Here is a 57,671-nt window from a genome sequence, read left to right on the forward strand (position 1 = left end):
TTCTGGGCGATGATATATTGCTCGATCGTCTGCCCGGTTTCGGAAGAAAACAGGTTACTCAGGTACGAATACTCATAGCCGATCTTTTCCGACAAATAATCCGAAAAATTCATCTGCGCGGGCTTGTTACCTTTCAGGTTCTGTACCTCGTCGATGACGAGCGTTTTGATATGCTCCACCAGCGCCAGACGGCGGTCATCGAGCAGTTCGAAACCATTGGACTCCAGCACAGCCTTCACCTCCTGCAATTTATCGGCATCCACTTCCGCAACCGTATCGACCTCCCCGAGTTCTACAAATTTCAGGTCAATTCCCAATCCCTTCAATTCCTCCCGCACCACCCGCTTACAGCGGTCACACACCATATTTTTGATATATAACTTCATAATCCAGTCAATTTAGCTCAGTTCTTTCCTCCCTTGTCCCTTTCCTCCTTTTTCCCTACTCGGGCTACCCAAAATTATCTGACAATCTTATAACGCATTCCGGCGTAAATCATTCGTCCTACCACCGGCCCCCAGGCCATTCCCGCATCGAAATGCTGCCCGAATGGCTCGCTGGCACCCATTATCGGGTCCTTCTGGCGGAAATTAGCCAGGTTTTCGCCGCCGAGGTAAATATCCCATTTGGGGAATGTGCGCGTAATCTGCGCATTCAGGTTATAAAATGACGGTGCCCAGGTCGAGTTCAGGTCCGTCGGAACGTGGTGGTCGGGAACGTGGCCCATGTACGGGATCCGTTTTTTGCCATTCCATTGCACCGTAGCATCGAACTTCCATTTGTCGTAAGGTAAGGCATATCCTGCGTTAAAAAGTACCCTGTCGCGGCTCACCATCATTCTCGGTTGCAAAGTATTCTCGTCATATACGTTACGAATAGACTGTTTCACGTCGAAGAGCCGGTAAGCGAGTTTCAGTTCAAGCCTTTTGATGGGCGTCAGGTTCGCCTCCGCCTGGAAACTGTTGGCATAGGCCTTTCCTTCGAGGTTATAGAAGCGAATGTAACGAGGATCTTCCATATCTGCCACGAGTTGGTTTTCGAAATCCGTCCGGTAGAAATCCAGGATGAAATTACCGCCCATTTCGCCGATCTTAAACTCCTGGGTAACGCTGGCGCCGTAGTTCCAGGACACTTCGGGGCGGATGGCTTCGCGGAAAATTACATTGCGCGAGCTCACCAGATTACCATAGTATTCGGCCAGCGGATTGGAGACCCGGAATCCGCGGCCTGCGGATGCACGCAGCGTGGTTTGGTCGGTAAGGTTGTATTTCAAATGCAGACGAGGTGTCCATTGCGTGCCGTAAAGATTGTGGAAATCCACACGTCCGCCGGCTACCATCACAAATTTGTCGAGGTGATTATAGGTGTATTCAAAGAATGCTCCCGGTACTGACTCATTTCGTTTCAGGCGAATATCCTTATAAAGCTCATCATAGTTATCAAGCATGTAGCTGATACCGGCTTTATAGGAATGGTTGGTGTTGCCGATGATCGATTGGTAAATCAGGTTTCCGTAAAGCGTTTTTTGCGTTCCGTCATAGTTATTCACCCCAAAATAGGATTTGGAATCGTGTATCGATGCATTCAGGATCAAACCCAGGCCTTTGTAGGGCTGCTCGGGGAACAACCGCGCAATCTTGGAGAAAAACTCATACCGGTTCACTTTTGCCCCGAAACCATAGGCTTCTGTGGTGCCTTTCATGGCGCGTTCGAAATTTTTCTGGCCGCCCAGGCGATCCTCGTAAAGTGCTTTTACACCAAATTGGGCCATTAGTTTGTCGCCCTGGTATTTCCAGCGGTTCACGGCATTGTATTGGGTGTAAAGCGGCAGGTCGAGAAAGCCGTCGCCGTTCTTGTCGACGCGGTTGCGCAATGCGCTACCGTGTGTAAGTAGCCCGGTGCTCCATTTTTTGTTCAGCTGGTGTGCGAGATTCAGGTTCACTTCCCCACGGCCGAAATTGTTGACGTAGGTATTCAGGTACAATTTCTCCTCTGTATCCGGCTTTTGAAGTTCGACATTGATCTGGCCCGTCATGGATTCGTAGCCGTTCACAACCGAACCGGCACCTTTACCGACGTCTATCGACTGGATCCACGTCCCGGGAACAAAATTGAGCCCGAATGTAGATGCCAACCCGCGAATGGAGGGGATATTCTCGACGTTGGTCTGAATGTAAGTACCATTCAGGCCGAGCATCTGGATTTGCTTGGAGCCCGTCACCGCATCGCTGTATGAGACTGAAACGGACGCATTGGTTTCGAAACTTTCAGAAAGGTTGCAGCAAGCTGCTTTGGCCAGCGCGCGGGTGGTGATGATTTCCGTCTGATGTGGAGAGAGTCTGTCAATAGACGTATTTCCTGCGCGGATCGTCACTTCGTCAAGCGTCTGATCGCTTTGCAGTACAACCTGCAAGTCGCTTTCCTGCCCGATTTTGATGGTGTCGTTACGAAAGCCGACGAAGCTGACAACGAGTAGCGCCGACTGTGCCGACCTAGGAATGCTGAACCGCCCGTTTTCGTCGGTAGCGGTAGCCTGCGTGGTTCCGGACCAGTACACATTGGCACCGGTGATGGGTTTCAGGTTTTTAGTTTGCGGTTCCTGTTCGTTGACCGATCCGGTTATACGTTGCGCGTAAATGGAGAAGGATATCAGTAGAAATAATCCCCCCAGAAGGTATTTGTTCATGATTGCATAGATTCATTGGAATAAAAGACTCATTGCTCAATCCGTCGGCAAGAATGCGGCGGTTCAGCATTAAATAGCTGTTATTCAATGATATCAAATCAGAAACGACTGGATAAATGCGAGCATACTTCTCCCATGTAGGCGGGAGGTGAAGGAGATGTCGGAGGAAAATAAGGGCGCAGGGAGGGTCCACTCGGCCTGGATAAACTGGTAACGTGTAACCGACCAGGTGATGCCCGCTGCGACGGACTTAAGGAGTTTTGCCAGCAGTTGTGAGTCAACCGACGCAACTTCCAGTTTTTCGAGCTTCTTGCTTTCCTTGCAGCAAGCGGCTTTTTCGAAGAATGTGCCCTTGGTCATTTTTAATGCCGCGCGTTTGGCACAGCATGGAGAAGCGACTTTCGGCTTGGAGGAATCTGATTTGGACTTGCCTATGAGCTGCACCGATTTGCCTCCCATCACCGCACATTGGCGCTCCGTAAGCACAAATCCAGTGCTGCTCAGCAGAACCAGGAAGGCCATCAGGATGGTGATCGATTGATGCAGTTTGTTTTTCATTTGAATGCTTGGCAAAGGTTTCAGGCGATTGAGTTGGCCCGAAATGCATATTCCGGGCCAAAAATACTAATTATCAGGCGATTTCTTCGGCTACATACCCGGCCTTTTTGATCAACTCCTGAATTTCTTCCGGTGAATGGCTCGTTTCGACTTTGAGCACACGGTCCGGACTTTCCAGATCGACCGTCCAGGTTTCAACATTTTCATCTCCATTCAGGAAGGGTGTAACACCAGCGACACATCCGCCGCATTTGATATTGGTTTTGAATTGCAAGGTTTCCATGGTTACTAAAATCTCCCGTTTCCCGCGGGATGGTTATGTGTTAAATTGTTTTACAAATATCGGCACCGCTCGCCTGAGGCTTGTTACAGAATTGTGGGGAGGTATTACAGAGTTTTTGGGTTGAGTTCGGCGACTTCTACAAGCTGTTACCAGCCGTGCGCGCCAGCGTATCAATGGTGAAACTTAACCATTGATACCACTATGAATGCAACGACTCCCGCACCGCTTGGTGAAATTCTTCTCTATGAGTCAGAGGAAGGACAACTGGCCATTCAAGTACAACTTCAAAATGAAACGGTCTGGCTTACGCAGGCCCAGATGGCCGAGCTGTTCGGAAAGGAACGGTCGGTGATTTCGAAGCACGTTTCAAATGTTTTCAAAGAGCAGGAACTCGACGAAAAAAGGAATGTGCAAAAAATGCACATTCCTTTTTCTGACAAGCCAGTTACATTTTACAGCCTGGATATGATCATTTCAGTAGGGTATCGCGTCAAGTCGAGGCAAGGAACACAGTTCCGGATTTGGGCTAACCGGATATTGAAGGAATACCTCATCAAAGGTTTTGCCACACAGGAAAAATTGAAGTTGAGCCAGTTGGAAAGTTTGAAGAAAACAGTCGCGTTACTTGCGAATGTCATACATAACAAAGAACTGACGGCAGGTGAAGCGACAGGGCTTATTCAAGTGGTTTCGGACTATGCCTATGCACTTGATATACTTGACAAATACGATCAGCAGGCATTAGAGATTGAACGTGTATCTGACAAGCAACTCTATGTAATCACTTATGACGAGGCTATTTCGGCTATCCAAGGCTTGCGGAGCAAGTTTGAAAGCCACTGTTTTTTCGGCAATGAAAAGGACGACTCATTCAAAAGTTCAATTAATACAATCTACCAGACTTTTGATGGCGTGGAACTGTATCCAAGCATCGAAGAAAAGGCCGCACACTTACTCTATTTTATCATCAAAAACCACTCATTTACTGATGGAAATAAAAGAATTGCGGCTTTGATTTTTGTGTGGTTTCTCGAAAGAAACAGTATTCTGTACAAACCGGACGGTTCAAAGCGGCTCGCGGATAATGCATTGGTGGCGCTTACGCTGATGATCGCGGAAAGCAGCCCTGCGGAGAAAGACATGATGGTAAAAGTGGTGGTAAGCCTGATTAATCAAAATAATTAGTTTAATTATTCGAATTTCGGAGAAATCCCAATTGTGCATTTTTTGCACAATTGGGATTTTATCAAATCAGGTGCGTTTTTACAGCCGAGCGCCTTTCAGCCGCAGACTATTCATCACAACGGAAACCGAACTCAGGGCCATGGCTCCGCCGGCGATCATCGGATCGAGGAGGAAACCATTGATAGGGTAGAGGACGCCGGCGGCGATGGGAATGCCTATCACATTGTAAACGAATGCCCAGAAGAGGTTTTGTTTGATCGTTACCACCGTCTTGTGAGATAGCCGCAGGGCTTTGGGTAATGCCAGCAGGTCCGACGTAATCAGGGTCATTTTGGCTACGTCCATGGCGATGTCGGAGCCTTTGCCCATGGCTACGCTTACGTCCGCTTGCGCAAGAGCTTGCGAGTCGTTGATGCCGTCTCCGACCATTGCTACGGTTTTACCCTGGGCTTGCAACTTTTTGACAAATTGCATTTTATCGTCCGGCTTTACTTCCGCCAGATAGCTGTCGATCCCGACCTGCGCCGCAACGGCTGCTGCCGTCTGTGCATTGTCACCTGTGAGCATATGCACTTCGATGCCCTGCGCATGCAGTTTTTCAACTGCTTCGCGGGAAGTCGGCTTCAATTGGTCGGCAATGGCGACTAGCCCTGCGTGCTGGCCGTCGATCGCGATTCCGATCACGGTTTTGGCCTGTGCTGTGAGTACTTCATAGGCAGGTTGAAGCTCGGAGGCAATGCGAACGCCTTCTTTTGCAAGAAATTTCAAAGTGCCGATCATGTATTCGCTCCCGCCTGCGGTGCCCCGTATTCCGCTGCCGGTCAGGGATTGAAAGTCGGAGACATCGATTTTTGCGTCGTTTGCAATGTATTGCACGATAGCTTGCGCGAGCGGGTGTTCGGAGCGCGCTTCAAGTGCTTTTACTGCTGAGAGGTGTGTGCCCTCGTTTTCGAGCGAGCTTACCCACTGCCAATCGGTTACCTGAGGACGGCCCTCAGTGAGTGTACCTGTTTTATCGAGAATTACCGCGTCTACTTTGTAGGCTTTTTCCAGACTTTCGGCGTCGCGGATCAGGATATTGTTTTCAGCACCTTTGCCAACCCCTACCATCATAGCCGTCGGTGTAGCGAGACCGAGCGCACATGGGCAGGCTATCACAAGCACGGAAACCGCCGTAAGCATGGCCTGTGTAATTGCATTTTCCCCTCCCAGCAGCATCCACACGATGAAGGTGAGGATGGCGATACCGATCACGACGGGCACGAATATCCCGGCAATGCGGTCGGCAAGGCGCTGAACGGGCGCTTTGCTGCCCTGCGCGGCCTGAACGGTTTTGATAATCTGTGCCAGAACCGTTTGTTTGCCCACTTTTTCGGCAATGAATGTGAAGCTGCCGGTTTGGTTGAGTGTTCCTGCAAAAACGTTGTCGCCGGGTTTCTTTTCGGCCGGGATCGGTTCGCCGGTCATGAGGCTCTCGTCAACGAACGAGTTGCCGCTGGAAACCTTACCGTCGACGGGGATTTTTTCGCCGGATCGGATAACAACCTCGTCGCCCAGGATTACCTCGCGCGCGGGTATTTCAATTTCCGTGCCGTCGCGGTACACTCTCACGGTCTTGGGCTGCAAGCCGATGAGCTTCTTTAATGCATCGGAAGTATTCGATTTGGCGCGTTCCTCCATCAGTTTACCCAGCAAAATGAAGAAGATAATGACGGCCGCGGCCTCGAAATACACATGCGGATGCAGCCCGCGTGCATGCCAGAACGCAGGAAAAAATGTATTGAATGTGCTGAAAAGAAATGCTACCCCGGTACTGAGCGCTACAAGCGTATCCATATTGGCTTTGCCATGTTGCGCCTGCTTCCAGGCGTTCACGAAGAAATCTCTCCCGAAGATGAACAGGACGGGGATCGTCAGGGCAAGCATGATGTAGTTCGCATATTCCCAATCCATGAGAAACATGCCCAGTACCACCACCGGTGCCGTAAGTATGCCGGTATAAATGGCCTTGTTTTTCAGGTTCTGGTAATGCTCCTGCTGGATTTTCTCCTGTTCCGCGAGAGCGTCTTCCTCATTGTCTTCAATAATGAGCCCGTAACCGATGCTTTGCAGCACACGGTCCATATCGGGGAGATCGACGAGGTCGGGATCATACGATACCGACACCGACTGGTTGGCATAGTTCACCGCGGCATTCGTGATCCCTTTCGTGTGACCCAGCATGGATTCCACGCTCACCGCACATGCCGCACAAGACATACCGGTGACCGGGAGTGTCACTTTTTTTATATCAATTGTCGTTTCCATAGTCTTTCAGAATTGGTATACAAAAGTAAAATCCAACTCTGCCGGCAGCATTACACAATTCTGGCTGCGGTTTACAACATTCATGGAAACGAGCCGCTATGCGAGGCGTGTGCCGTTTGGAACGGGGAAATCGGGGCTTGTCAGAATGACTTCGCCGTCGGGTAACACGTAGCCTGTCGTGAGGACTTCGGAGCGGAAATCGGCGATTTGCTTTGGAGGAAAATTGACCACGCAAAGTACCTGTTTGCCTATTAATTGCTCTTTGGCGTACCGTTTCGTGATTTGGGCGGAGCTGGGTTTGATACCAATTTCAGGACCGAGGTCAATGAGGAGCTTGTAAGCCGGCTTTCTCGCTTTCGGGAAATCGTCGACCTGAATGATCGTTCCGGCGCGCAGGTCGACCTGCTCAAATTCCTGCCAGGTAATCGTGCTCATGGGTTTCTGGTTTGATTTTAATGATACTTATCCGGCAAAGTAACATTAAAAATGCCTTTTGTCACCCTTTCCCAAACATTGAAGGGATTCATTTAAAACGCAAACGATGAAAAAACTGCTGTTATCCGTTATATTACTTTCGGCGGGCCTCAAAGCCCTCGCACAGGACAGAAACATTACTTTTTACGTAGGTACGCAGGATAAGGGGGCGAATTCTTCCATCACCCGCTGCGAACTAAACCTTGCTTCGGGCCAGATTACGCTTATCGACACCATCAACAAATCTGTTGCACCGGGCTATGTAGCCATTTCACCCAACAAGCGGAACCTTTACGCGATCGGGTCGGACAATAAGGTATCTGCCTATGCCATCGGCGCCGACCGCAAGCTTACATTTTTGAATAGCCAATCATCGGAAGGCATGGGGCCGTGCCACGTGTCGGTGCATCCGGCGGGCAAGATGGCTTTTGTGTCAAACTATGGCGGCGGGAGTTTTTCGGCTTACAACATTAGCGAGGATGGAAAACTGAGTGCGCCTGTCTATAAAGAGCAATATACCGGCACAGGCCCGAATGCCAAACGCCAGGAGAAGGCGCACGCGCATTTCGCGACGGCGAGCCCGGATGGAAAATACGTATATGTAACCGATTTGGGAAGTGATAAAGTGATGAATTACAGCATCGATGCCAATGCCGGAAAATTGACGCCCAACGCCGCACAACCATTTTCCTCAGGCAAACCGGGTGCAGGGCCGCGCCATTTGGTCATTCATCCTTCGGGCAAGCGATTGTTTCTGCTCAATGAACTCGACGCTACCGTAACGTCCTGCTCGATCGATAAAAAAGGGGTGATTACGGCTATCAAAACATATCCTACGATCCCTGCGGATTATTCGGGCCCCTCAAATACGAGCGCTGCCGTGCATTTGCACCCGAACGGGAAGTTTGTCTACGTTTCCAATCGCGGCCATAACTCGATCACCGCATTCAAAATACTCGGCAATGGGGAGCTGGAAATGGTAGATCAGCAGACGAAATCCATCGCTACGCCGCGTGATTTCAATATTGATCCGACAGGCAAGTATCTGATTGTGGCCAATCAGGCGTCGGATAACCTGGTCGTGTATGATATAGATGCAGCAACGGGCAAGTTCACGTTCAAGCACGAAAGCATTGGCGTGAAGTTGCCCATTTGCGTAGCATTCCTCTGAGTAATTTAAAATCGGAGCTTAACGAGATGGTCAGAGTTTTCTGGCCATTTTGTTTTGGTAGTAATTCAAAAAGTCCTCCAATTGCTCGACAGGCATTTTGCGGGCGATGATCTTTTTGTTTTTGTCCAGAACATAAATCGTTGGCGTCGTTACCACGTCGAACTTCCGGTTGAAATCAATCTGGTTCAATGCATCGTAGCCATTGATCAGTTCTTCCAGGTGATAAGTTTTCACGAAGGACTTCCATTCCTCGATATTATGCTCGGTCGAGATGGCCATTACCTTGATACCGTTGGCTTTGTTTTTCTCGTAAAACGCTTTCAGCACCGGAGAAGCTTCCTTGCAATGTCCGCAGGTAGGGGCGAAGAAGAAGAGCACGGTGTAATTGGCGTCGATGGTCTGAACACTTACTTTTTTACCGGCAGGGTCGGTCAGCGTGAGGGCCGGGAAAGTCTTATTCACCAGCAGATCCTTCATCGTTGCGACTTTTTCGGCAATGCGTTTTTTCACATCTTCCGAAACGCCCATCTCGCCGGAAAGGTAATATTTGTTGGCCATATACACCCAAACGGCCTCCGTTCCAACGGTTTTGGGATTTTCGTATTGATTCGTAATGTAAAATACCGTCCATGCTTTCAGGTCCTTGTTCGGCGAAACCTTCTTCACGATCAGATCAGCGTCTTTGATAATCGAATCGGGGACCTGGACGACCAGATTTTTGAAATACCGTTCTATTTTAGGTTCGAAAAAGGGCGTATTGACGATCCGTGGGTCGGAGAAATCGAATGCGTCCCAGTAATGCGCCTTATAATAGTTGAAAACCCACATCGAGTCGGTTTTGCCGTTGGCTAGTTTCGGTGCTGCGGGGATTTCTGGATCCGCCGACATTTTGAGCAGCTGCGATGTGAAGGTTCCCGCGTTTTCTGACAGCAGCTTCTTGCGATAGGTGCCAAATCCGTCCTGAATAGTCCGGATACGTGCCTGTGCCTCCGGTGTCGTCTGCTTGCTAAGTGCCTCGATCTCCTTGCTGCCTTTGGCTAATTCTTTTCGATAATTGTAGAAAAGCTCGTTTTCTTTGGAGCCGGTGATTTGGATGGAGGTGTTCACATCGGCAGAGTCGGCTTCGAGGGCGATGTTGTTTTCCTTACCGGAATAGATCAGCTCGATCATTTTCTGGTTGCCGGGGAAGAGGATCACGTAGAGACCGCCCGGAAGTGCAGTTTTGCCTTCGAATACAATCTTTCCGTTGGCATCTGCCTTGGCTGTATCTTTCGGGACAAATTGCGTGGCATTCCGATTGTAATGCCCGATCACGAATGACGAATCGCGGAATCCCTTAATGGTGGCCTCGATGCGGTAGCCCTGGGAATAAGCGGAGGAAAAAAAGCCGAAAGCGGCCAGCAGCAGCAAAAGGTAAGTGCGGGTATAATCTCTCATCAGGCTATGGAAAGTTTGCTTTAAAGCAGTTTATTGGATTATTTCAAAGTTTGAAGTCTGTAAAATTAACTTCAAAACGCTAACATCAGCAGGGTTCTTATTCAAATGTTTTATTTTCTCTCCAAAGCGATCGACTTTCTCATAATGCCGCTCAGCATTGTGTTTTTTATACTTATCTACTCATTTTTGACCAAAAGCAACTACCGCAGGAAGCTGGCGCTAGGTTTTATAATTGTGGCATTTGCGCTGGCATCCAACTCCTACCTGGTTACAAAAGCGATCAATGCATGGGAGCCCAAGTTTGTGAATCTGGTCGAGGTAAGGAAAACATACGACGTCGGTATCCTGCTTTCCGGCGGGTTGATTACGATGACGACACCCAGGCAGGATCATCCGGCAATGGGCAGCCATGGCGACAGGGTCCTGCAAGCATATCTGCTCTACAAGCACGGTAAAATCAGAAAAATATTGATCACGGGGATCAGCGGGGAAGAATTGATGTCCCGTAAGCTTGGCGAAACGCGTCAGGCGGCCACGTTATTGGCGAGTTGGGGCGTGCCGGCAAAGGACATTCTGTTCGAGGAAAAAGCACGCAACACACATGAGAATGCCGTGTACTCGGGCCGGATCCTGAATAAAATGTTCCCTTCCGGAAAATACCTGCTGATTACCTCCGCATTTCACATGCGCCGGTCGGCCGGGTGTTTCGAAAAAGTGGGGATCCAAACAGACCCCTTCCCGGCCGACTTTCGTGGGGGATATAACCAGCTCTCCATTCATAAACTGGTGCCGGACCCCGAGGCCTTTGCCTACTTTTGCATGCTATGGCATGAATTCGTAGGGTATGTAGCCTATAAAGCAGTGGGTTACTGCTAATTTCTGCCTGTGTTATACACTCAGGATCTTCACCATTCTCAACAAATCCTCGTTGATTGGCTTCGGAAGTCTGATAGTATCTTCGAAAGGCGTATAAACCAGCTCATTGTTGATAATGCCGGCCATTACATTCTTTTGTCCTGCAATAAGGCCTTCCAATGCGCCCAATCCAAGGCGGCTTGCCAGGATACGGTCGTATGCAGATGGCGTTCCTCCGCGTTGGGTATGGCCCAGTGTGGTTACACGGATATCCGCATTCTCATCCACCTGCACCTTGATTTTGTCGGCTACTTCCTGCGCGCTGCCTTCTTCGTCGCCTTCCGCCACGATAATGATGGAAGATGATTTTGAACGGCTCCATCCCTGTTTCAGGGTTTCTACAACCTGCGAGATCGGGGTCAGGACTTCGGGAACCATTACAAGCTCCGCACCGCCTGCAATACCCGACTGGATAGCGATATAGCCTGAGTCGCGGCCCATTACTTCGATGAAGAAGATACGGTCGTGTGAGCTGGCGGTATCACGGATACGGTCGATCGCGTCCAATGCGGTGTTCACGGCGGTATCAAAACCAATGGTGTAATCAGTTCCGTACAAATCGTTGTCGATTGTTCCGGGAGCACCTACGGTAGGGATACCGTACTCGTTGCCAAAGATCATCGCGCCGGTGAAAGTACCGTTACCGCCAATGGCGATCAGTCCTTCGATACCGAGTGCCTGCAAGTTGTCGTATGCCTTCTTGCGGCCTTCGGGAGTCATAAATTCCTTGCTTCTCGCTGATTTAAGGATGGTACCTCCCCTTTGAACTATATTGCTGACCGAGTGAGATTCCATCTTGTAGACATCTCCTGCGATCATTCCGCTATATCCTCTTCTGATTCCAAATACTTCAATACCATGGTAGCATGCTCCCCGTACTACCGCCCGGATGCAGGCGTTCATACCAGGGGCATCTCCTCCTGAGGTAAAAACTCCAATTCGTTTCATTTAATAATTTCGGGTTACTTCTAATCTTTCTATGTACAGCTCCGTATTGAACCTTAAAGGCACAATTTCCGCAAATTTATCCGGTATTTTCTTAAAATATATGCCTTGATTCTTAATTATGTTAAAAAAATGCCGGAACAAGATTCGTTTTTAGCATCTCAAACATATACCAATACTCATATATTTGCGCCGGTTAATGGAAATTTAATATCCCTCAACCGACGTTCGTTGCTACTATTACTGTTTGAAAAGTCATATTTAGGGCGGGCCGTGTGCGGTACCGCTTTCATCCGAAATCAACCCGTAGCTTAATATTACCAAAATGAAAAATCTGTTCTCCTGGCAACGTCTCTGGCCTCACCTGGTAGCTGTCATCGGTTTTATGATCTTGTCCGTCGCTTACGTTTCACCGGTGCTGCAAGGCAAGAAACTCAGTGCTACCGACGAGATCCAGGCGCTGGGCGGTGCGCGGGAGGTAATGGATTATCATAAGCAAACGGGCGAACGGTCGTGGTGGACCAACGGCATGTTCGCCGGGATGCCTGCGTACCTCGTCTCGGCCGACTATCCCACCAGTATTCCTACTAAAATCGGGCAGGGAGTGAACAAGCTGCTGCCTGCACCGGCTAATTATTTCCTGATCGGCATGGTAAGCGCTTATGTGCTGTTCCTTGTACTCGGGGCAGGCGGATGGCTTGCGGCAATAGGGGCGGTGGCTTTCTCCTTCTCCTGTTTCAATGTCATAAACCTGGAAGCGGGGCATATTTCGCAGGTTATTGCAATCATGTATGCTCCGGGTGTGCTCGCAGGTGTAATACTCGCTTTCCGTCGTAACTGGCTGGTAGGAGCGGCACTCACTGCATTTTTCCTTTCGCTTGAGTTGTATGCCAACCACGTGCAGATTACCTACTACCTCGGGATCGGCATTATCATCCTGGTGATTATGGAAAGCATTACCCTGATCAAAAAGGGGCTTGCCAAAGACCTGGTGATGATTCTTGGCGGGCTTGCCCTGGCTGCCGTTGTCGCGGTTGGTACGCACACGACAAGGCTTTGGAACGCCTATGACTATACCAAGGAAACGATCCGCGGTAAATCGGAGCTGACGGCAACGGGCAAAGATGCCGCTGCTAAAAAGGGCAACGGCCTCGACAAAGAATATGCATTTACATACAGTTACGGATTGGGAGAGCTGCTCACATTGGTGATCCCGAATGCGTATGGAGGTGCCTCCTATGGCCCCCTTTCGAATACTTCGGAGACCTATAAATTGGTGACCAGCCGCGGTATCGATGCCGCCACGGCCACGAATATCGTCCAGCAACTCCCGCTCTATTGGGGTGACCAGCCGATCATGGGCGGGCCTAACTACATTGGTGCGATCGTTTTCTTCCTGTTTGTACTCGGTTTGTTCATTGTTAAAAATCCATTGAAATACTGGGCCGCTGGGGTGATCGTGCTTTACGTGATCTGGGCGCTCGGAAAAAGTTTGGCGGGGATCAACTACCTGTTTTTCGACTACTTCCCGATGTTCAACAAATTCCGGGCGATGACGATGGTGATCTCGCTGGCACAATTGCTGATGGTATTGGTGGGCGTTTTGGCGCTGTCGACGATTGCCCAGCGGAAGATCTCGTTCAAAGAATTTCAGAAGCCTTTCCTGACGTCAGTAGCCATTACTGCCGGGCTCATGCTCGTGATGGCATTGCTGCCGGGGTTGTTTTTCAGTTTCAAGGGCGCGAACGATCCGATGGCCGCGCTTGCGCAGCAGTATGGACAACAAGTCCAAAGCCCTGAATTTGGTCAGCAGATTCTGAACACTGTTATCCAGGACCGCGAAGGCCTCATGAAAGGCGACGCGATCCGCGGATTGATATTCATTGCGCTGGCCGCCGCATTGGTGTGGTTTTATGCCCAGGATAAGCTGAAACCGGCGGTATTTTACACCGTATTACTTGTGCTGGTTATTTTTGATTTGTTCGGGGTTGATAAGCGATACCTCAATAATGATGATTTCGTAAGCGCTTACGTGGCCCAAGGGGTTACCACTCCGTCGCCGGCCGACGAGCAGATCCTCCGCGATACCGATCCGGATTACCGGGTATACGATGTGGCTTCGCAGGGAGGGCCGTTCAACAGTGCACAGGCATCTTATTTCCATAAATCATTGGGCGGTTATCACGCCGCCAAAATGCGCCGCTACCAGGAGCTTTTCGAGAATCAGTTTTTTACCGAAAAGCCTAATATGGAAGTGTTGAATATGCTGAATGCCAAGTATTTCATCACCCCTGACCAGCAAGGTAACAAGGTCGCGCAGCCCAACCCGCAGGCTTACGGCCACGCGTGGTTCGTGAAATCCTTCAAAATCGTGCCGAATGCGGATGCCGAAATGGCCGCCTTGCGCACGGTAAACCTGCGCTCGGAAGCCGTGGTGGACCAGCGTTTTGCATCCAAACTGGAAGGCCTTAAAGCCGGTGCCGACTCGACCGCCAAAATCAGCCTGATTTCCTATAAACCCAACGAGCTGGTGTATGAAACCAACGCCAACGCGGAAGGACTGGCAGTGTTTTCAGAGATTTACTACAATGTCCGCAACGAATGGCAGGTGACGATCGACGACAAACCGGCGGATATGCTGCGCGCCAATTACGTGCTGCGTGCATTGCGCGTACCTGCGGGCAAGCACACGATCAAGTTCCGCTTCGAACCGGTTTCGGTGGCTGCGGGTAGTAAAATCGACCTTGTAAGCTCATTGCTGCTCGTCGGGCTGATCGCCGGTGCGCTCTTCGTTGAATCCAAAAAGAAGAGTGTATGATGGATCGTCGCTTTCCTATCGGCCCTATTGCGTTGAAAGACACTTATTCCGACGCGGAAATCCGCGAATTTATACGCACCATCGCCGAAATTCCGGCTGAGTACCGCAAGCGGGTCGGGAATCTTTCGGATGATGATTTATTGAAAACATATCGGGAGGGAAGCTGGAATATCCGGCAGCTCATTCACCATGTGGCCGACTTGCAGTTTGTGCATTACCTGCGCATGAAAAAGGCGATCACCGAACCGGATTACAACGAGGTGACGCTCGTCGATATGAACGCCTGGGCCGCCACCCCCGATTCCCTGAACGCACCTGTCGAGGCATCATTGGCTATTTTGGAAGGAACTCATGCACGTTATGCCTACCTCGCCGGGACGTTGAACGAGGAACAGCTTGCACGGAAATATTACCATCCGCTTCGCGGGTTCTGGCTCGATCAGAGGCAGGCGCTGGCGATGTCGGTATGGCATGTAAAGCATCACCTGGCGCATATCGATCTGGCGTTGGGTAATATCGGATAAGGATGTCTCAGGCAACAGGTAAATATCTCATTATCATTGGCGTGCTGGTGGTGCTGGTCGGTATTGTCGTGTATTTCCTAAGCGACAAGCTGCATTGGCTGGGCCGCCTGCCAGGAGACATTCGCGTCGAAAGGGAGAATTTCCGGTTCTACTTCCCGATTACCACTATGTTACTCCTCAGCGGTTTGCTGAACCTGCTGATCTGGCTTTTCCGAAAATTTATGAATTAGTGCTGCTGGTTTTCTATCGGCTTAATAACCAAGGTTATAAATTCGTCCGTAAGGGCGAATGGGCTTGGGGGAGAACAAAATATCATTCATCTTTAAGCCACCTGAATGATTGGTTCTCTAACACACTATTTCATGGAATTTTTCGAGCAGCTCACCCGCTTTCTGGTGCAATGCCAGACCGAAAACCTCAAAACCTCCCACTTCGCAGACAAGCTGGAAGGGCTCAAAGTCAAGATCAGTTTTGGAAAAGGTAACCCCGCGCGGGTGCCGTGGATCGCATTGCTTGCTCCCGGGCAGTACATCAGTAATGGTATTTATCCATTTTATCTTTTTTATAAAAATCAGCAGCTGCTCGTGCTCGCGTTTGGCGTGAGCGAAACACTTTCTCCTGAAATCCCGTGGCAGCAATCCGGTGCCGAAACGATTAGCAGCTATTTTAAAAGGAATGGTTTGGGCAAACCGGCAAGGTATGGCGGCTCGTTCGTATTTCGGGTTTATGAAGTTGCGGATCTTGATAAACAGCAAATTGAGGAGGATTTACAGGAAATGCTGGGCATTTACAGAGTCACTCTTGCGGATAGCACAGCCGGAGTTCCGCAGTTCGATTATCGGGCATTTCATCAAGCGGCGCTGAAATGTGGTATGCAAATCGATCCCGACCTTGTGCTGCGTTTTGCAGCAGCGCTCATAGCCAAGCCATTTGTAATTCTGACAGGCCTTTCGGGAGCGGGGAAGACGCGGTTGGCGCACGCATTTGCACAATGGCTTTGTGAAACGGAAGAGCAGGTCTGTCTGGTACCGGTAGGAGCCGACTGGACCAACCGCGAGCCGCTTCTGGGCTTCCCGAACGCCCTCGAACCGGGGCAATACGTAAAGCCGGAAAGTGGTGTCGTAGATCTGCTGATGTCGGCCGAAATCAATGCGGATAAGCCGTATTTCCTGATCCTCGACGAAATGAACCTGAGCCATGTAGAACGGTATTTTGCCGATTTCCTGAGCGGAATGGAGTCGGGCGAGCCGATTCGGCTGCATAATGGAGCTGCCGGTGCGGTGCCGCCTCGCGTTCGGATATCGCCTAATCTGTTTATGATTGGAACTGTCAATATCGATGAAACAACTTACATGTTCAGTCCGAAAGTGCTCGATAGGGCGAGCGTGATCGAGTTTAGTATTTCGAAGGAAGAAATGCAGGCATTCCTTCAATCCGAGCGGCAAACTGACGCCTGCAACCTCGTTGGAAATGGGGTGGAAGCGGCTGAGGCATTTGTGGCCATGGCTTGTAACAGCATGCCGGACAGCCCGGCGCGTTCGCAGCTCACCGATGAAATGCTCGCATTGTTTGAAATACTCAAACCGGCGGGAGCTGAATTCGGTTACCGGAGCGCTGCGGAAATTCTGCGGTTCGCAGGGGTGATTAATCAGCTGGGGGCTAAATGGCCGATGCGGAAGGTGATGGATGCGGCTTTGATGCAAAAGCTGTTACCTAAAATCTATGGCTCCCGCAGGAAGCTGGAACCGGTATTGAAAGCACTGGGCAAGCGCTGTGTCGCCGATCCCGAACTGCTCGACGACTACCTGGCTGGAAAGAAAGATTTGTCCGGTCCCGAGGCAGTACATTACCCGGCTGCATTGGCGAAAATCAGGCGCATTTACAGAAATCTGATCGACCACGGCTTTGCCAGTTTCGCAGAAGCCTGATGGAAGGGAATGAGCTGTTGATCAAGGCCGAAACGGCTGACGGCCTCGTATCGGTACGCATTATCGCAGAAGAGCGCGGCAAACCGACCATTTTTGAGCTGGACGAATGGGAAGCCTTCGAGCACGGCGAAGCGCGTATTCAGTTGCTGGAAGGTTGCTTTTATGAATACGAAGTACTGGGAGATTACATGCTCCGTCCGTCGCCAGCCGTTGTGCCTTCCCGCATTCACCCGACAATGGGGAGGCTCATACCGAACGTATATGTAGGCACGCTCACAATCGAAGTATTGCGGCTGGCCGATCATGCCTGTTGCGGGGAGCTGAAAGTGGAAATCCGCTCCAAAAAAGCCAGCTACCGGACCGATTACCGGCTGATGCTCGAAGGAATTACCGAGCATTGTACCGATCTGTTGTTCTACTATAATGCGCCGGTGACGCATCCTTTCGTGCCCGACTACCTGACTGATCCGCAGACGCTCTATCAGCGGTTTGCGTTGGTGAATGCGGTACTTACCAGTCATGGGTTTGAGATAGCGTTTCAGAAAATAGTCCGTAAACCGATCACAAAATGGGCGGGAGACGAAGCGGAAAAGGATATCCGGAACGCCGGGCGTGCTGATCGGAGTATGCTGGTTCAGCTGAAAAAACGAGGTAACCGGATTGTGCTGCCCGACCATCATATTCTGAAAAATAGACTGGCTTCGGTGCCCTCGCGGATAATGCTTGGGGCGAAGACAGATTCCGTGGATACGCCTGAAAACCGCTTTGTAAAGCATGCATTGGAGGTTTTTGCGGGTTTTGTGAACCATATCAAAAGCATTGCGCCGGAGCGCAGCCGTGTTTGCAACGAGGCTGCCGTACTGGAAAATCGGTTGAACCAAATGCTTTCGGCTCCGTTGTTTAAAGACGTGGGGAAGCCGCTCCGACTGGCACTGAACGGCCCCGGCCTGGTCCGAAAAGAAGGGTACAAGCAAATACTGCGGGTGTGGCTGATGTTCGATCTAGCTGCGCGACTGGTCTGGCGCGGGGGCGATGATGTGTATCATGCCGGGAAAAAGGATGTTGCCGTTCTGTACGAGTACTGGCTGTTTTTTGAGCTGCTTGACGTGGTAAAAAGCGTGTTTTCCATAGAACCGGCACATATCAGCAAGCTGGTTAAGCCAACGAAAAACGGGCTGGGATTACAACTGAGGCAGGGGCGCCATTTGCCCGTGAGTGGTGTTTACGACGCAGGCTCGCGAAAGCTCAATGTCGAGTTCAGCTTCAATAGATCGTTTTCAGGTCAAAACGATTACCCGCAGGCGGGCAGCTGGACCACCGGCATGCGCCCGGATTTTACACTGTCGATCTGGCCCGCCGGTGTTTCACAAGCGCAGGCCGAAACCGAAGAACTGATCGTCCACATTCATTTCGATGCGAAATACAAGGTCGAATCCGTAGCAGGAGTATTTGGAGAAGATGAGGCAACGCTTGCATCCGGCCGGGCCCAGCCCGATCACAGCCGCGACGATCTGTTGAAAATGCACAGCTACAAGGACGCCATACGTCGGACAGCGGGGGCATATGTGCTCTATCCGGGCGCGGAAGGCAAGGTTTACAAGAGAAAAGGATTCCACGAGCTGATTCCGGGCCTGGGCGCGTTCGCGATACGGCCATCTAAAACCGACAATGGCCGCGACGAGCTGAAACGCTTTCTGCTCGATGTGGTGGCACACTTTCAGAACCGGGCTTCGCAACGGGAAAAGGTAGCCTTCCGCAGTTTTGATATCTACAACAATCCGTCGTCCACAGATGTGAGAGCGCCACTCCCCGAGGCATTTGGTAAAAATCGAGATCTGATCCCCGACGATACTTTTGTGTTGGTCGGCTATTACAAAAACAGCAAACATCTCCACTGGATACGGAAGCATAATCTGTACAACTTCCGCACCGGGGCCAAAAGCGGATCATTGTCCCTTGGTGTAGCGGAAGTGAATGCGCGGTATTTGCTGCTGCACGGACCGGGACAGACGCTGTCGGGCATGCTGTTCAAGCTCCATGAGAGGGCGCCCAGGCTATTTTCCAAGCAGGACTTAATAGGAAAAGAATATCCGGATCCCTCTCGGGAATTATACCTGGTGTATACCACAGATCCGGAAGTCGAGCCGGAATTTGCCGGAATGCGCTGGGATGTGACACGGCTCCCGGGCTATCGTGCCAATCGGGCATCCGGGCTGCCGTTCTCCGTCAGCCTGACGGACCTGATGAAGGTGCTGGTAAAATGATAGCCGTTTTTTCGGTAGTATTTGCAGAGCTGGTCTTTTCTTAAACATTATCCGAACATGTTCATCGCTCTCAATCCGGCATATTCAATGAAAATTCAAACACTTGCTGCTGTATTTCTGCTGATTTCCTTTAACGTTTTTTCACAGACCAAACTGAGTATTGTCTTTATCGGCAACAGCATTACGCAAGGCAAAGGTGGGGACAATGGCTTTCCGCCGCCGACGCACGCCGTCAATTATTTAAAAGCCCAAAAGGGTGTGGATGACGTTTTGTATGCGAATGTAGGTCGCAGCGGCTCCACTACGTTAGACTGGCTCCCGGAAACAGGCAAGTATTTCACGCTGGCTACCACGGCTGCCGACAGTTTGTATCTCAAAAAGGACCATCAGCTGCTGTTCTCGATGAAGCTGGGTACCAATGACAGTGCTATACAAGGTCCTAATGGTTCGCCCGTTTCAAAGGAAAACTATAAAAAAAATGTGCAGACGATCATTTCCGAACTGTTGAAAAGATATCCGGGCAGCAAAGTCATTATCCATCACCCGATCTGGTACAGTACCAATACCTATAATCGTTCGAAATACCTGGCAGAAGGGTTGGAGCGGCTTCAAACATACGTCCCGGAACTCGATGCATTGATCGGCGAATACAAAGCCACCGAGCCCGGACGGGTTTTCAAGGGCGATACCAAAGCATTCAAATACTTCAAAAAACACTACCTCAAACTCTTCAAGCCCGAAAACGGCCAGCAAGGCGTGTTCTACCTGCATCCCAACGTAGAAGGTGTCGCGATACTGGGTGAGTTTTGGGGTAAGGCGATTAAGAAAAAGGTGCTTGCGGGAATCTGATAGGTTGAATCTCAGTGAGAAACTTGTTACCAGAGCAATTCATAACGGGTACTCCGGCCGCCAGGGTCAGATTTTGAAAGTATACCTTTTTCAATCAGATCGTTGATGTCCCTGGTAGCAGTGTCCTGAGAGCATTTTGTCATTTTTGCCCATTTGGAAGAGGATAGATTTCCAAAGAATGCCTCCTGCATTCGGTTTATCATGACTCTCTGTCTGGTGTTCAAAGAAGTGGACGTGTGTTTGTCCCAGAAATCTACCCTTTTGAGGACAGCTATGAGCGTTTCCTCAGTCGAGGTGATGGCGTCCTTTAAGCATAGCAGATACCATTCGAGCCAGCCTGTAATATCCAAATCACCTTTTTGAGCGGTTTCAAGAACATGGTAGTATTCTTTCCGTCGCTTGCGTATCTGCGAAGACATGCTGTAATAGCGCTGAGCACTGCCGTCGGCTCTTGCCAGCTGCATATCCGCTATCGTTCGAGCAATGCGCCCGTTTCCGTCGTCAAAAGGATGTATCGTAACAAACCAAAAATGTGCTATGCCGGATTTCAGTACGGGATCCAGCAGCTGATTGTTGTTAAACCATTCAAGAAATAATGCCATCTCCTCTTCAAGGCGTGAGGCGTCGGGTGCTTCAAAATGGACTATTTCTTTTCCGATCGCTCCGGAGACAACCTGCATGGGACCTTTTTCATTGTCCCGCCACTGATTTGTAAGAATTTTGAACATCCCACTCCTTCCACTTGGAAAGAGCGAGGACTGCCACCCAAACAATCGGTCTTCGGAGAGTGGTATGTCGTAGTTTTGAGTTGCATCCAGCACCATTTCCACGACGCCGTCTACATTTCTGTCGGAGGGGACAAGGCCAGCGATTTCCAATCCCAGCCGTCGAGCTATCGAAGAGCGAACCTGATCTTTGTTCAGTATTTCTCCTTCGATTTCCGAGGATTTTACAATATCTTCTGTCAGGGCTGCCAGAGCCGCGTCAGCACGGGCCGAAAAGCCGAGGGCTGCCATGGTTCCTGATATTTTGCCTTGGATATACCTTACCTGGCCTAACGCAGGAAGGAGGACTGCGTCGTCCCAGGTAAAGGAGGGCCAGTTGCGATGCTGATGGATGTACCGGGGCATATGGGATATTTGCAGTGAATATAGTAAATATTCTCCGCAAATGTGCGGTGAATGGACTCAATATTCTCCGCAACTGTTCCTCAGGATTTACCTAATCCTTCCTAACCGGCCTTAATCCCCCCATGGTCTTTAACCCGATCGCTGGACTTTGTTTGGGGATGGACAGGAGCTTTTCTTCGGTTTCGGGCTCTATGTATTCGCGGTAACCTTTCAGATAGCGCTCTATGATGAAATCTTCTTCCCGCTCGAACTGGACGGAAGGCTGGTCGATGATCGAGGAAATGTTGTACAGCTTTTTATGCCAGAGCAGGGCATTGAGGTTGCCGTCGAAGTGATAATGATTCTCGAAGCCGCGGTCGAATTTGAAAACGATAGGCTTACCCGAATTAGCGAGCAGGCTTTCGGGCGTACCCGTGAGCGTGATTGGAATGTAGGTCTTCTTATCGTAAATAAAGCCTCCGTGGGTGTTTTTGATATACTCCCGCATTTGTCGGGGCGCATCGCCTACCAGTAGTACATCCACGAGAAGGATATGCTCCGTGGCATAAAACTGTCCGGGGTTCTGGATAAGCGGGAGTTGGGAAATTCGGATCATGAACAATTATTCCTTTGTATGGGCGTAAAATTAGCTAACATTCCCATTGTCACAATCATCCCCGAAAAGGGTGCGACGTGGGCTCAATAATTTTTAAATAATCGCTTGTAGCAGTAAATCCGGCGAAATATATTGAGCGGAAATAATTGTCACCATGGTAAAAACATACAGGTTTATCGCCCTCCTCGGCGATGGTCGCGAGCGGTATAGCGACAAAGAATTGAATGCAGAATGGCCCACCGAGCCGATCGTGATCGATGCCTTCGGGTTTTCGGACGTTTACCGGTATTCGGGAGTGGTTTTTCTGAACGAAGAATGGTTCGGAAAATACAGTAAAAACTGGCGCAACGATACGACGGAGATCGATAAGCTGCTGGTGAATCTGATCAAATATTCAGCCAAGGAGGCTCATTCCGAGAACCTGGCTAAAATTAAAAGCTACCTGGCTTCCCCGCCGGAGACGGTCGAGGAAGCCGTGGCGCTTTGGAGGACCTTTTATGATCCTTCTTTGAAAACTATTTAGGGCCCTTGGATTGAAATCCAGAGGCCAGGGCTGTTGCGCGCCTCTGGCGCTCGTATTGCCCGGGATTTTAACCTGGGGACTCAAATCTTTTAATGATTAACCATTTTCAGGGCGCCTTCACTGTACCGTGCTCCGGTGTCGGGGTAGCGGGCAATGAGGGCGTCGATGGTTTTCAGGTCTTCGGCTGAGAGGCTTACCTCGAGTGCGCCGGCATTCTCTTCCAGGTATTTACGCTTTTTGGTGCCGGGGATCGGGATAATGTCGTCGCCTTGCGCGAGTACCCATGCCAGCGCGAGTTGCGCAGGCGTACATTGCTTGTCCGCAGCGATTTCGGCAAAGCCGCTTACGAGTCTGGCGTTGTTATCGGCAACATCTCCCTGGTACCGTGGCAGCGTGCGGCGGAAGTCGCTTTCTGCAAGCGTTTCGGTATTCAATGTGTTGGTAACCAGTCCTCTCGCCAATGGCGAATAGGGGACCAGCGAAATGCCCAACTCGCGAACGGTATTGAGGATCGTTCCCTCCACATCACGGGTAATGACGGAATATTCGCTTTGCAATGCGGCGATCGGGTGAATGGCGTGGGCTTTGCGGACGGATGCCGCGGAAGCTTCGCTCAGGCCCAGGTAGCGCACTTTCCCTTCCTTAACCAGCTCCGCCATGGCGTCAACCATCTCTTCCACAGGTACATTCGGGTCGACACGGTGGGCGTAATAGAGGTCGATGGTGTCGATTTTTAGTCTTTTCAGGCTGTTTTCTACGGCGATCTTCATCCAGGCAGGCGAACCGTCGAAATACGCACCGGCCGAGTTGCGGGGCGTGCCGGCCTTGTCGCCGTAGCGAAACCCGAATTTGGTGGCGATGAAAATCTTGTCGCGGTTCGGTACCAGGACTTGCGATATCAGTTTTTCGTTTTCGCCATTGGCGTACATATCCGCAGTGTCCCAGAAATTGATCCCCAGGTCGAGGGCCCGGTGCAGCGTGGCGATGCTTTCGGTGTCGTCGGTGGGGCCGTAGGCAAAGCTCATACCCATGCAGCCTAATCCGATGGCTGATAATTTTTCTTCTGTTTTTCCAAGGCTTCTGTATTGCATTTGTTTGTTGGCTATCGGCTGTTGGCCGGGTTGATGATGCAGTTTTCAGGATAATCCTGATGATACAAAGCTACTATTGAGCGGCGGGTGCCGCTTTATAGTTTTCAAACAGATCTTTATAAAAATCACACAGCCTTCATGCGCACGTTTCCGGGCGTGAGGCCGGTCTGTTTTTTGAAGAAAATATTGAAATAGGCAGGGTACTCGAAACCCAGGCTATAAGCGATTTCCGACACGTTCCAGTTGGTATGATTGAGGAGTGCCTGCGCTTCCTTGGTAATGCGCGCCGAAATGTGCTCCGTGGTGGTTTTTCCGGTGATTTCCTTGACCGATCGGTTCAGATGGTTGGCATGTACCGAGAGGCTTTGGGCGTAATCATTGGCGGTTTTCAGGCGCAATGCATTCTCGGGTGTGTCGATCGGAAATTGTCGTTCGAGCAGTTCCATAAACAGCGAGGTAATGCGGGCCGAAGCATTGGTTTGCCGCTCAAATGTCTCGGCGGGCTGCATTTTCATGGCTTCATGGATGATCAGATGCAGGTAGTTGCGCAGCATGCCATATTTATGCTGGTAGTCCGAGTCGATTTCCTCCATCATCTTTTTGAAGATCACAGAAAGTTCTTTTTGCTGCTGTTCATTCACGAAATACACCGGAGTAGCCCCGATTTTGAATAGCGGCGAATCCTGCAAAAAGTCCTTGCGCTCAGTAGGATGGACAAATGTTTCGGTAAACAGGGTAAACCAGCCCAGCTGCTCTTCCGAGATCGCTTCCCAGGAATAGGGCACCATCGGGTTCGAGAAAAGCAACGCGGGGCGATCAATCTCGATCCATTTGTCGGCATAATGCAAACGGCCGGTACCTATAATGAACGACACTTTATAAAAGTCGCGGCGGCTGTATGGCGTCTTTTTGTAGCACGAATTTCTTTCGAACACATTGAAGTGCCCGATGCCGGCATTGTTCAGCGGCAAGTCCGCCGGATTAGCTTGCGGTACACGACGGTAAAATTCCTGGATTGATTCGGTATGGCTCATAGGATAGGATTATAAAATTCAAATAGCAGATGCGACGGTGAAAGTTTCCGTGAACCGGGAATTAATCGCTTTTTAATTTCGAAGTAAGCTATTTTTGAAAGATATTGGACTATTTAAAATATGCTGTAATGGATCACGCGGGTAGTCCGCATATGGCGTAGATTTGATCGTCAGGTTTGGTCAGGCGTAGTCAGGTATTGTCATGAGTAGTCAAGGCCTTGCAAAGCGTATCGTTAAGGCTCAACTGACCACACTTGACTATTCCTGACCATTATGACAAACATTCATCAATTAAGCACCAACTATGTCCCACCGCAAACCAACCAGTGAACTAACCCCGAAGGCCTTCGCGGCTGTGCGGGAACTTGAAAAGTACGTCGCTTCGACGGGTCTCGACAAAGTGCATTATAAACTGATCAAAATCCGCGCCTCGCAAATCAATGGATGCGGATTTTGCCTGGATATGCATGCGCGCCAGGCCCGTGAAATGGGCGTGACCGAGCAGCGCATATATATGTTAAGCGCCTGGCGCGAGGCGAATATTTACACGGAAGAAGAAAAGGCGATCCTGGCGCTCACGGAGCAGGTGACGCTCATCAGCCAGGGCGGCGTGACCGATGAGGTGTACAACAGGGCGGTAGCACTGCTCGGGGAAGAATATACCAAAGCCGTAGTGATGGGCGTCGTGGCGATCAGCGCCTGGAACCGGATTCTCATCACGGATCAGGTGGCGGTCAATGCCGTAGAAAGCTATGTTTAACAGTCGCCCTATTCAGATGAACAGCCAGTCGGAAAAGGCCGATTTGCTTAAAAAGCTCCACCATAGCGGTAAAATGCTCGTGCTGCCCAATATTTGGGACGCTGCCGGAGCGGTGTTGCTCGAAAACCTGGGCTATCCGGCCGTGGCGACGGCCAGTGCCGCCATTGCGCGTGCGCACGGCTACGAGGACGGCGAGCGGATCCCGTTTGATTTCCTGCTGGGCATTGTAGCACAAATCGTGAAAGCGGTGAGTGTGCCGGTTACGGTGGACATCGAGGCGGGCTATGCAGCCGATAACGAGCTATTGAAGTCGAACATCCGCCGCCTGATCGCCGCCGGTGTGGCGGGTATTAACATCGAGGATTCCGACGTGCGTACGCGTGAACTGCTGCCGGTGGATGAGCAAGTGGAAAAACTGAAAGTGATCGGCCGTGTGGCAGAAAGGGAAAATACGAGGCTGTTTATCAATGCCCGTACGGATGTATTTCTGCTGAATCCCGAGTTGCCGGAAGATCAGAAGCTCGCGCTGGCCATCGAGCGGGGGCGTGCCTACGTGGAAGCGGGTGCCGACGGTATTTACCCGATTTTCGCGACGGAGGAAGGGACGCTCAAAATGCTGGTGAATGCATTGAAAGTGCCCATTAATGTAATTGCCAAAACCAATGCGCCCGATCTGGACATACTTCAAAGGCTTGGCGTGGCACGTGTGAGCTTCGGGCCGAATGTGCACCGTGCGACTTTGTTGTCGATGGAGGCATTGCTGAAAGATGTAAAGGATAACCTCAGCCATAAGCCCGTGACAGACCTGCTCATGTGACCTGCTGAATGCTTTTTGCGTATAGTATCGGAATCTCCCGGCCGCCGCAACCGGGAGATTTTCTATTTTTAGATCAAAATAAGGATTTACTTTGTAGTATATCCAACGAACTTAATCCGTTATCACGCTCAGCGCTATGCAGGAGGACATTCTTTTTCAGATCAGCAATAAATTAAAAGAAGTCAGAAAGGGTAAGGGGGTTACCCTTCAGGAGATTGCCGACGAGGCGGGTGTGACGAAAAGCCTCGTGTCCCAAATCGAAAACAGCCGTACGATCCCCTCGTTGCCGGTAATGCTGGGGCTGATCAAGGCATTGGATATTGACCTGAACGTGTTTTTCAAGGATATCATTTCAACGGCGCCGGGCGAAAGCGTGCTGGTCCGCCGGAAAGAGGAGTATCAGCCTTTTACCAAAGAAAACGCAAAAGGGTACTTCTACCAGCGGATATTCAGCAAGCAATTTAAGGACAATCACATCGACGTCGTGCTGCTGCGGCTCGAACGGGATGCGAAACGCCCGATGGTGCGTACCAATGCATTCGAATTTAAATATGTGCTTTCGGGCGCTGTCGAGTACACCGTGGGAAAAAACAAGTATATCCTCAACCAGGGTGATTCCATGTTTTTCGATGCGAACGAGCTGCACAACCTCAAATGCAATGACTGCGACGAGGCGGTATTGCTGGTGATTTACTTCTTCAATGAGGCTCAGTAGGCCTTTTCAGACAAATCATTCTTGTTAAATATTGATTAACATTTGCTTAACCTAAGACTGGGTTCTCTTCACTAGTTTTGCGGTGATCGAGGTTTTGTTATGCCTTATTTTTAATATTAGTTAACTTTTTCTTGCGCTTTAAAAGAAATTACGATATTTTTCAGCTGTAAATCAATGTTAGCTCGGGAGTCGGAAAGTGTTTGAGTTAAATTTAACTAAACATTTTAAGTCAAAAAGTCGTCCGATCGAAAAGCGGACATTGCTTGCAAGAAAGTTTAGTATTAGTTCACCAATTATACCAAGTGAGATGTCGATAGAACTGGTAGTTTTCGATATGGCAGGTACGACTGTCAAGGATAAAAATTTTGTAGGAATTGCATTTCAGCAGGCCATGCGGTCGCAGGGATATGAGATCGCGATTGAGAATGTGAACCCGCTGATGGGTTACGAGAAGCCGCTGGCCATTAAAATGATGCTCGAAGTGCGGGAATTTGACAAGTCGAAGATTACGGAGGAGCTGGTGGCCACGATTCACACACACTTTGTGAACGGGATGATCGAGTTCTATCAGACAACCACCGAGATCGCGCCGCTGCCGAACGTGGAAGAAACTTTCGCGGCGCTTCGCGAGCGAGGTATCAAAATTGCATTGAACACCGGTTTCTCCCGCGATATCGCCGACGTGATCGTGAGTCGGCTGGGTTGGGAAAATAAGATCGATTGCCTCGTAGCGAGCGATGAAGTGCCTTACGGGCGCCCTTACCCCGATATGATCCGGAAGATTATGGCTGAGCTGGGAATCGGATCGGCTGAGCGCGTTGCCAAAGTAGGTGATACCGAAGTGGATATCAATGAGGGAATTAATGCGGGATGTAAATATGTGATCGGGATTACAACCGGCGCATTTACCCGCGACGAGCTGCTGCCTTACAAGCCCACGCATATCATCGACGATATCGCCGAGGTGCCGGGTATTATTTCGGCCAGTCACGAAATGGCTGTTCAAGCTTAATTCACTCACATTTATATCAGATTCAAAAGCATGAGCAAATCTGCGATTGTCATCGGCGCGGGAATAGTGGGGTTGGCGACGGCAAGGGCTTTGGCCACAAGAGGTTACCAGGTAACAGTTATCGAACGTTCTTCGCAGGCCGTGGGAGCGTCCATCCGCAATTTCGGGATGGTGTGGCCGATCGGTCAGCCGGAGGGTACATTATATGAAAGGGCATTGCACGCCAAAAGTATCTGGAAAGAGGTGCTGGCCGGTGCGAAATGCTGGTCGCAGGAGGCGGGAAGCTTGCATATGGGCTACCAACAGGACGAGCTGGAAGTGATTCAGCAGTTTGTGGAGGTGAGTGCTTACCGGCCCGTCAGTTTCCTGAATGCGGAACAAACGCTGGCGAAGTCACCCGCTGTGAATCCCGAAGGGTTATTGGGTTCGCTGTATTCGGCGGATGAAATGATCGTCGACCCGCGCGAGGCCATTGCGGCGATTCCGGGTTACCTCACGGCAGCATTAGGTGTTACGTTCATCTGGAATACTGCCATTTCGAAGGTGGTTTATCCGGCGGTGTTCTCGGGTTCGAAAAGCTGGTCGGCGGACGAGATCTTCGTTTGCAGCGGCCAGGACTTTGAAACACTTTATCCCGAACAGTTTTCGGCAGCGCCGCTCACCAAATGCAAGTTGCAGATGATGCGTCTCGAAGCGCAGCCCGACGACTGGCGTATTGGTCCGGCATTATGCGGAGGGTTGTCCTTCATTCATTACCACGGATTCAAGGCGGCGGCGTCATTGCCGGGCCTGAAAGCCAGGTACGAAAGCGAATATGCCGAATACCTCAAATGGGGCATTCACGTGATGGCGTCGCAAAACGGTCTCGGCGAGATCACGGTGGGCGATTCGCACGAGTACGCGCTCACTTTCGATCCGTTCGACCGGGAGTTTATCAATACCATGATCCTCGATTACCTGGGTACGTTTGCGCAGTTCAAATCGCCGAAAGTATTCCAGAGCTGGCACGGGATCTATCCAAAAATGACCAATGGTGCTACGGAGATTGTTTTAAAGCCCGAAAGCGGCGTGACGATCATCAATGGCCTCGGCGGAAACGGCATGACCCTCTCGTTTGGGCTTTGCGATGAAGTAGTTGGCGGAACTTACCGATCCTAAATTCTGATATATGCTTGCAAAAGTTTCCTGCGCATTGGCGGTCTCATTGCTGCTGACCGCTTTTCAACCCCGGTTTGGAGGAACCCGGTTCGGAGAAAAACTTATTGATGAAAGGCCTGCGGGCATCGAACACGTCATTGTGATCGGTGTCGATGGGCTGAGTCCTGACGGTATTAAAAAGGCAGAAACGCCGAATATCGACCGAATGGTAGCCAATGGTGCCGTAAAATGGAACGTGCGGACTGTACTGACCTCTGCGAGCAGCCAGAACTGGGCGTCGATGATCATGGGTGCAGGCCCGGAGCAGCACGGCATTATCAATAACGACTGGGAGCTGGATAAGCATACGCTCCCACCCATTGCGCAGGAGGCCGACGGCCGTTTTCCGACGATTTTCAGCATTTTGCACAAAGCAAAGCCCAGCGCGGAAATAGGTGCCGTGTACCATTGGGGAGGTTTCGGGCGGTTATTCCAAAAAAATGCGGTGAATTACGATAAGCATTTCTCCACAGAGGATTCCACGGCCACCGATTTTATTCAATATATCAAAAATAAAAAGCCGGTTTTAGGCTTCGTGCATTTCGATCACGTAGACCACGCCGGCCATCACGACGGGCACGGTTCGGTGCTGTATTATCAGTCCGTTACCAAGGCCGATTCGTTGATCGGTAAAATTCTGGCGGGCATTAAGGATGCCGGCATTGCCGAAAAAACGCTGGTAATCCTTTGGGCCGACCATGGCGGGATTGGAAAAGGGCACGGCGGTGCTACGCCGCAGGAAGCAGAGATCGCCGGGGTGTTTTATGGCGCCGGTGTGAAGAAAGGCTATGCCATTCAGCAACAAGTTTATACTTACGATCTTGCCTCGACGATCGCATTTGCGCTGGGCGTTGAGCAGCCTTATGCATGGATCGGTCGACCGGTGAAGCCGGGTTTTAACGGGTTTAATGAACCTAAAAATCTCTGGCTCGGCGAAAAGCCGTAAATTGGATTCAAGCACATAACCCTGAACCCTGCGCATGGCAGCTGTACACAACCGAACGGAAGGCGACATTAACTTATCATCCGCGCGTCAGGATTGGTATGCGGTCATCAGCGACCCGGAAACGTCGGGTTACCTGCATGAAGATGCGGAATATTTTCTCCATCAATCGCTTTCCACACCCTGCCTGGATGTGCTCGCTTCCTGCGAAGGCATTTACCTGACGGATGTGCAGGGCAAGCGCTACATGGATTTCCACGGCAACAATGTGCATCAGCTCGGTTATCGGCACCCTTATGTGATCGAAAAACTGAAAGAGCAGATGGATATCCTGCCTTTTTCTCCACGCAGGTATACGAATGTTCCGGCCATTGAACTGGCCAAAAAGCTCGGTAACCTCATGCCGGGTGATCTTAATCGCGTGCTTTTTGCGCCCGGAGGTACCTCGGCGATCAGCATGGCTTTAAAACTGGGGCGTATTGTGACGGGCCGGCATAAAGTAGTGTCGCTCTGGGATTCGTTTCATGGGGCTTCGCTGGATGCTATTTCCGCGGGCGGCGAGCTCGATTTTCGGAAAGATATGGGGCCGCTTATGCCCGGTGTGGAGCGGATTCCGCCGCCGATGACCTACCGCGGGCCATTTGTGGCAGCCGGAAACGGCGACGTTCCTTATGCGGATTATCTCGAATATGTTATTGAAAAGGAAGGTGACATCGGCGCTTTTGTGATCGAGACTATCCGGAATACCGATGTGCAGATTCCCTCGCAGGCTTATTGGAAGCGCGTGCGCGAAATCTGTACCAAACATAAAGTGCTCCTGATCCTGGACGAAATCCCGATTGCATTCGGGCGTACAGGTAAGATGTTCGCCTTCGAGCATTACGGCTTCGAGCCCGATATTGTATGCCTGGGCAAAGGGCTGGGTGGCGGTGTGATGCCTATGGCCGCCATTGTGGCGCGCGATCGTTACAATGTGGCGCAGAGCGTTTCACTGGGGCATTTTACCCACGAGAAAAGTCCACTCGGTAGTGTGGCGGCATTGGCAATGCTGGATTTTATCGAGCAAAATGACTTGCTCGCCAAAGTGAATGCCGACGCGGAGTTTATGCGCACAGAACTGGAAAAACTGAAAGACAAATATCCGCTCATCGGCGAGGTGCGTGGGGTCGGGCTGCTGTGGGGTGTGGAGCTGGTGAGGGACCGCGGAACGAAGGAAAAGGCTGTGCAGGAGGCCGAAACGGTCATGTATGAATGCCTTAAAAACGGATTGAGCTTCAAAGTGTCGCAGGGGAATGTGGTGCAGCTTTCGCCGCCACTCATTATCACCCGCGAGCAACTGGCAGAGGCATTGCAGATTCTGGAGAAAGCCATCGAAACGGCTTCGGTTTTGGTATAGAAAACTCAACACTTAACCATATGCGCCTGAAAGAAGCACTTACGCGATCGAATACGTTTTTTATCAGTTGGGCTGTTATCGCTTCGTTCGGGGCTTATTTCTGCATGTACGCTTTTCGCAAGCCGTTTAATGCAGGGCTTTACCAGGGGCTCGAACTCGGCGAGGTGAGTTACAAGGCAATCCTGATCATTTCACAGGTGGCGGGTTACACGCTTTCCAAGTTTGCGGGGATTAAAGTGATTTCCGAATTGAAGCATAATGCCCGCGTCAAGCTGGTGATCGGGCTGATTCTCATTGCGGAGCTTGCATTGCTGTGTTTCGGACTGGTGCCTTATCCTTACAATTTTGTTTTTATGTTCATGAACGGCCTGCCGCTCGGGATGGTCTATGGTGTGGTATTCAGCTTTCTGGAAGGTCGCCGGTTTACGGAAATGCTGGCAATGGGTTTGAACATCAGCGTGGTGGTGGCGTCGGGCATTCTCAAGACAACCTATATTGAAGTGCATGGCCTGTTTCCCGGCATCTCGGAGTTCTGGATGCCGTTTTTTATGGGGTTCCTTTTCCTACCACTCTTTCTGATGTTCGTGTGGATGCTCTCGGTGATCCCTAAACCGACGGCGGAGGATATTGCCTTACGGACGGAGCGCGTGCCTATGACGAGCGCGGACAAGCGGCTGGTGATGCGGCAGTTCGGCTTCCCGATCGTGTGTCTCGTTATTTTCTACGCTACGCTGGTAGTCGTGCGCGATTTTCGCGACAATTTTACCATCGAAATCTGGAACGAGATCGATTCGCATTGGGGTAGCAGCGTACTCACTACTACCGAAATGATTACGGGAATTGTGGTGCTGGTGATCATTGGCGGGCTGGCGTTTGTGCGGGATAACCTCACGGGCTTCAAGCTTACCTATCTTATTCTTTTTGCAGGTATCACCCTGATCGGCATAGGTACATTGCTGTTCGAAAAATCGGTGATCAGCGGTTTTGACTGGATGCTGATGGTTGGCCTGGGATTGTTCCTGGCTTATACGGTGCTGCAAACCGTCGTTTTCGAGCGGATGATCGCGTTGTATCGCATCAAAGCCAATGCGGGGTATTTTGTGTACATCTGCGAGAGTATCGGCTATATGGGCAGCGTGGGGTTACTGCTCTACAAGGAGTTTTTTATGAAAGACCTGAGCTGGTCGCGGGTGCTGATGCAGTTCTCTTACCTGCAATTCTGTCTCGGGTTGCTGCTGCTCGCTGCCAGCAATATCTTCTTCGATAAATACCGGTCGGGGCGCTCTGCCTCCAAGGTGGGAACGCCGTTTGCTGCGGCCTGATTACTTCCTGAGAAGGCATAAAAAAAGGAGGTGCAAGTGCCCTCCTTTTTAACATCTCAATTTCACCTTTCAATTTTTACTAAAACCTATTTTGTCGTTTTAAGCTCCACGATGGCTGCTTTCTGAGCAGGCGTCTGTGCTGTATATGGGTTCACTTTAGTCGCTTTCGGTGGTGCCGGCGTTTCTACCACTGGGGTGGATGCTGGCAACGTATTCTTGATGGTATTGGCTGATTTATTGTCGTCTGCAAATGCAACTGAACTGGTCAATGCGATAACGCTAACGAGGGTTGTGATCAAAGTTTTCATAGCTCTATTTATTTTGTTTTCTTGTCTTTGTCTTATTTGATGATGCAAATATAAATGGGATTTTATGAATGGTTATATATTTATTCAATGAGTGATCAAACGGCTATTTGAATGGTTTTTATTGGTGATGAGTGATTTAATGGCTTTTGTAGGTTGTTTTTTTTTGAAATATTCAAATATGACCTAACACGCTAATGAGATGGTTTTTATTTGAAAAGTACAATATGTGATTCAATTGTGTTTTCCTGCTATTTGCTATATTGCCGGTATGGCTAAAATCATCAACCTCAAACCCTTCAAGGAATTTGTCCAGTCCGAATCGCTGGGCGGTGTGATACTGATTATTTGTGTGATCATCTCGCTCGTGATTGCCAATTCGCCCCTCTCGGGCGCGCTGGAAAACCTGCTCGGCACAGAGCTCGGTTTCCATACTGAAAGCGTCCATTTGCGCTATCCCGCACTTTTGTGGATCAACGATGGGCTGATGGCCGTTTTCTTCCTCCTCGTAGGGTTGGAGATCAAACGGGAACTGGTGGAGGGCGAACTATCCTCATTTAAAAAAGCCGCGTTGCCTATTTTCGCGGCGCTAGGAGGGGTGCTGGCCCCGGCGGCGATCTACTTTGTAACCAACCAGGGCACGCCTACCGCGTCCGGCTGGGGTATTCCTATGGCGACCGACATTGCCTTCGCCATCGCGATCATCACCATGCTCGGTAATAAGGTGCCGCCTTCGCTCAAAATCTTCCTCGCAGCCCTCGCCATTGTCGACGACCTCATGGCCATTCTGGTGATTGCCATTTTCTATTCTTCGGAGCTGCATTATAATTACCTGCTTTATGCAGGAGCCATTTTCGGGGTGCTGCTGGTGCTGAATCGTGCGGGCGTCAGGAACCTGGCCGCCTACCTTATTCCGGGTGCGTTTATCTGGTATTTCGTGCACCACTCGGGTGTACACGCAACTATCGCAGGCGTGCTCACGGCCTTCGCCATCCCGACCACTCCCGGTGCAGAAGAATCGCCGCTCGAAAAACTCGAACATATACTCGTAAAGCCGGTGAACTTCCTGATTATGCCGGTTTTCGCATTGGCTAATACCAACATTACCTTCGAATCGGGGATGCTCGAAGGGCTTACTACCAAACTAGGGCTGGGTATAATCCTCGGGTTGGTGATAGGCAAGCCATTGGGTATCAGTTTGCTTTCCTGGCTTACGGTGAAGCTGGGTATCAGCAGCATGCCTAGCCGGGCGGGGTGGGCCCACATTATCGGTGTCGGGATGCTGGGCGGTATCGGTTTTACGATGTCGGTGTTTATCGCATTGCTGTCGTTTCCGGGTGAGCACCTGATTCTGTCGGAGGCGAAATTCTCGATTCTTACCGGGTCGATCCTCTCGGGGATGCTGGGCTACGTTATGCTGAGCAGCGTGAGCAAAAAGTCGGCACGGTAGGCACTATTCGGTTTTGCTTTTGATGAGAATATAGTCTACGTGACCATTTTTGGAGAATGCGGTGATCTGGGAGTATTTCTGGTAATTATCCCAGGTTTTGACAGCTCCCTGGTCGATATTCGGCGCGATGTTTTCCGAAAGATTCAACAATCCCAGGATAATGCGGTTTTCGAAGGCATAGTCAGAGAGCTTGTTTAGTCTGATCTGGTCTGCAATCTCATTGATGTACGTAATTTCAACCTTGCCATCGCGGTAGCTCACCCGCGGGCATTTTTCGCAGTCCGCCTGCGCGTCCCTGTAATAACTTTCAAGCTGGCCCTTGCCGAGGATTGCCGCTACTTCCTGCTGGCTTCGCAGTGCAACCTGCGGCAGGTCGAGTTCTACGGTAACTGCGGCGTTCTCGTCGTGTTCATCGAGCACGTTGAATTTGATAAAAATGGCAATGAGTATCACGACGAACGAGATGAATTTCCAGTTTGCCCATTTGCGTCTGACGGAGGTGTGTTCCATGAATGTGGCGTAGTTTTTTAATATTCAAGGGTAATAACTTTCGTATACAACCACGAAATATCATGCCAGACTCACTAAACCGGATGGTTACCACCCCCGAGCTGAACTACGACCAGCTCACGATCGCCGAAGCGACGCTTATTCAGCAGCAGCTGCGCGGGCATCTAAATCTGGAACCCTTTCAAAAAGACATCAAAACAATCGCAGGTGCCGACATTTCACTCGCATTATATAGTGAAACCGTCTACGCCGGGCTGGTAGTGCTGAGCTATCCTGAACTTCGACCCGTAGCTTATTCATTGGTGAAAAGCAGCACCATATTTCCCTACGTGCCGGGCTACCTCGCATTTCGTGAAATTCCGGCTATTCTGAAAGCCTACGAGCAGCTTCCGGTGAAGCCGGATGTGATTATGTTCGATGGAAACGGCATTCTCCATGCCCGAAGAATGGGCATTGCTTCGCACTTCGGCGTGCTCACAGGGGCTGTTACGATGGGTTGTGCCAAGAAAAAGCTAGCAGGAAAGTACGCAGAGCCAGGCAACCTGAAAGGTGAGTACACGCCGGTAACCGATAAGGAGGAGGTGATCGGCTACGCGGTGAGGACTAAGGATAATGTAAAACCGGTATTCATTTCACCGGGCCATCAAATGAGCCTGGAAGACAGCCTAACCCTCGCGCTCAGATGTACAGGAAAGCACCGCCTACCCGAGCCCACACGCCACGCACACGAGTACGTGAACAGGTTCAGGATAGGCGCAATGACGGAAGGCTATCACAAAATGGATAGCTGGACGCTCTTTTAAAACAGCATCAGACATAAAAAAAGGCAGTGCCATCGGCACGCCCCATATCACCAGCCAACCAGGGATTTAAACCCCTGGCCAGCAAGTATGATGTTACTTTAACGATTTATCAATCTCATTAAGCAAATACTTCTTAGGATCCGAATCGTACTCCCAGAACATCACCCCGCCCAGTTTGTTGGCCAGTACATATTTGCATTTTTCCCTTACCGACTCTTCGTCGTCGTAGCTCAGCACGTCGCCGGTTTCGGCATTCAGCAAGTAGGGCGCTTTGGCCACGGTATCACGATATTCTTTGTAGCCTTTTTTGTTGACGAGGCTGTCCTTGATATAGGAATAGCCATCGATATATTGCTGCTTGACCTGTTTCTGTCCCAGGCCTTTGTCAAGCTTCGCCACGGTGAACATCCGGCCGTAGAATGGAAGGCCGACCACGAGCTTTTCCATCGGAACACCTGCCTTGTGGAAGCCTTTCACGGCATTGTCCACAGATTTGGCTGTTTTATAGATATTGGAAGGATACAAGCTCGCGTGGTGAACCGCAGTGTCACCTTGGAAGAGATCGTAGGTCATCAGGTTCACGTAATCGAGGTAGCGCTGGGCTTTGCCCATTTCCGTCGCATTCAGGAACTCGACCCAGCCTGCCACGGCAGTGGTAAGCAGCTTTTTCTTGCCTGTTTCTTCTTCCAGCAAATCCAGCTCGTTGCGGATCGCGTGGAACATTTCGGTATAGTTCTGTTTGTCCTCGGGGCGGAAAACGTTGCCGTCTTCGCCGGGTAAGCCGGGATATTCCCAGTCGATATCCACACCGTCCAGATTGTATTTTTTGATGATCTCCACACTACTTTTTGCAAATACCTTACGGGAGGAATCGGTCAGGACCGCGTCGGAGAAGTTTTCGCTCCATGCCCAGCCTCCGATCGAAATCAGGATTTTCAGGTCGGGATTATCGGCTTTAAGGAGGTTAAGCTGCCGGAAATTGGTGGTATCGGTTTTTTCGTTGCTCAGAAACGCTTTGCCGTTTTTAATATCAATGAATGCATAGTTGATATGCGTCAGCATTTTGGCTTCGATGTTACCGGTATTCAGCAAGCCGTGAAAACCGCCCACGTAGCCGATCACGACGGGGCGTTTGGTAGAATCGGCTTCGTCTCCGTCCTTTTTTTCGGATGAGCAGCTGTTCAGCAAAAACAATGGGGCAATGAGCATAATGATCAGCAACGCTGTGCCGATGTTCTTTTGAGTAGGGATTAGGCGCATGGTATTGGTTTTGGTTTGAAGGGTTAAAATAAGCACACCTTCAAATCATCTCCTAATCCTGCACAGGTACCGATAGTTTTTGCAGTGCTTTATGCAGATTGATACCCTTACCCAATACCCCTTTGAACAGGTCGCCCTTTTGTTCGAGCCGGTCAAAGATATTTTTGATTGTGAAATCCTTCGGGCTGAGGCCGTGCTGTACTTCGTTCCATTCCAGCGGAGCCGAAACCGTGGCTCCGGGCTTTGGGCGGGCGCTGTACGCACAGGCGAGCGTCTGGCCGATGCGGTTTTGCAGGTAGTCGACGTAAATGTGGTTCTTCTTGCGCTTCGAAAGCGAACGTTCGAGCGTGGTAATTTGAGGCAAACGCTCGGTGACCATATGCGCGAGCATTTCGGCAAAGTCGCGGGCCTGGTCGTAATCGTATTTCTTGCCGAATGGAATGTAAACGTGCATTCCGCTGGCGCCGGACGTCTTGCAGTAGCCCTCGATCTCCATTTCATCAAGAAGCTGCTTGATGGCCAATGCCACGTCGATCACGTCGTTAAAGGTATTCTTGTCGGATGGGTCGATGTCCATCACCACCCAATCCGGGTGATCCAGTTTGCTGATGGTCGAGTTCCATGGATTCATTTCAATGCAACCCAGATTGGCAATGTACAGGAGGCTTTCGACGTCATTGGCTACGTGGTAATGCACCATCTTGCCAGTCGATTCGGCCAGTATTTCAACCGTCTTGATCCATTCGGGCGTCGAATCGCCCGCATCTTTCTGAAAGAAGCCTTCATCTTTGATGCCATTGGGCTGCCTACGCAGCGATAGCGGCCTGTTTTTCATGTAAGGCAAAATGTACGGCGCGATATTCCGGTAGTAGTCGATCAGCTCGCCTTTGGTAATGTGCTCATCGGGCCAGTAAATTTTCTCCGGGTGGGTAATCTCCGCTTTCTTTTTCATGATGCTTTTCGTTTGGGTGCGCTCAGGCTTTCTTTCAACTGGGCCATCAGGTCACGGCTTTTGGAATGCACAACCTTCATTTTGGTGGCGACCGGTTTCTTGCCCTTGGCTTTGGCCATGATCAGTTTCAGCAGCTTTTCATTATAGGTGTCCTTGTAGCGCGAGATGTCGAAGTCGGTCGTAAGCTGCTCGATGAGCTGCACGGCCATATTCATTTCGGCCGGTTTAATCTTTACATCGGGGATATTGAGCTCGTCGGTGTCGCGAATTTCTTCGGCGAACCGTATTTTGTTAAGGATCAGTAAATCGTCCTGCGGTTTGATGAGTACCAGACTCTCGCGGTTGCGCAAGACGTAGGTGCCCAATCCGCATTTGCCGGTTTTTTTCAACGCGTCGCGAAGCAATGCATAAGGTTTCGCACCCGATTTTTCGGGTTGGAGGTAATAGGGCGTTTCATAATAAATACTGTCGATCTCCTTTTCCTCCACAAACTCCGCGATTTCAATGATTTTCGACTTTTCAGGGCTCGCCTTTTCAAAATCAGATTCGTCGAGTACCACGTAATTATCTTCGACTTTGTAGCCGCGAACGATGTTTTCCCATTTCACTTCCCGGCCCGTATTGGCGTTGACGCGCTGGAAATGGATGTTCGCGTGGTCTTTCTTGTCGAGCATATCGAGATCGAGCTCGCTTGCCTGGACGGCGCTGAAAAGTTTGACGGGGATATTTACGAGGCCGAACCCGATCGCCCCGGACCATATTGCTCTCATATTGCTTGCCGGTTGAAAGTTGTTGGTGAGCAAAATCCGTGCCTTTGTCCGGGCGATGCGTCCGCGGGGATGTGATCAAATTGATAATACTTCCTCAAAAACGGACAACCGGGTGATTTGGAATGGGACTATTTCGGTAGTATGTATAAATTTTTTGTATAAAATTACAAAATGCTTGTAATCAACTATTTGTATTTCTATATTCCTTGAAAGTTATCACGTAAGCCTCCCCAAGTTATCCTTATACGTTAGTTGTGCCCGGGAACCTGGCATGTTTCTTTAATATATGCTCCCCGAAAACAATTTCACAACAAGACTAACTCTTAAATCGGATATAACTATGGTAGCGACACTAGGTAACAACCCAGCGAAAAGCTTGAAACCCGGCGCAGTGCTTGCCGTTACAGGTGCCAGATCTGAATCGGAAGCGCAGAGAGAAGTGGCTGATTTTCTACAATTGAGTAACCGGACCGACCTTGGCTATTTCCTTATTTCAAAGGATTACTTCCTGCTCTACCTGAAATCAGGAAATTCGATTAGTGGAATTGCGTAAAGCTTTAACATTCATTTAAGAAGGACATGGTACAGAAGGGTACATTCAAATTGCTTGGGCAGAAGCTCATTAATATAATCATTCACAGAGAAGACGTTCTTAAAATTACTCCCAATAAGAAAGGGCAGGGTTGCATCATTTACCTTAAAAACAAAGTTCCCTACACAGTGAGTGAAAGCGAGAAAGAGGTGCAGAAGAAACTGAACTGGGTTGCAGCATGATCTCCGGTCTGTTGCCATGAAAATAAAAGCAGGGCTCCGGCGTACGTCGGGGCTTTTTTTATGACCGCCGACCGCTGACGACCGACCGCCGATTGTTGGTGGTTTGTTATGACGGCTGACCGCCGATTGCTTGTAGAATTTTACGTGATCGGCGGTCGGTCGTCAGCCGTCGGCGGTCAACTTAAATTCCTCCTCCCCGAACCCTCCCGCGCTGTTCCGTGTTAACCAAACACCGAATTTCTCCACACCACAAAATTCCATGTCCAAAAAGACTTACTTTTTTCTGATCCTCATTCTGGGGAGCCTGACTGCGCTTGGCCCTTTTTCGATTGATATGTACCTGCCGGGGTTTCCGGCCATAGCGCGTGACCTGAACACCAGTGCCGCCAAAGTTTCGCAGACATTATCGGGATATTTCGTCGGAATATCGCTGGGGCAGCTGCTTTATGGGCCGCTACTCGACCGTTTCGGGCGGAAGAAGCCGCTGTTTATCGGTTTGGCCGTGTATATTCTCGCGTCTGCCGGATGTGCAGTCGCTTCGAGCGTGGAACAACTGATCGTTTTGCGCATTATCCAGGCCGTCGGCAGCTGCGCCGCTACGGTGGCTTCGGTAGCCATGGTGCGCGACCTTTTTCCCGTGAGCGAAAATGCCAAGGTATTCTCACTATTGCTGCTGGTTGTAGGTTTTTCACCGATGATCGCACCGACGGTCGGCGGTTATGTAACGGATGCATTCGGCTGGCATGCCGTGTTTATGATACTGACCGTGATGGGCGTCGCTATTTTTGCGGCTACCGCATTGTGGCTGCCCGACAGTTACAAGCCAGATAAGACGCTTTCGCTCAAACCGAGGCCGATTATCATGAATTTCCTGGAAGTGCTCCGGGAGCCGCAGTTTTATACTTATTCCATTACCGGTGCGGTCGCATTCGCCGGCTTGTTTGCCTACGTGTCGGGTTCGCCGATCGTGTTTATGGAGGTGTTTCATGTAGATGGCAAAGTATATGGCTGGATTTTCGCCTTCCTCTCGGTCGGTTTTATCGGCTCGGGGCAGGTGAATACATTAATGTTGAGAAGGTTTTCCAGCGAGCAGATTGTCAATGTGGCGCTGATATGCCAGGCAATCATTGGCCTTACTTTCCTCGCCGCAGCTTTAAATGGCGCATTGACGCTTACTACCACACTCGTATTTTTGTTCCTTTTCCTTTGCTGTGTGGGTTACACGTACCCCAATGCGGCCGCGCTCTCACTCGCGCCCTTCACGCGTAATGCGGGCAGCGCGTCGGCGCTCATGGGTGCATTTCAAATGGGTGCCGGTACATTGATTTCGATTGCGATCAGCTTGTTTGAAGAGCCTTCGATCATTCCGATGGTAGCGGCTATGGCCGGCTCGGCTACGCTGGCGCTGGTTGTGCTGGTAGTGGGCAGGCGGTTTATCACCAATAAAGTGGAAGTACAGCAGGGTGCGGATGCCGGCGTGATGCATTAAGAGGCCGGTTTATTTAATTTGTAAATGGATTACTTCAAGCGACTACTCGAATTACTCAAAATAGAAAGGGAAGAAGACAAGCAATCGTACCAGCGATTGATCGAACGGTCTTCTGTTTCCGAACGCCGTGCCGGCGGATTGGCATGGTACCCGATTGCCATCCGGGGCCAGGAAATGAGCCGCGGCGATTACCTCACCGTTGAAGTGGAACGCACCACGCACCAGGACCTGCCGCATCAGCTGCGGTTCGGGATGCCGGCGGTGTTGTTCAGCAACCATGAACCTAAAAAGGACCGCGTCGAGGGGGTAATATCGCACCAGGGCGGTAACCGGTTGAAAATCACATTGCGCACCGACGAGCTGCCCGAGTGGTCGCGCGACGGGAAGCTCGGGATCGACCTGCTTTTTGACGATAATAGTTACGATGAAATGCAGTCAGCAGTGAAAGCCGCGGATTCGATTGGTTCATCGGAAAAAGAAGGGTATTTGATCAAAGTTTTGACGGGCGAGAAGGCTCCTTCATTTGACAAAGACATTTACCCTATTACGCTTCCCAAACTGAACCCGTCGCAGCAGCGCGCGGTACAGAATATCCTTTCCGCACAGGAGCTCGCGATTGTGCACGGGCCTCCGGGGACGGGTAAGACCACCACTTTGGTACAGGCAATTAAGGCATTGGTTAAAAAAGACAATAGGCCTGTTTTGGTGGTTGCGCCGAGTAATACTGCGGTGGATTTGCTGAGTGAAAAGTTGAGTGAAGAGGGCTTGAATGTGCTGCGCGTCGGAAACCCGGTGCGTGTGTCGGAACGGTTATCGGCATTGACCTTGGATAGCAAAATGTCTTCCCACGCAAGCGTGAAGGATATTAAGGCATTAAAAAAGCAGGCCAACGAGTTCAAAAACATGGCGCACAAATACAAGCGCCATTTCGGGAAAGCGGAGCGCGACCAGCGGAAAGCATTGTTCGACGAGGCGCACCGCATTATGAAGGACGTCGCGAATATGGAGCAATACATTATCGACGACCTCCTGACCAAAACGCAGGTGGTGACGGCGACGCTGGTGGGCTCCAACCATTTCACAGTCCGGAATATGAAATACCGCACCGTCGTGATCGATGAGGCGGGACAGGCTTTGGAGCCAGCCTGCTGGATCCCGATCCTGAAAGCGGAGAAAGTGGTATTTGCCGGAGACCATTTGCAGTTGCCTCCAACTATCAAGTCCGAGGATGCTGCCAAGGGCGGTTTAAGCACGACATTACTCGAAAAATGCGTGGCATTGCATCCTGAATCGGTCGTGTTACTGGAAGAGCAGTACCGGATGAACGAGGCGATTATGGGTTATTCTTCCAAAGTGTTTTATAATAATCAGCTGAAAGCCCATGAGTCGGTAGCAGGCCGCGTGTTGTTCCCCGGTGAACCACCACTGGCATTCATCGATACGGCAGGGTGTGGTTTTGATGAAAAGCTCGAAGGGACCAGTTCGACGAACCCGGAAGAGGCTGCATTTCTTTTCAGGCATCTATCCCAGCTGGCTACCGAATTTGCGCAGCGCAATGCTAAAACAGAGGATTTCCCCAGCATTGCGATCATTTCTCCTTACAAAGAACAGATCAATATTCTCAAAGACCAGCTCGCACACGCGGCGGATTTGAAGCCATTTCTCGACAAAATAGCCGTTAATACCATCGATAGCTTCCAGGGGCAGGAACGGGATGTGGTGTATATCAGCATGACCCGCAGCAATACCGAAGGGCAAATCGGCTTCCTCGCGGACATTCGCAGGATGAACGTGGCGATGACCCGCGCGCGCAAGAAGCTCGTCGTGATCGGCGACAGCGCGACGCTTTCGGTGTTGCCTTTTTACGAAAATTTCATCGCCTATGCCGAGGGCCTGAACGCCTACCAAAGTGCCTGGGAGTTTTCGGATTTGTGACAATGTGATGAGCGGATTTTCTTTTCAAAGCAACCGGATTATCTTTAAAAGCATCTAGCTGAAACAAAGACATTCATCCGACTTGCTGAAAACCCTATGCTCAAACAATACCTGCTCACGTTTTGTCTGGTCATTGCAACATCCTTTACAGCCCTCGCACAAGCGCCCGCCAGCGGGGTGAGAGGTATTATTAAGACGAAAAAAGGCGAGCCGCTTCCCTTTGCAGCCATCATCGTCAAAGGCACGAGCGTCAGTACGATTTCCAATGAGGAAGGCCGCTATCAGCTCGATCTGAAGCCCGGGTATTATGAGGTAATCTTTCAATACCTGGGTTATAAGACCGGTCAGAAAGGCTTCACTGTGGAGGATAAAATGCAAACCTTCGACCTCACCATGGAGGAGCAGGCGCTGAACCTGGGCGAGGTTCGCATTGGTGCCCGGAACGAGGATCCGGCGTACACGATTATGCGCAGCGCCATTGCCAAAAGCCGCTACCATTTCCTGCAAGTAGATAGTTACACGGCCAAAGTGTATTCCAAATCGTCGTTTGTGATCACGGATTTGCCGCTGGAATTTCTATACAAAAAAGAAATGAAGGAAATGGAGAAGGAGACCAATTTCAAAAAGGGGGTTCCCATGCTGAATGAGACGGTTTCTGAGGTGACGTTCCGGCAACCGAGCGTGTACAAGCAGCGGGTGATCGCCACGCGCAGCAGCATGGATAAGAACATCGCCGATCCGAATATGTACCTGTTGGCGAGCTTCTATCAGCCGGAAGTCGTGAAAGCCGTTTCTCCGCTCTCACCGCGTGCATTTGCCTATTATAAATTCGAATACCTGGGCGCGTTCCGCGAGAATGGTATCGAGGTCAATAAAATCAAAGTGACGCCGCGCAACTGGGGCGAGGGTGTGTACCGCGGCACAATCCAGATCATCGAAGGCGAATGGAGCATTTATAGTCTGGATTTACAGACGGTCAATACCGGCTTCCGGCTCGATATCAAGCAGGTGTATAGCCCCGTGCAGGGCGTCTGGATGCCGGTTAACCAGCAATTTCATGTGGAGGGAGGTATTTATGGTCTTAAGGGAAAGGGCGATTTCGTGATCTCGCAGTCGTTCACGAATGTAAAGATTAATCCGACCTTCAAGCCGGACATTGTTGTGATCGACGACAAGAAATATGCCGACGAAGCAAAAAAGGTGCGGCTGACCGGCCGGGAAATCAAGACGCAGAACATGGAGCAGGTGGTGAGCAAGCAGAAGGAATTTTCGGCTACAAACCTGCGCAAAATGATGAAGGAATACGAAAAGCAGGAGCTCAAAGAAAAGGAGAAGAGAGGAGAGGATGTAGACCTGAAATTGAGCCGGGAGGATTCGACGCAGGTGGATTCGATGGCTACCAAAAGGACGATGGCGTTTTGGGACTCGTTGCGGACCGTACCGCTTACCGTGGCGGAGGTGAAGAGCTACACGCGGCTGGACAGCCTGGTGATTGTGAATGAAGGTTCTGAAAAACAGCGGGACAGTTTGAAAGCTAGCAAGGGCGATACGCTTAAAACAAAGAAAGCCGGCAAATTTGGCCTTGGCGATCTGCTGACAGGGCGTAATTTCCGCTTGGGCAAGGAAAGTCCTTACCGGCTGGATTACATCGGGCCATTGCCGGGTGTGCAGGTGAATACGGTAGAGGGCTTGGTGCTGAACGGGGCAGGATTGAGATTGCGGCATTCGGGTGCACGTACAGGTGTAACGGCGGGTGCCGGAGGGAAGTCAGAGGCGGTCAGGGCTGGTCAGGAATGGTCGTTGGGTGGGTTGACGCGGTATTCGTTAGGTCGAAACAAACTGCTGGTTACCGGGGTGGGCGATTATAGCTGGGCCCGCAACACGATCAGCGTTTCTGGCGGTCGGGGTGTTGCGCAGTTTAATGGCGAAAACCCGATGCACCCGTTGCTGAATACATTCACGACGCTGTTTTTGGAGCAAAATTTTATCAAGGAGTATCAAAAGGATTTCCTGCGCATTGATTTTAAGAACAGCCGGGAGAACGAGCATTTTGAGATAAAAGCGAGCGCCGAATACGCGGACCGTCAGGCATTGCCTAACCTGGAAAGAACTTCACCCTACCGTTGGATCGACTGGAAACGGCGCGAGTACACTTCCAACGTTCCTTATAATGTCGAAACGGAGACGAATGCGAAGACACTGCCTCCTCCCATGGAGTCCCACCAGGCATTGACTGTCGGCGTTGCAGCTTCTTACAAACCCTGGCAGAAGTACCGCATTCGTGGCGGCAAGACATCGTATTATGACGACGATTCCCCCAAGCTGTCGGTCGGTTACCGCAAGGGCATCCGCAAGGTTTTGGGCAGCGACGTCGACTTCGATTTTGTGCAGATCGGCATTCAGCATGGTTTCGACATCGGTATCCGAAGCCGACTGCGCTACAAGCTTGCCGCCGGAAGTTTTCTCAACGCGGACAGTCTGCAATTTCCCGACTACCAGCATTTTGCCGGAAACCGCTTTTTCTTCCAGTTCGGCGATCCCGTCGGCACATTCCGGATGCTGGATTATTACAAATACAGCACCTCCAAAGGGTTCTTCGAGGCCCATGTACTCACCGAACTCCGTCAGTTCCTGCTGACGCAAATCCCCTGGTTTCGCATTATGGGTGTGAAGGAGAATTTCCTGCTGCATTACCTCGCGACGCCGGATTCCAATAACTATGCCGAGCTGGGGTATGGGCTCGATATCGGCATCCGCTTCCCGCTCCGCGTGGAGGTGGTGAATAGTTTTGAAGGGTTTAAGTATAAGAGTACGGCGTTCCGGATAGGGACTACGATGAACGTGAATTGGGGGAAGAATTAGAGGATAAACTCATCGAAGTTGCCTGGATGGATAATTTTGAACTCGCTGCCGGGATAGGCATTGCTGAATGTTCTGGATAGAAAGGCCTTGGCTTTGGAGCTCCATTTAAACTCGTAAGCATGCAGTTGACCGTCGATATCTTCCAGATAGTCAATCTCATTCTGTTCCTTGGTGCGCCAGTAATATTGGTTAGCCCAGATGCCATTGTAATTGACAAACTTCATGCGTTCTGAGATAATGAAGTTCTCCCATAGTGCGCCTATGTCGGTACGTAGTTCGGGCTGGCTGAAATTGGCTATTAATGCGTTTCGGATCCCATTGTCGTAAAAATATATTTTTCGACTGCTTTTCAACTCATTTCGCAGGTTTCGGCTGAATGAACTCAGGCGGAAGATGATAAAAACCTGTTCGAGCAGGTTAATGTATTTTTCAACTGTCTTGTTGTCCAGGCCGCATATGGTCCCCAATTCGTTGTACGAAACCTGTGAACCTACCTGAAATGCCAGGGCCTGTAACAGACGGAGCAATTTTTCAGGCTTTTGAATATTTTCCCAAGTCAGGATATCCTTGTAGAGATAGCTGTCCGAGAGTTGTTTCAGAATCTCCTTTTCCTCGCCTGGGTTATTGACGATATCTGGATAGTAGCCGTAAAGCAGTCGTTGAGGTAAGAACCTCCGCTCTTCGATCAGTCCATGGTGATTGACCATTTCACCAAACGAAAGAGGGAACATCTGGTACTCCCATTTTCGGCCGGTAAGCGGTTCGTTGATTTTATTAGCGAGTTCGAAAGAAGAACTTCCGGTAGCCACCAATTGAATGCCGGGGATATTATCGGTGATGAGCTTTAATTTTACGCCAATGTCGGAAATGCGTTGGGCTTCGTCGATGACGATGTTTTTTTTGCCTGCGAAAAGGGTTTTCAGTCGGGTCGAGGTTGCATTGTCGAACAAAGCACGCACGTCGGCTTCGTCACCGTTTAGCCAAAGTGTGTCATCGGAGTTGCCGAAAAGGCTTTGTAATAATGTAGTTTTCCCGACCTGTCTGGCTCCTGTTAGTATGATCGCTTTGCCGTCATACAATTTTTTTTCAAGTACAGTTTGAAGATTTCGTCTGACCATACCAGCCGTTTGTTTTCTTGAAATTACAACTTTTTGGGAATGTATTCCTAAAAAGTCGATGTTTTTTAGGAATACATTCCCAAAAAGTTGGGTTTTGACATTTGCTAACTGACTTCGCCAATTTTCCAACCACTGGTTGGAGTTTTGTACTTGACTGATAATCAGTGTTTAGTAGGATTTTCTTGAAAAGATTGCATTTCGCTTATATCTTTACCCCCATTAAAATCTCCTGATAAAATACCACTTCACAACAGAATCGAGCCCTGCTCTTCTGTAATCTCCCCGGGATCTTCGCCCGGGACAATTTGCTACATCCAAATTTTATCAGAAAGAAATGGAAATAATACAAAAAATCGCTGTGATTGGCGGCGGAGGTCGTACGGGCCAATATCTTGTCAATCAACTCATTGAAAAAGGTTATTCGCTGAGATTGTTGCTCAGGCATCCCGAACAGTTTACAATTCAGAGCGATTTGATCGAGATCGTGCATGGCGACGTGCTCAATCCCGAAGCTGTCCATGCATTGCTGGAAGGATGCGATGCCGTCTTGAATACGGCGGGGCAGCGGCAGGACGAACCGCTGGTGGCGAGTCAGGCGAGTGCCAACATCCTGCAAGCAATGGGCGGGCGTCCGCTGCGGTACATCGTGCTGGCTGGTTTGAATGTAGATGCGCCAACCGACCGCAAGAGTGAGGAAACCTTAAAAGCGACCGAGTGGATGCGCACCACGTTCCCCGCCATTCACAATGATCGTCAGAAATCCTATTCAATACTCGCGGAAAGCAATGCGGAGTGGACGATGGTGCGGGTACCTTATATTGAATTCAATGGGAATCGTGCCGAGGTGAAGGTGAATGCAAGCGACTCGCCGGGCGCCAAGATCGATGCGGTGGATATTGCCGGTTTTATGATCGATCAGCTTACGGATGATACCTGGCTGCGGAAAGCGCCGTTTATATCCAACTAAAAGTAATGGCCGGCAAATTTTGTTTGCCGGCCATTTTCTAAATGTATTTCAATGCTTTTAAACCAATGCATTCCAAAGGATTTCCGCGGGGTGGAGTGCCTTGCGGCCTGTTCCGTCGTGGATTTGGTGACGGCAGCTGGTGCCGGGCGCTGCGATGATCACTTCCTCAGGCTGCTGGCGCACGGTCGGGAAGAGTACGAGTTCGCCTATTTGCATGGAAATGTCGAAATGCTCTTTTTCATACCCAAATGAACCGGCCATACCACAGCATCCTGATGGAATGAGTTGGACGGTGTAGTTTTCGGGTAGGGATAGCATTTTTTTCGTTGGTATTACACTCGAAATGGCCTTTTGCTGGCAGTGTCCATGCAGCTTGATGAGCCGTTTTTCTTTGGTAAACTGGTTTTTAGAAATGTTTTTCAGCTCGATTTCGCGTGCAATGAACTCGTCGAATTGCAACGCATTCTGCGCAACCTTTTTGGTGTCTTCCACCAGTTCGTCGCTCACCAGGTCGGGGTATTCGTCGCGAAACGTGAGGATCGCCGACGGTTCGATGCCTACCAGTGGCGTGTCATGCGAGATAATGTCTTTCAGCAGGCGGATATTCTCCTCGGCGATTTTCTTAGCGTCTCTCAGCAGGCCTTTGGATAGCTGCGGTCGTCCGGAAGGTCCATGATTGGGGATGATTACCTCATAACCCAGCTTTTCCAGGGCCAGAATAGCCGTTTTGCCAATTTCTACATCATTGTAATTGGTGAACTCATCGCAGAACAGGTACACCTTCCGCTCTGATTTGGGAGCACTTTTCTTCCGTTGATCATACCATTTTTTCAATGTGGTGCTGTGCAGCAATGGCATGGTACGTTCGGGGTGGAAACCTACCACTGTGTTCGCGATCTTACGAAGCGGCGCATTTTTGAAAATCAGGTTGTATGCCCACGGAATGTAGCTGGCGAGGCCGGTCATTTTGGAGAAGTTACCAATGAGCCATGAGCGCACGGGGATACCGTTGGCGTCATGATATTGCTGTAAAAACTCCATTTTCAGTTTCGCAACGTCCACATTGGAAGGGCATTCGCCTTTGCAGCCCTTGCAGGCGAGGCAGAGGTCGTACACTTCCTTAATCTCCTTGTTGTCGAACCGGTTTTCTTTGGGCGAGCGCGTGAGCATCTCGCGCAGGATGTTCGCACGGGCGCGGGTGGTATCCTTTTCGTTGCGCGTTGCCATGAAGCTGGGGCACATGGTACCGCCGCTCAAATGCGTTTTCCGGCAGTCGCCTGAGCCGTTGCATTGCTCGGCGTGTTGCAGGATATCCTGGTCGTAGAAACGGAAATTCGTTTTGAATGCGGGCGTTTTCTGGTCGGCTTCGTAGCGCAGGAACGTGTCCATCGGCGCGGTATCGACGATCTTGCCCGGGTTGAAAATGTTATTCGGGTCCCAGACCTTCTTGATATCCTTGAAAAGCTGGTAGTTATGCTTGCCCACCATTTTAGGGATAAACTCCCCGCGGAGGCGGCCGTCGCCGTGCTCGCCTGAAAGTGAACCATCATATTTCTTTACCAGATCCGCAATCTCTTCGGCGATCATCCTGAACTGGCGGTGTCCTTCGCTGGTTTTGAGGTTGATAATCGGCCTCAAATGCAGCTCGCCCGAGCCTGCGTGCGCATAATGCACCGCGGACATCCCGTGCTTTTTCAGGATTTCATTGAATTCCCGGATATATTCCGGCTGATCGTAAACATCGATCGCCGTGTCTTCAATTACGGCAACCGCCTTTTCATCACCGGGGATATTGCCCAGCAAGCCCAGTCCGGCTTTCCGAAGCGTCCATATTTTTTTGGTATCGTCACCAAACAGCAACGGATAGTGGAAACCAATGCCTGCTGCTCTGAATTCTTTCTCCAAATCCGCAGCCAGCTGCTCTACTTCTTCTTTCGTTTCGCGGGAAAGGTCTACGACCAGGATCGCGGGAAACTTGCCGTCGGGTTTGTTCTTGACGAAGAATGCATTTTTCCGCTGTTCCACATTGGTAGCGGCGCATTCCAGAACGTACTCATCAATAAGCTCCACAGCGTGCGGGCCATATTTGAGCGTCAGGATGGTTGCCCGCAGTGCTTCATCGATCGTGTCGCAATGCACGCACACGAGGCCCTGCGTTTTGGGCGGCAGCGGCACAAGGTTCACCTTTATTTCCGTGAGAAAACACAGCGTACCTTCCGATCCGGCGATCAGGCTGCACATATTGAATGGCTTGTCGTCGCCGGTGCCGGTTGTGTAAGGCTCCATATTCAGGAGCATATCGAGCGCATAACCTGTGTTGCGGCGCTCTACCGAAGGTTTCGGGAAGTTCTTCCGGATCTCGGCCTGGTTTTCGGGCGAGTTCAGGATAGCATCCGTTTTGAGGTATATTTTGTCCAGAAGCGACGCGCTGCCGTTTTTTTGACGGGCGTCGGTCAGGAGCGACTGCAATTCGGTGCTGTTCACCTTTTTAAACTCGGCGTCGCTGCCGTCGGCGAGGATCGCCTTTACTTCCAGCAAATGCTCCCGCGTGCTTCCGTATACGATTGAGTTGGAGCCGCACGAGTTGTTACCGACCATCCCGCCGATCATCGCCCGGTTCGCGGTGGAAGTCTCCGGTCCGAAGTACAGTCCGTAGGGTTTCAGGGCCATATTCAGCTCGTCGCGCACGACGCCCGGCTGCACGCGTACCCAGCGCTCCTCCGCATTGATTTCAAGAATCTTATTGAAATTTTTGGAAACGTCTACAATAATACCGTTACCTACCACCTGGCCCGCTAGCGAGGTGCCTGCGGTGCGGGGAACCAGCGAAACTTTCTTTTCCGCGGCATACGAGATGAGCGTTTTGAGGTCGCCGATCGATTTGGGGATCGCGACGGCAAGCGGCATTTCACGATAGGCAGACGCGTCGGTTGCATATAACGTCCGCATGGTATTGTCGTAGAAGAGGTCACCCTCGAGGCGTTGTGCAAGCAAACTCAGATCTGCATCTGATACTGGAGACAGGGATGTCATAAATGCAATTAACTGGAAAAATAACGGACTCAAAGTTACGCACAACCGCGAAGGAAGTCCAGCAAAATGTTGGGTAAAGTGCGAGGCGGCTACTGATCCTCACCTTGTGAATGCGCACAGTCAGCCACCAAGGCCATTCTTTAATGCCCGATTGAGGCAAAACAGGGGCTGCCATGAATTATTGATTGCCAGATTAGCAAGATGTCCGGTAGAATGACATCTTTGCTTGTTTTTTGAAAAGAAAGCGTTTGATTCCCTGAGTTTAAACTAATGACGATTAACTGTTCTATCGCTTCACGGACATTCATTTTGCTCGGTTGCCTGGGTGCCTTGTTATCTTGTAGTGATGCTGAAAAAAATGAGAATGCCCTGTTCGAGCAAATGGATGCCTCCGAAACGGGGGTTGATTTCGTCAATAAAGTCGAAGACAAGGAGGACATCAACATATTCAACTACCGCAATTTTTACAACGGCGGGGGCGTGTCCATCGGCGATATCAACAATGATGGAATGCCGGATATCTATTTCACCGCCAACATGGGTGAAAACAAACTTTACCTGAACAAAGGCAACTGGAAATTCGAAGATATTACTGACAAAGCAGGCGTAGCCGAGCCTGATAAATGGAGTACGGGTGTGGTTATGGTGGATGTGAATGGGGATAATCTGCTCGACATTTATGTGTGCAATGCGGGCTATCAGAAGTTTGTCAATAAACAGGGCAATTCCCTGTATATCAACAACGGTGACCTGACTTTTACCGAATCAGCCAAAAAATACGGCCTGGACGAGACGGGCTACACTACCCAGGCCGCATTTTTCGATTATGACCTGGACGGCGATCTCGACGCCTACATTTTGAACAACAGTTTCATTCCTGTTAATACCCTCAACTATGCCAATGACCGCAATCTGAGGGCGAAGGACTGGCCGGTGAAGGATTTTCTGAAGGGCGGCGGGGCAAAGCTGCTGCGCAACGATGCCGGAAAATTCGTTGATGTGAGCGAAGAGGCTGGTATTTACGGCAGCCTGATCGGCTTCGGGCTTGGCGTGACGGTGGGGGACATCAATGGTGACCTCTATCCCGACCTGTATGTGTGCAATGATTTTTATGAGAGAGATTACCTCTATATCAACCAAAAGGACGGCACTTTCTCGGAAGAGCTTGAAAAGCGCGTGAAACACACTAGTCTGGCGTCAATGGGCGCGGACATGGCCGACATCAACAACGACGGATTCCCGGAAGTATTCGTGACCGACATGCTTCCCCGTGACGAGTACCGCTACAAGACCACGACTTCCTTTGAAAACCATTACCTGTTCAACCTGAAAAAGGAAAAAGGCTTTTACAACCAGTACATGCAAAACAGCCTGCAATTGAACAATCAGGACGGTACATTCAGCGAGATCGCCAATTACTCGGGTGTTGCGGCCAGTGATTGGAGCTGGGGCGCATTGCTGTTCGATGCGGACAACGACTCGAAAACCGATATATATGTTTGCAATGGCATTTATCACGATATTTTGAACCAGGATTTTATCGATTTTTTTGCGAACGAGGTGACGCAAAGAATGGTGATGTCGGGCGAAAAGGAGAATATGCAAAATATCATCGATCACATGCCTTCGACGCCTATTGCCAATAACTTTTTCCATAATGAAGGAAACCTGCAATTCAGCGAAAGAGCGAAGGAGTTCGGATTTGGAAAGGCCTCGTTTTCAAATGGAGCAGCTTATGCCGACCTGGATAACGATGGCGACCTCGACCTGGTTGTGAACAATGTCAATGAGCCGTGCTTTGTTTACAAGAACAAATCGGAGGCTGTAAAGGACAAAAATCACTATATCAAACTGGACCTGAAAGGCGGTGGCATGAATACGCACGCGGTCGGTTCCAAGGTGGAGATTTATGCGGATGGACAGATTTTCAGCAAGCAGGTGAACCCTTCACGCGGGTACCAGTCGAGCACCGAATATCCCGTTACCATTGGTTTAGGGAAAATTGGAAAGATCGATTCTGTGCGGGTGATCTGGCCCACGCGTAAGGTGACCAGCATACGGGACATAAAAACAGATACGCTGCTAACGCTTAAAATCGATGATGCCGCGGGTAGTTATAGTATGCCCTCCGATAAACAGGTACGCATGCTCACCGGCGTTCCGGCTAACGGCTTCGATGCGCATCGGGAAAACAAATACGAAGATTTTTACAACGAGCGAAATATACCCGCAATGCTTTCGCGGGAAGGGCCGAAAGCCGCCATCGGGGATGTCAACGGGGATGGCCGGGACGATATTTATATTGGTGGCGCGAAAGGGCAGGGCGGACAACTGTATTTGCAAAAAGGAGGGCAGTTTGTTAAATCGCCGCAGATGGCTTTCAGCGATCAGGCGGGCTTTGAGGATACGGCTGCTTTGTTTTTCGATGCCGATGGCGATGGCGACAAGGATCTGGTGGTGGGTAGCGGCGGAAATGAAAGCCTGGTCAAAAGCCCCGATTTGCCGACGCGTTTATACCTAAACGACGGGAAGGGAGCTTTCACCCTGCATAGCAATGCCTTCCCTCCGAATGCGATGAACACCGCCGTTGTCGTGGCCGATGACTATGATCGCGATGGTGATCTTGATCTTTTCGTAGGCAGCAGGAGTGTTCCGCGGGAATACGGGTCTTCACCCACGAGCTACCTGTACGAGAATGACGGGAAGGGCATTTTTAAAGACGTGACGAAAACAATAGCACCCACTTTGAGCAAGGCGGGAATGGTGCGGGATGCCACCTGGACGGATATTGACGGCGATGGTAACAAGGAACTGCTTATGGTCGGCGACTGGATGGCACCGCTGGCGTTCAGGTTGTCGGGTGGGAAATTCAATGAGGTTCCAACAGGCCTCGAAGACTTGACGGGCTTCTGGGGGGCGTTGAAGGCCGAGGACCTCGATGGCGACGGCGACCAGGATATCGTTCTCGGGAATATTGGTGAGAATTTTACACTAAAAGCCGCAGCGAATGCTCCTTTGAAGATCTGGATTAATGATTTTAATAAGAACGGGACGATCGAAAAGGTCATTTCAAAAACGGTGGATTCCAAAGACCTGCCTGTGCTGTTGAAGCGTGAAATGACGACCCAGTTCCCATTTCTGAAAAAGAAGAGTATCAAGCATTCGGAATATGCCGTGCTGACTATTCAGGATCTGTTCCCGGAAGACTTGCTGAAATCGGCGGTGGAAAAGACTGTCAATCATGTGCAATCCGGCATTGCAGTCAATGATGGCAAAGGGCATTTCAAAATGGTACCACTGCCTTACACGGTACAGTTTTCCTGCCTGAATGCGATCCAGAGCCAGGATGTTAACCACGACGGCAAGCCGGATATTATCGTAGCCGGGAATTTCAGTCATTTCATTCCGCAGCTTGGCAGCCTGGATGCTTGCCGGGGCAATGTCCTGATCAACAAGGGTAATATGCAGTTCGATGTGCTGGGTGCCAACCAAAGTGGTTTCGAATTGGATGGAGAGGTGAAGCAGATCAGCCCGATTAATATTCAAGGCGGGCATTACCTGGTAAACCTGGTTAATAATGCGCCGCCCGTTCTTTTTAAAATTAACTAGGAAGAAAACATCGCCTTCCGATTACAAGCTCTCCGTCCTGCCACCATCCACAGCCAGGCTTACGCCGCTAATGCTTCCCGCAGCCTGACTGGCCAGAAACGCTACGGCGGCAGCCACTTCTTTCGCCTCGCTGAACCGGCGGATAGGGATGCCGGCTTTCAGTTCTTCGGCGACTTGCTCTTTGGTTTTACCCTGATTTTTGCTCCGCATTTCCAGCACGGCGTCGAGTCGCGCCGTTTCGGTATAGCCGGGCAGGACATTGTTGACGGTAATGCCGTACTGCCCGAGTTCGAGCGACAGGGTTTTGGCCCAGCTCGCTACGGCGCCGCGGATGGTGTTGGAAACCCCGAGGCCGATGATCGGCTGTTTTACCGAGGTGCTGATGATGTTGATAATGCGGCCAAAACCTTCCTTCTTCATCGATGGTACCACTGCTTGCGCCAGGAATTGGTTATTGATCAAGTGCATTTGAAAGGTTTTCAAAAACTGCTCGGGCTCGGCTTCGATAATAGGGCCGCCGGACGGACCGCCCGTGTTGTTGACGAGAATATGGACTTCCGGGCAGAGGCGCAGGTAATTTTCAATGGCAGATTTGACGGCTTCATGGTCGGCGAAATCGGCTACCACATACCGGTGGAGCTGGCCGAGGGAGGTGTCCAGATCTTCGACCGCTTCCCGCAGTTTTTCTTCATTCCGGGCCACGAGGGTCACATTTGCACCCAGTAATGCTATTTCAACGGCGGCTGCGAGCCCGATGCCCTGGGTGCTTCCGCATACCAGCGCTGTTTTTCCGGTCAGGTCGAGGTTCATGGTTTTGGCTTTTTAAACTTGGTTTCAGAATGATAACGTTTTGATTTTCGTCTGTTCCGCTGCCGGTTTCGTTGATTTTTCGGCTATCTTTGCGGTTTATTTTTCAACATGGGACAAGCCGAAATGCCGAATGTAAGCAAAATCCCGCATTTGTAATCTTAGAGCAAACGTTGCACAATGTCTAAAAAAATCCAATCCGCGCTTATTTCTGTTTATTACAAAGACGGTCTTGAGCCTTTGGTCCGCCTCCTGCACAACAACGGCGTAAAGCTGTACTCCACCGGGGGAACTCAGACTTTCATTGAAAATCTCAACATTCCCGTAACCGCTGCCGAAGAGCTGACCGGTTATCCATCGATTTTCGGCGGGCGTGTTAAAACGCTTCACCCTGCCATTATGGGTGGTATTTTGTACCGTCGCGACGACGAGGGCGATGTGGCACAGGCAGCGCAGTACAATATCCCGGCCATCGATATGGTGGTGGTGGATCTGTATCCTTTCGAGGAAACGGTGGCATCCGGCGCAAGCGAGGAGGATATTATCGAGAAAATAGACATTGGCGGTATCTCATTGATCCGCGCAACGGCGAAGAACTTTAAAGATACACTCATTGTATCATCCCGCAGCCAGTATGCGGAGGTTGTAGAGTTGCTGAATGCAAAAGCGGGTGCTACAGATATCGAAGACCGCCGTTATTACGCCGGTCTGGCATTCGGAGTGTCATCGCATTATGACGGAGCGATCAACAGCTTCTTTACATCCGGAAAGCAAACAACCGATAAGGAGCTTTTCGATTTCACCAACCTCGCTTCGCAAACGCTGCGTTACGGCGAAAACCCGCACCAGAGCGCGACTTACTATGGCGACCTGGATGGTATTTTCGACAAACTGCATGGAAAAGAGCTTTCATACAACAACCTCGTGGACGTGGACGCGTGTGTGAGCTTGATCGACGAATTCGCTGAGGCGGCACCGACGTTCGCGATTATCAAACACACCAATGCGTGTGGCATCGCTACCGCGCCTACCGCGAAAGAAGCCTATGACAATGCATTGGCTTGTGATCCGGTTTCAGCATTCGGTGGTGTTGTTATTACTAATACAAAGGTTGACCTGGCGACTGCTGAGGAGCTGAACAAGCTGTTCATGGAAATCCTGATCGCGCCTGCTTACGACGAAGAGGCTCTGGCGCTTTTGAAATCGAAAAAGAACCGCATTCTCTTGAAACGTAATGCTGTGGTATTGCCGCAAATCATGTTCAAAACTATCCTGAACGGCGTTTTGGTGCAGGATAAGGACCTTGCTACCGAAGTTGCTGCGCAGTTTACAACTGTTACCGAAAAGGCGCCTACTGCCGGCGAGGTTACTGCCCTTGAATTTGCATTGAAAGTTTGCAAGCATACCAAATCGAACACGATTGTTCTTGCCAAAGAAAACCAGTTGCTTGCAAGCGGTACCGGCCAGACCTCACGCGTGGATGCATTGCGTCAGGCGATCGAGAAGGCAAAGGCATTCGGTTTCGACCTGAATGGCGCGGTTATGGCTTCGGATGCGTTCTTTCCGTTTGCCGACTGTGTGGAGATCGCACACCATGCGGGTATTACTGCGGTTGTTCAGCCGGGCGGTTCTATTCGTGACAAGGATTCAGTAGATTATTGCAATGCGAACGGCCTTGCGATGGTAACGACTGGTGTTCGTCACTTTAAGCATTAATTTTAGTTGCCACGAAGGCGCGAATGAAACACGAATGCCTTCGTGCATATTCGTGTTCTTCGTGGCAAAAAATATAACCCTTTGAACCCACTCCGGAAACTCATCAGATTTCTTCTGACCGGATTCATCATCCTGTTGGGTAGCCTCTTTTTCCTCTACCCGCAGATCTTCTACTGCGAACTGATCGCATTCTCCGATTTCAAGTCAACCGGCAAGAAGGTCTATTTCAGCCCGGATATCAATCGGAATAAGTACAAAACCCTCAAAAGTACTGTCGCGCTTGCCGAGGCGCGGGTAGATTCCTTTTACCAGGGGAAAAAATCCAACCCTAAAATCATCATTTGCCAAACCCCCCAGCAATACCAGAAATATTGCAGCAGTACCGAAGGCGCCGGGTGTAGCATCGGCACGCCCTGGGGCAGCTCTTACGTG

48 protein-coding genes (2 of these 48 running past the window's edge) are annotated in these 57,671 nt (G+C 50.4%); 28 read left to right on the forward strand and 20 right to left on the reverse strand.

Translation table 11 applies throughout. From position 1 onward, the window contains the following. From CLV60_RS22485 to CLV60_RS22500, 4 genes are all read right to left on the reverse strand, one after another. Window positions 1-386: the 5' portion of a helix-turn-helix transcriptional regulator gene (locus CLV60_RS22485; RefSeq protein WP_106597630.1), read on the reverse strand. It extends 184 nt beyond the left edge of the window; the window shows 386 of its 570 coding nt (coding positions 1-386); it begins with the start codon at window positions 384-386; its stop codon lies beyond the left edge, outside the window. A 74-nt stretch (window positions 387-460) separates the two neighbouring features. Further along, window positions 461-2,686 carry a TonB-dependent receptor gene (locus CLV60_RS22490; protein WP_106597631.1) on the reverse strand — a complete coding sequence of 742 codons (2,226 nt, stop codon included), beginning with the start codon at window positions 2,684-2,686 and terminating at the stop codon, window positions 461-463. A gap of 93 nt (window positions 2,687-2,779) precedes the next feature. Beyond that, window positions 2,780-3,244: a hypothetical protein gene (locus CLV60_RS22495; RefSeq protein WP_106597632.1), complete on the reverse strand. Its 465-nt coding sequence runs from the start codon at window positions 3,242-3,244 to the stop codon at window positions 2,780-2,782. 73 nt (window positions 3,245-3,317) lie between these two features. Continuing rightward, window positions 3,318-3,527, reverse strand: coding sequence for a heavy-metal-associated domain-containing protein (locus CLV60_RS22500; protein WP_106597633.1), 210 nt, complete (start codon window positions 3,525-3,527; stop codon window positions 3,318-3,320). 201 nt (window positions 3,528-3,728) lie between these two features. Between CLV60_RS22500 and CLV60_RS22505 the strand changes: the two genes are divergently transcribed. Beyond that, window positions 3,729-4,712, forward strand: a complete 984-nt coding sequence (locus CLV60_RS22505) for a virulence RhuM family protein/type II toxin-antitoxin system death-on-curing family toxin (protein ID WP_106597634.1) — start codon at window positions 3,729-3,731, stop codon at window positions 4,710-4,712. Between the two features lie 78 nt (window positions 4,713-4,790). On the opposite strand, the gene CLV60_RS22510 is transcribed toward CLV60_RS22505, so the two are convergent. Next, complete coding sequence (locus CLV60_RS22510; RefSeq protein WP_106597635.1) at window positions 4,791-7,019, reverse strand: heavy metal translocating P-type ATPase; 2,229 nt, start codon at window positions 7,017-7,019, stop codon at window positions 4,791-4,793. Between the two features lie 96 nt (window positions 7,020-7,115). Further along, a complete protein-coding gene (locus tag CLV60_RS22515) occupies window positions 7,116-7,454 on the reverse strand; it encodes a tRNA-binding protein (protein ID WP_106597636.1) in 339 nt (112 codons plus the stop codon). A gap of 106 nt (window positions 7,455-7,560) precedes the next feature. Between CLV60_RS22515 and CLV60_RS22520 the strand changes: the two genes are divergently transcribed. Then, complete coding sequence (locus CLV60_RS22520) at window positions 7,561-8,664, forward strand: lactonase family protein (protein ID WP_106597637.1); 1,104 nt, start codon at window positions 7,561-7,563, stop codon at window positions 8,662-8,664. 30 nt (window positions 8,665-8,694) lie between these two features. Here CLV60_RS22520 and CLV60_RS22525 read toward each other — a convergent pair whose 3' ends face one another. Further along, on the reverse strand, window positions 8,695-10,101 hold the full coding sequence (locus CLV60_RS22525) for a TlpA family protein disulfide reductase (protein WP_106597638.1): 1,407 nt from the start codon (window positions 10,099-10,101) through the stop codon (window positions 8,695-8,697). Window positions 10,102-10,206: 105 nt separating this feature from the next. Here CLV60_RS22525 and CLV60_RS22530 point away from each other — a divergent pair, with 105 nt between their 5' ends. Further along, the gene (locus CLV60_RS22530; protein WP_106597639.1) at window positions 10,207-10,977 is read left to right on the forward strand and encodes a YdcF family protein; all 771 of its coding nucleotides are present in this window, start codon (window positions 10,207-10,209) and stop codon (window positions 10,975-10,977) included. A gap of 12 nt (window positions 10,978-10,989) precedes the next feature. On the opposite strand, the gene pfkA is transcribed toward CLV60_RS22530, so the two are convergent. After that, window positions 10,990-11,964 carry a 6-phosphofructokinase gene (pfkA, locus tag CLV60_RS22535; RefSeq protein WP_106597640.1) on the reverse strand — a complete coding sequence of 325 codons (975 nt, stop codon included), beginning with the start codon at window positions 11,962-11,964 and terminating at the stop codon, window positions 10,990-10,992. A gap of 322 nt (window positions 11,965-12,286) precedes the next feature. On the opposite strand from pfkA, the gene CLV60_RS22540 reads away from it, so the two are divergent. From CLV60_RS22540 to CLV60_RS22565, 6 genes are all read left to right on the forward strand, one after another. Continuing rightward, window positions 12,287-14,779, forward strand: coding sequence for a hypothetical protein (locus CLV60_RS22540; RefSeq protein ID WP_106597641.1), 2,493 nt, complete (start codon window positions 12,287-12,289; stop codon window positions 14,777-14,779). Beyond that, on the forward strand, window positions 14,776-15,303 hold the full coding sequence (locus tag CLV60_RS22545) for a YfiT family bacillithiol transferase (RefSeq protein WP_106597642.1): 528 nt from the start codon (window positions 14,776-14,778) through the stop codon (window positions 15,301-15,303). The genes CLV60_RS22540 and CLV60_RS22545 overlap by 4 nt, the downstream gene beginning before the upstream one ends. A 2-nt stretch (window positions 15,304-15,305) precedes the next feature. Continuing rightward, complete coding sequence (locus tag CLV60_RS22550; protein ID WP_106597643.1) at window positions 15,306-15,533, forward strand: DUF2905 domain-containing protein; 228 nt, start codon at window positions 15,306-15,308, stop codon at window positions 15,531-15,533. Window positions 15,534-15,665: 132 nt separating this feature from the next. Then, window positions 15,666-17,231, forward strand: a complete 1,566-nt coding sequence (locus CLV60_RS22555; protein ID WP_170118842.1) for an MrcB family domain-containing protein — start codon at window positions 15,666-15,668, stop codon at window positions 17,229-17,231. After that, a complete protein-coding gene (locus tag CLV60_RS22560; RefSeq protein WP_106597645.1) occupies window positions 17,231-19,495 on the forward strand; it encodes a DUF2357 domain-containing protein in 2,265 nt (754 codons plus the stop codon). Before CLV60_RS22555 ends, CLV60_RS22560 begins: the two co-directional genes overlap by 1 nt. A gap of 87 nt (window positions 19,496-19,582) precedes the next feature. Further along, entirely contained in the window at window positions 19,583-20,344 is a 762-nt protein-coding gene (locus CLV60_RS22565; protein ID WP_106597703.1) for an SGNH/GDSL hydrolase family protein, read from the forward strand. A gap of 26 nt (window positions 20,345-20,370) precedes the next feature. Here the strand turns inward: CLV60_RS22565 and CLV60_RS22570 are convergent, their stop codons facing one another. Further along, a complete protein-coding gene (locus tag CLV60_RS22570) occupies window positions 20,371-21,474 on the reverse strand; it encodes a Fic family protein (RefSeq protein ID WP_106597646.1) in 1,104 nt (367 codons plus the stop codon). Between the two features lie 91 nt (window positions 21,475-21,565). Continuing rightward, on the reverse strand, window positions 21,566-22,069 hold the full coding sequence (locus tag CLV60_RS22575) for a hypothetical protein (RefSeq protein ID WP_106597647.1): 504 nt from the start codon (window positions 22,067-22,069) through the stop codon (window positions 21,566-21,568). A gap of 154 nt (window positions 22,070-22,223) precedes the next feature. Between CLV60_RS22575 and CLV60_RS22580 the strand changes: the two genes are divergently transcribed. Then, window positions 22,224-22,592, forward strand: a complete 369-nt coding sequence (locus CLV60_RS22580; protein WP_106597648.1) for a hypothetical protein — start codon at window positions 22,224-22,226, stop codon at window positions 22,590-22,592. Between the two features lie 89 nt (window positions 22,593-22,681). Here the strand turns inward: CLV60_RS22580 and CLV60_RS22585 are convergent, their stop codons facing one another. Continuing rightward, the gene (locus tag CLV60_RS22585) at window positions 22,682-23,683 is read right to left on the reverse strand and encodes an aldo/keto reductase (protein ID WP_106597649.1); all 1,002 of its coding nucleotides are present in this window, start codon (window positions 23,681-23,683) and stop codon (window positions 22,682-22,684) included. 125 nt (window positions 23,684-23,808) lie between these two features. After that, window positions 23,809-24,717, reverse strand: coding sequence for a helix-turn-helix domain-containing protein (locus CLV60_RS22590; RefSeq protein ID WP_106597650.1), 909 nt, complete (start codon window positions 24,715-24,717; stop codon window positions 23,809-23,811). Window positions 24,718-25,021: 304 nt separating this feature from the next. Between CLV60_RS22590 and CLV60_RS22595 the strand changes: the two genes are divergently transcribed. From CLV60_RS22595 to CLV60_RS22630, 8 genes are all read left to right on the forward strand, one after another. Then, complete coding sequence (locus CLV60_RS22595; protein WP_106597651.1) at window positions 25,022-25,477, forward strand: carboxymuconolactone decarboxylase family protein; 456 nt, start codon at window positions 25,022-25,024, stop codon at window positions 25,475-25,477. Continuing rightward, the gene (locus CLV60_RS22600) at window positions 25,470-26,294 is read left to right on the forward strand and encodes an isocitrate lyase/PEP mutase family protein (protein ID WP_229211090.1); all 825 of its coding nucleotides are present in this window, start codon (window positions 25,470-25,472) and stop codon (window positions 26,292-26,294) included. The genes CLV60_RS22595 and CLV60_RS22600 overlap by 8 nt, the downstream gene beginning before the upstream one ends. A 136-nt stretch (window positions 26,295-26,430) precedes the next feature. After that, the gene (locus tag CLV60_RS22605) at window positions 26,431-27,009 is read left to right on the forward strand and encodes a helix-turn-helix domain-containing protein (RefSeq protein WP_106597653.1); all 579 of its coding nucleotides are present in this window, start codon (window positions 26,431-26,433) and stop codon (window positions 27,007-27,009) included. A 307-nt stretch (window positions 27,010-27,316) separates the two neighbouring features. Further along, window positions 27,317-28,021 (forward strand): HAD family hydrolase, encoded by a 705-nt coding sequence (locus CLV60_RS22610; protein WP_106597654.1) that lies wholly within the window; start codon window positions 27,317-27,319, stop codon window positions 28,019-28,021. Between the two features lie 30 nt (window positions 28,022-28,051). After that, on the forward strand, window positions 28,052-29,179 hold the full coding sequence (locus CLV60_RS22615; RefSeq protein ID WP_106597655.1) for a TIGR03364 family FAD-dependent oxidoreductase: 1,128 nt from the start codon (window positions 28,052-28,054) through the stop codon (window positions 29,177-29,179). Window positions 29,180-29,189: 10 nt separating this feature from the next. Continuing rightward, window positions 29,190-30,164 (forward strand): alkaline phosphatase family protein, encoded by a 975-nt coding sequence (locus tag CLV60_RS22620; protein ID WP_229211091.1) that lies wholly within the window; start codon window positions 29,190-29,192, stop codon window positions 30,162-30,164. A 34-nt stretch (window positions 30,165-30,198) separates the two neighbouring features. Continuing rightward, window positions 30,199-31,557 carry an aspartate aminotransferase family protein gene (locus tag CLV60_RS22625; RefSeq protein WP_106597656.1) on the forward strand — a complete coding sequence of 453 codons (1,359 nt, stop codon included), beginning with the start codon at window positions 30,199-30,201 and terminating at the stop codon, window positions 31,555-31,557. A 20-nt stretch (window positions 31,558-31,577) separates the two neighbouring features. After that, complete coding sequence (locus CLV60_RS22630) at window positions 31,578-32,879, forward strand: DUF5690 family protein (RefSeq protein WP_106597657.1); 1,302 nt, start codon at window positions 31,578-31,580, stop codon at window positions 32,877-32,879. 86 nt (window positions 32,880-32,965) lie between these two features. Here the strand turns inward: CLV60_RS22630 and CLV60_RS22635 are convergent, their stop codons facing one another. Beyond that, window positions 32,966-33,187, reverse strand: coding sequence for a hypothetical protein (locus CLV60_RS22635; RefSeq protein WP_106597658.1), 222 nt, complete (start codon window positions 33,185-33,187; stop codon window positions 32,966-32,968). A gap of 268 nt (window positions 33,188-33,455) precedes the next feature. Here CLV60_RS22635 and nhaA point away from each other — a divergent pair, with 268 nt between their 5' ends. Then, window positions 33,456-34,634 carry a Na+/H+ antiporter NhaA gene (gene nhaA, locus CLV60_RS22640; protein ID WP_106597659.1) on the forward strand — a complete coding sequence of 393 codons (1,179 nt, stop codon included), beginning with the start codon at window positions 33,456-33,458 and terminating at the stop codon, window positions 34,632-34,634. Between the two features lie 3 nt (window positions 34,635-34,637). Here nhaA and CLV60_RS22645 read toward each other — a convergent pair whose 3' ends face one another. Continuing rightward, window positions 34,638-35,144, reverse strand: a complete 507-nt coding sequence (locus CLV60_RS22645; RefSeq protein ID WP_106597660.1) for a hypothetical protein — start codon at window positions 35,142-35,144, stop codon at window positions 34,638-34,640. A gap of 62 nt (window positions 35,145-35,206) precedes the next feature. Here CLV60_RS22645 and nfi point away from each other — a divergent pair, with 62 nt between their 5' ends. Beyond that, a complete protein-coding gene (gene nfi / locus CLV60_RS22650; protein ID WP_229211092.1) occupies window positions 35,207-35,947 on the forward strand; it encodes a deoxyribonuclease V in 741 nt (246 codons plus the stop codon). Between the two features lie 93 nt (window positions 35,948-36,040). Here the strand turns inward: nfi and CLV60_RS22655 are convergent, their stop codons facing one another. The 3 genes from CLV60_RS22655 to ku are packed head-to-tail and all read right to left on the reverse strand — an operon-like array spanning window position 36,041 to window position 38,929. Further along, window positions 36,041-37,207 (reverse strand): glycoside hydrolase family 18 protein, encoded by a 1,167-nt coding sequence (locus tag CLV60_RS22655; RefSeq protein ID WP_106597662.1) that lies wholly within the window; start codon window positions 37,205-37,207, stop codon window positions 36,041-36,043. A gap of 52 nt (window positions 37,208-37,259) precedes the next feature. Then, on the reverse strand, window positions 37,260-38,159 hold the full coding sequence (ligD, locus tag CLV60_RS22660) for a non-homologous end-joining DNA ligase (protein ID WP_106597663.1): 900 nt from the start codon (window positions 38,157-38,159) through the stop codon (window positions 37,260-37,262). Then, entirely contained in the window at window positions 38,156-38,929 is a 774-nt protein-coding gene (gene ku / locus CLV60_RS22665; protein WP_106597664.1) for a non-homologous end joining protein Ku, read from the reverse strand. The genes ligD and ku overlap by 4 nt, the downstream gene beginning before the upstream one ends. Before the next feature lie 340 nt (window positions 38,930-39,269). Between ku and CLV60_RS22670 the strand changes: the two genes are divergently transcribed. The 4 genes from CLV60_RS22670 to CLV60_RS22690 all read left to right on the forward strand — a co-directional run bounded on the left by CLV60_RS22670 (window position 39,270) and on the right by CLV60_RS22690 (window position 45,989). After that, window positions 39,270-39,482: a hypothetical protein gene (locus CLV60_RS22670; protein WP_106597665.1), complete on the forward strand. Its 213-nt coding sequence runs from the start codon at window positions 39,270-39,272 to the stop codon at window positions 39,480-39,482. Between the two features lie 480 nt (window positions 39,483-39,962). After that, complete coding sequence (locus CLV60_RS22680) at window positions 39,963-41,192, forward strand: multidrug effflux MFS transporter (protein ID WP_106597667.1); 1,230 nt, start codon at window positions 39,963-39,965, stop codon at window positions 41,190-41,192. A 24-nt stretch (window positions 41,193-41,216) separates the two neighbouring features. Further along, on the forward strand, window positions 41,217-43,127 hold the full coding sequence (locus CLV60_RS22685) for an AAA domain-containing protein (protein ID WP_106597668.1): 1,911 nt from the start codon (window positions 41,217-41,219) through the stop codon (window positions 43,125-43,127). Between the two features lie 96 nt (window positions 43,128-43,223). Beyond that, window positions 43,224-45,989: a DUF5686 and carboxypeptidase regulatory-like domain-containing protein gene (locus CLV60_RS22690; protein WP_106597669.1), complete on the forward strand. Its 2,766-nt coding sequence runs from the start codon at window positions 43,224-43,226 to the stop codon at window positions 45,987-45,989. On the opposite strand, the gene CLV60_RS22695 is transcribed toward CLV60_RS22690, so the two are convergent. Further along, a complete protein-coding gene (locus tag CLV60_RS22695) occupies window positions 45,986-47,107 on the reverse strand; it encodes an ATP-binding protein (RefSeq protein ID WP_106597670.1) in 1,122 nt (373 codons plus the stop codon). The two genes, CLV60_RS22690 and CLV60_RS22695, sit on opposite strands and share 4 nt — an antisense overlap. Window positions 47,108-47,441: 334 nt before the next feature. Here CLV60_RS22695 and CLV60_RS22700 point away from each other — a divergent pair, with 334 nt between their 5' ends. Beyond that, window positions 47,442-48,074 carry an NAD(P)-dependent oxidoreductase gene (locus tag CLV60_RS22700; RefSeq protein ID WP_106597671.1) on the forward strand — a complete coding sequence of 211 codons (633 nt, stop codon included), beginning with the start codon at window positions 47,442-47,444 and terminating at the stop codon, window positions 48,072-48,074. A gap of 57 nt (window positions 48,075-48,131) precedes the next feature. On the opposite strand, the gene CLV60_RS22705 is transcribed toward CLV60_RS22700, so the two are convergent. After that, a complete protein-coding gene (locus tag CLV60_RS22705; protein WP_106597672.1) occupies window positions 48,132-51,107 on the reverse strand; it encodes an FAD-binding and (Fe-S)-binding domain-containing protein in 2,976 nt (991 codons plus the stop codon). 270 nt (window positions 51,108-51,377) lie between these two features. Between CLV60_RS22705 and CLV60_RS22710 the strand changes: the two genes are divergently transcribed. Beyond that, window positions 51,378-54,716 (forward strand): VCBS repeat-containing protein, encoded by a 3,339-nt coding sequence (locus CLV60_RS22710; RefSeq protein ID WP_106597673.1) that lies wholly within the window; start codon window positions 51,378-51,380, stop codon window positions 54,714-54,716. A gap of 21 nt (window positions 54,717-54,737) precedes the next feature. Here the strand turns inward: CLV60_RS22710 and CLV60_RS22715 are convergent, their stop codons facing one another. After that, on the reverse strand, window positions 54,738-55,526 hold the full coding sequence (locus tag CLV60_RS22715) for an SDR family oxidoreductase (protein ID WP_106597674.1): 789 nt from the start codon (window positions 55,524-55,526) through the stop codon (window positions 54,738-54,740). Window positions 55,527-55,703: 177 nt separating this feature from the next. On the opposite strand from CLV60_RS22715, the gene purH reads away from it, so the two are divergent. Together purH and CLV60_RS22725 are read left to right on the forward strand one after the other, a co-directional pair. Then, entirely contained in the window at window positions 55,704-57,239 is a 1,536-nt protein-coding gene (gene purH, locus CLV60_RS22720; protein ID WP_106597675.1) for a bifunctional phosphoribosylaminoimidazolecarboxamide formyltransferase/IMP cyclohydrolase, read from the forward strand. An 81-nt stretch (window positions 57,240-57,320) separates the two neighbouring features. Beyond that, a protein-coding gene (locus CLV60_RS22725; RefSeq protein WP_106597676.1) for a hypothetical protein crosses the window boundary here: on the forward strand, window positions 57,321-57,671 show its start. 462 nt of this gene lie beyond the right edge of the window; 351 of the gene's 813 nt are visible here — the first part of the coding sequence; the start codon lies at window positions 57,321-57,323; its stop codon lies beyond the right edge, outside the window.

The organism is Dyadobacter jiangsuensis (assembly GCF_003014695.1).
In the GTDB taxonomy this organism is placed as follows: domain Bacteria; phylum Bacteroidota; class Bacteroidia; order Cytophagales; family Spirosomataceae; genus Dyadobacter; species Dyadobacter jiangsuensis.

What these genes read in the sequence shown, in the direction of transcription:
- CLV60_RS22490 (WP_106597631.1), bottom strand. Translation starts at nt 2,686, where the DNA reads ATGAACAAATACCTTCTGGGGGGATTATTTCTACTGATATCCTTCTCC.
- CLV60_RS22495 (WP_106597632.1), bottom strand. Translation starts at nt 3,244, where the DNA reads ATGAAAAACAAACTGCATCAATCGATCACCATCCTGATGGCCTTCCTG.
- CLV60_RS22500 (WP_106597633.1), bottom strand. Translation starts at nt 3,527, where the DNA reads ATGGAAACCTTGCAATTCAAAACCAATATCAAATGCGGCGGATGTGTC.
- CLV60_RS22505 (WP_106597634.1), top strand. Translation starts at nt 3,729, where the DNA reads ATGAATGCAACGACTCCCGCACCGCTTGGTGAAATTCTTCTCTATGAG.
- CLV60_RS22510 (WP_106597635.1), bottom strand. Translation starts at nt 7,019, where the DNA reads ATGGAAACGACAATTGATATAAAAAAAGTGACACTCCCGGTCACCGGT.
- CLV60_RS22515 (WP_106597636.1), bottom strand. Translation starts at nt 7,454, where the DNA reads ATGAGCACGATTACCTGGCAGGAATTTGAGCAGGTCGACCTGCGCGCC.
- CLV60_RS22520 (WP_106597637.1), top strand. Translation starts at nt 7,561, where the DNA reads ATGAAAAAACTGCTGTTATCCGTTATATTACTTTCGGCGGGCCTCAAA.
- CLV60_RS22525 (WP_106597638.1), bottom strand. Translation starts at nt 10,101, where the DNA reads ATGAGAGATTATACCCGCACTTACCTTTTGCTGCTGCTGGCCGCTTTC.
- CLV60_RS22530 (WP_106597639.1), top strand. Translation starts at nt 10,207, where the DNA reads ATGTTTTATTTTCTCTCCAAAGCGATCGACTTTCTCATAATGCCGCTC.
- pfkA (WP_106597640.1), bottom strand. Translation starts at nt 11,964, where the DNA reads ATGAAACGAATTGGAGTTTTTACCTCAGGAGGAGATGCCCCTGGTATG.
- CLV60_RS22540 (WP_106597641.1), top strand. Translation starts at nt 12,287, where the DNA reads ATGAAAAATCTGTTCTCCTGGCAACGTCTCTGGCCTCACCTGGTAGCT.
- CLV60_RS22545 (WP_106597642.1), top strand. Translation starts at nt 14,776, where the DNA reads ATGATGGATCGTCGCTTTCCTATCGGCCCTATTGCGTTGAAAGACACT.
- CLV60_RS22550 (WP_106597643.1), top strand. Translation starts at nt 15,306, where the DNA reads ATGTCTCAGGCAACAGGTAAATATCTCATTATCATTGGCGTGCTGGTG.
- CLV60_RS22555 (WP_170118842.1), top strand. Translation starts at nt 15,666, where the DNA reads ATGGAATTTTTCGAGCAGCTCACCCGCTTTCTGGTGCAATGCCAGACC.
- CLV60_RS22560 (WP_106597645.1), top strand. Translation starts at nt 17,231, where the DNA reads ATGGAAGGGAATGAGCTGTTGATCAAGGCCGAAACGGCTGACGGCCTC.
- CLV60_RS22565 (WP_106597703.1), top strand. Translation starts at nt 19,583, where the DNA reads ATGAAAATTCAAACACTTGCTGCTGTATTTCTGCTGATTTCCTTTAAC.
- CLV60_RS22570 (WP_106597646.1), bottom strand. Translation starts at nt 21,474, where the DNA reads ATGCCCCGGTACATCCATCAGCATCGCAACTGGCCCTCCTTTACCTGG.
- CLV60_RS22575 (WP_106597647.1), bottom strand. Translation starts at nt 22,069, where the DNA reads ATGATCCGAATTTCCCAACTCCCGCTTATCCAGAACCCCGGACAGTTT.
- CLV60_RS22580 (WP_106597648.1), top strand. Translation starts at nt 22,224, where the DNA reads ATGGTAAAAACATACAGGTTTATCGCCCTCCTCGGCGATGGTCGCGAG.
- CLV60_RS22585 (WP_106597649.1), bottom strand. Translation starts at nt 23,683, where the DNA reads ATGCAATACAGAAGCCTTGGAAAAACAGAAGAAAAATTATCAGCCATC.
- CLV60_RS22590 (WP_106597650.1), bottom strand. Translation starts at nt 24,717, where the DNA reads ATGAGCCATACCGAATCAATCCAGGAATTTTACCGTCGTGTACCGCAA.
- CLV60_RS22595 (WP_106597651.1), top strand. Translation starts at nt 25,022, where the DNA reads ATGTCCCACCGCAAACCAACCAGTGAACTAACCCCGAAGGCCTTCGCG.
- CLV60_RS22600 (WP_229211090.1), top strand. Translation starts at nt 25,470, where the DNA reads ATGTTTAACAGTCGCCCTATTCAGATGAACAGCCAGTCGGAAAAGGCC.
- CLV60_RS22605 (WP_106597653.1), top strand. Translation starts at nt 26,431, where the DNA reads ATGCAGGAGGACATTCTTTTTCAGATCAGCAATAAATTAAAAGAAGTC.
- CLV60_RS22610 (WP_106597654.1), top strand. Translation starts at nt 27,317, where the DNA reads ATGTCGATAGAACTGGTAGTTTTCGATATGGCAGGTACGACTGTCAAG.
- CLV60_RS22615 (WP_106597655.1), top strand. Translation starts at nt 28,052, where the DNA reads ATGAGCAAATCTGCGATTGTCATCGGCGCGGGAATAGTGGGGTTGGCG.
- CLV60_RS22620 (WP_229211091.1), top strand. Translation starts at nt 29,190, where the DNA reads ATGCTTGCAAAAGTTTCCTGCGCATTGGCGGTCTCATTGCTGCTGACC.
- CLV60_RS22625 (WP_106597656.1), top strand. Translation starts at nt 30,199, where the DNA reads ATGGCAGCTGTACACAACCGAACGGAAGGCGACATTAACTTATCATCC.
- CLV60_RS22630 (WP_106597657.1), top strand. Translation starts at nt 31,578, where the DNA reads ATGCGCCTGAAAGAAGCACTTACGCGATCGAATACGTTTTTTATCAGT.
- CLV60_RS22635 (WP_106597658.1), bottom strand. Translation starts at nt 33,187, where the DNA reads ATGAAAACTTTGATCACAACCCTCGTTAGCGTTATCGCATTGACCAGT.
- nhaA (WP_106597659.1), top strand. Translation starts at nt 33,456, where the DNA reads ATGGCTAAAATCATCAACCTCAAACCCTTCAAGGAATTTGTCCAGTCC.
- CLV60_RS22645 (WP_106597660.1), bottom strand. Translation starts at nt 35,144, where the DNA reads ATGGAACACACCTCCGTCAGACGCAAATGGGCAAACTGGAAATTCATC.
- nfi (WP_229211092.1), top strand. Translation starts at nt 35,207, where the DNA reads ATGCCAGACTCACTAAACCGGATGGTTACCACCCCCGAGCTGAACTAC.
- CLV60_RS22655 (WP_106597662.1), bottom strand. Translation starts at nt 37,207, where the DNA reads ATGCGCCTAATCCCTACTCAAAAGAACATCGGCACAGCGTTGCTGATC.
- ligD (WP_106597663.1), bottom strand. Translation starts at nt 38,159, where the DNA reads ATGAAAAAGAAAGCGGAGATTACCCACCCGGAGAAAATTTACTGGCCC.
- ku (WP_106597664.1), bottom strand. Translation starts at nt 38,929, where the DNA reads ATGAGAGCAATATGGTCCGGGGCGATCGGGTTCGGCCTCGTAAATATC.
- CLV60_RS22670 (WP_106597665.1), top strand. Translation starts at nt 39,270, where the DNA reads ATGGTAGCGACACTAGGTAACAACCCAGCGAAAAGCTTGAAACCCGGC.
- CLV60_RS22680 (WP_106597667.1), top strand. Translation starts at nt 39,963, where the DNA reads ATGTCCAAAAAGACTTACTTTTTTCTGATCCTCATTCTGGGGAGCCTG.
- CLV60_RS22685 (WP_106597668.1), top strand. Translation starts at nt 41,217, where the DNA reads ATGGATTACTTCAAGCGACTACTCGAATTACTCAAAATAGAAAGGGAA.
- CLV60_RS22690 (WP_106597669.1), top strand. Translation starts at nt 43,224, where the DNA reads ATGCTCAAACAATACCTGCTCACGTTTTGTCTGGTCATTGCAACATCC.
- CLV60_RS22695 (WP_106597670.1), bottom strand. Translation starts at nt 47,107, where the DNA reads ATGGTCAGACGAAATCTTCAAACTGTACTTGAAAAAAAATTGTATGAC.
- CLV60_RS22700 (WP_106597671.1), top strand. Translation starts at nt 47,442, where the DNA reads ATGGAAATAATACAAAAAATCGCTGTGATTGGCGGCGGAGGTCGTACG.
- CLV60_RS22705 (WP_106597672.1), bottom strand. Translation starts at nt 51,107, where the DNA reads ATGACATCCCTGTCTCCAGTATCAGATGCAGATCTGAGTTTGCTTGCA.
- CLV60_RS22710 (WP_106597673.1), top strand. Translation starts at nt 51,378, where the DNA reads ATGACGATTAACTGTTCTATCGCTTCACGGACATTCATTTTGCTCGGT.
- CLV60_RS22715 (WP_106597674.1), bottom strand. Translation starts at nt 55,526, where the DNA reads ATGAACCTCGACCTGACCGGAAAAACAGCGCTGGTATGCGGAAGCACC.
- purH (WP_106597675.1), top strand. Translation starts at nt 55,704, where the DNA reads ATGTCTAAAAAAATCCAATCCGCGCTTATTTCTGTTTATTACAAAGAC.